Raw genomic sequence first — 57,671 nt, forward strand, 5'->3', positions numbered from 1 at the left:
ATATACGCCGACCCACTTGCGTTCTCCAAGTCCAGCATGATGGCTTCAATCGCTGATGCCGAGGGACTCGTCATCATTCCCGCTGGCCCGCAGGGGCTGGAAGCGGGAGAATGGGCGCAAGTGATGCTGCTGCCGACGTGAGGGCATGCCCGACAAGTACGGCCGCTTTAAGAGCAAAGACGATTTTGAGAAGCCCGGCCGTAACGGAAACGCAGCCATCGTTGCTGTCCCGATCTTGAATCGTTCATCCATTAGCCTCGAATTCCGGGAAAACGGGAGTTCGGGGTGTTTGGCGTAGCCGGCTAGCTTGCCAGCTGAAATAATGTTAATGGACGCGTAATGCCGAAGCTGGTATGGTGATCAAGCTTGTATCCATGCGCCTTGAAGGAGATTCGGAAGAAATGCCAATGGAATCGTAATGGTCATTATGGCATCATAAAAGGAAAAGAAGAATTCAAGTCAGGGGGAAGCACGGCGTGAAAAGGCTTTCGATGAGAATCAGAGCTTCCTCGAAGTGGATAACGCAAACACTTCTGTTGTCGATCATTCCCGTCATTTTGTTCGGCTCTTTGATCTACTATATGGGTTCGCGGATTGTACAGGAGGAAATTCACCGTTCGTCCATGGAAAGCCTGTCCCAAGTTCGGCATCAAGTGGAGTCCGACATGGTCAATATCGAACAGATGTCGAATCAGATCGCGCTGCAGTCCGATATCATCGCGCTGATGAATATTCAGAACGAGACGACGCTGGGAGCATATCCTCGAACCAACGCCGTCCGCAATCAGCTGTCCCAGATCAAAAACGTAACGGATACGATTCACTCTATTTATTTTTATCATATAGGCCAACAAATCATCGTGAACCACGATATCGTCTCCCGCGTGAATGAAAGCCGTGTGTTCCGCGATGTGTCCTGGCTGGACAACGTGGACGATATGATCGCTGCCAGAGGTCTCCAAATGTGGGTGGCTCCAAGGGAAATCGTCAGCTTGAACGGCGAAGCCACTTCTACACTGACGCACATTCGATTGCTGCCGATGCTGTACAAGGAACCCAAAGCGGTCATCGTCGTCAATATGAAACCCGACTTTCTGCAACGGACAATCTCCAGGTTTCCCCTGAACGCGGAAGGCAAGCTGTTTGTAATGAACAAGGAAGGGCAGCTGATTGCCCGTATTCCGGATGAGAGCGGGGAAGGCGACAAGGACGATGCTTTACTTCACGAGATGCGCCGGATTTCGCAGGAGGGCGTCCGGACGACGAGGGTCGGCGAACATTTCCTTTCCGTGCTCCGATCGGACAAAAACGGGTGGACTTACGCCATTGCGGTGCCAGCCTACGTGCCAAGGCAGCCGGTAGAGGAATTCAAGCGAATCATAATTATCATTACGGTTGTGTTGTGCTTGTTGGTCGTATACTCCGCCTATTTCACGCACAGTAAATTTCAGCGAAGCATCCGCTCCATTCTGGAGAGACTATCGTCGGCCCGTCCTTCCGGGGCTCCACAGCTGCAAGGAGATGCAATTGCGGTGATGGAAGAGGGCATTAATCGGCTGCTCGCCACGGTCAAGGAAGGGCAAAGCAAGCGGGACGTTCACCTATCCTTCCTGCGATCGCACTATCTTCATTCCCTAATACACGGCAACGCAGTCGATGTGTCGCGGCTGGCCAAAGAGATTGACAGGAGCGAGTTGTTCCCGCTCGGCAAGCTGTGCGTCATGATCGCGCAGATGGACGAATCGGGACAAAGCTCCTTCCGGGCGGAGCGAGAGCTGTTTCTGTTCGCGGTGTCCAATATCGGGACCGAGCTGAACAAGCTGCAGGAGCAGGATGGATCGACGTTCCGGATGGAGTCCATGATTACGGATCGGCACACGGTGCTGATCGTTAATTATCCCGATGACGCGGATCATGATAAGCTTCCGGTGACGCTTGCGGATCAGCTTCGATCGGTCGTCAAACAAATTCTGAAGCAAACGATTACGATCGGAGTAGGCACTGGCGTCGATTCCGCCCACGATCTCGCTTATTCCTACAGGGATGCGCTCCAGGCGCTTCGCATGAATGTGGCCAGCGCCTATGACGAGGTTCTTCCCTATGCCAATATGACGCTGGTTGCGGAGAAGCTGGTTCATTATCCCGCAGCCGAGGAGCAGGAGCTGCTCCATGCGCTCCGTTCCAGAGACGGCGCTCTTGCCGAACGGAGTTTGAAGGCGTTTCGCGACGAGTTGGACGGCGAGCACGCATCGTTGCAGATGGCCAAAACCTTTTATTTGCAGCTGCTGGTCGCCGTGATCCGTTTGGTGCAGGAGTATGAGGAGGATATCGTAGCCGTGTTCGGCGAAAATCCGTACGAATCCTTTTTCCGCATGGAATCCGTTCCCCAAATCGACAACTGGTTTCGAGAGTGGCTGATGAGTCCGATTCTGCGCTACATGGACTCCGTCAAGCGTCGCAAGACGGATACTATGATTAGGCAAACCGTGGATATGATCCATGACCGGTATTCGTCCGATCTTTCGCTGCAGATGGCGGCGGACGAAATGGGGATCAGCGTTTCCTATCTGAGCAAGTTGTTCAAGGAAGAGCTGGGCGAAACCTTTATCGATTATGTGACCCGGATCCGGCTGGAGAAAGCGCAAGGGCTGCTGGTCGAAACCGATCTCAACATGGGGCAAGTGGCGGAAGCCATCGGCTATACGAGCGTGCAGCAGATGTTCCGCGTGTTCAAGAAGAAGCTTGGCATGACGCCGGGAGAATACAGAGAAAGCGCTAAAACGAAAGAAACGGAATAACGTCTCCGGCGTCGCCAACCCGCGATGCCGGAGTTTTTTGCGTCCTGCCGCCCATTACGGCGGCACGAACCTATTTTTTATGGCTGTTGCTGCCCTCCCGAAGCGGGGAGAAATCCGTTCAAAAAGTGTCAGTAGCGGCGAAATGCACATTACGGCTACATTGATGTCAGGCGGTTGCCGAACTAACCAAACGTTAAGGAGTGATGAGGTGAGACATAGCGGAATCAAGGCAACTCTTCGTTCCTACGCGTCGAATAAATATTTGATTCTCATGTTTTTGCCGGGTTTTTTATTATTTCTGCTATTTCAATATGTACCGATGTACGGCATTCTGATCGCCTTCAAGGATTTCAAAATTTTGGAGGGCATCATGGGAAGTCCCTGGGTGGGCTTCAAGCACTTTCAATATCTGTTTGCGGGCGAAGGGTTTACCGACGCGCTGCGAAATACGGTGATCATCGCTTTGCTGAAATACGCTTTTGTATTTCCGGCTCCCATCGTGCTCGCCATATTGCTGAATGAAGTGCGGCTGAGCTGGTTTCGGAGGAGCATCCAGACCATTACGTATTTGCCGCATTTTTTCTCCTGGGTTATTCTCGGCGGCATTCTGTTTACGTTTCTGGGGCGCGACGGAGGATTCAACCGGATATTGGGCTACTTCGGCTTTCAGCCGATAAGCTGGCTAATCGAACCTTCCTACTTCTATGGCATCATCGTCGCGACGGATATCTGGCAAAGCGTCGGCTGGGGCTCCATCGTATATTTCGCGGCGCTGGCGGGCATCGATCCCACCTTGTACGAGGCGGCGATTGCTGACGGCGCCAGCCGATGGAGAAGGATCTGGCATATCACGCTGCCGGCCATTACGCCGGTCATTACGATCATGCTGCTGCTGTCGATCGGCAATTTCCTGTCCGTCGGCTTCGATCAAATCTACAACCTGATGACCGCCACCACCTCCAAGGTGGGCGATATTCTGGATACGTACGTGCTGCGCAGGCTGCTCACGATGAATTACGAGCTTGGAGCGGCGGCGGGCGTGTTCAGCTCGACCTTCGGATTGCTGCTGGTCATTCTCGCCAACCGTTTGGTCAAGCTGTACGATAAAGACCAGGGCATCTGGTAGAGGGGAGAGACAACATGCATCATCGCACAAGAAGCGAAAAAATATTCGACGGCATCAACATTCTGGCTCTCCTGATTCTGGCTTTTGTGACGCTGTATCCTTTTTTATATACGCTTACGATGTCGCTCAGCACGCCGGTCGACGCGAAGCTGCCCGGCCTGCATCTGTTCCCGATGCGTCCGACGCTGGAATCGTACGAGAAGGTATTCGCCCAAAGCGGTATCGCGCAAGCCTTCCTGAATACAGGGCTTCGAACGGTCGGAGGTGTCGCATTGGTATTGCTATTTACGTCATTGTCGGCGTATCCGCTATCCCGCAAATCGTTTCCGCACCGCAGCCTCATTATGAAGCTTTACGTCTTCAGCATGCTTTTCAGCGGCGGACTTATCCCGATGTATTTGCTGATCCGTAATTTGGGACTGCTCAACAGCATGTGGGCGCTTCTTCTTCCGGGCGCAGTCAGCGCGTTCAATCTGATCATTATGCGCAATTTCTTCCAAGCCATTCCGGAGGAAATTATGGATTCGTCCAAAATAGACGGAGCTGGAGAGCTTCGCACGTTCACCTCGATCGTGCTTCCGCTGTCGCTGCCGGTGCTTGCGGTGGTGGCGCTATGGTCGGGCGTCAGTCATTGGAACGCCTGGTTCGACGCGATGATTTATATTCATGATATGGATAAGCAAGTGCTGCAGTTGTTCGTCAGACGAACCGTTATCGAGGAAAGCGACGCGTTGGCGACCCAGGCAGAGCTGCTGCATGCCACAACGTATTCCAAGGAAACGCTAAAAGCCGCAACCGTCATGATTGCGACGCTGCCGATTCTGTGCGTCTATCCGTTTATTCAACGCTTCTTCGTCAAAGGCATCATGTTGGGCTCCGTCAAGGGATGACAGGATGGGCGCGCCAATATGCCGATACATGGCGGCAGAGTGCCCGTTCCGCACAATTATCGGTATCAAGTCGCAAGACTTCGTACAATAGATGCAATCCTACATTACGAATGGGGGAACTTCAAATGGTATTGAGAAAAGGAAAAAAGGGCTTGGCGTTGAACGGTATGGCGCTGATGCTGGCAACGACGCTCGTTATGGCAGGCTGCTCCGGAAACTCCGGCAATGGGGCGGAGCCGTCGCCATCCGCATCGCCGGGCGTAAGCCCGACACAGGAAGCGGCGGGGGGACCTGAGCCGGTCGAGCTGACCTGGATGGTCAACGATGTGATGCTGCCGGATTCATTCGGCGAGAAGTTTGTGGAGGAGAAGTTTAACGTCAAGCTGAATATCGTGTCCATTCCGCGCGCGGATTACGCCCAGCGCCAGCAAATTATGATGACGACGGGCGAAGTGCCGGACGTCATGATCGTCATGGACCCCAATGAAATGAAGAAATATGCGGATCAGGGCTTGCTCGCAGAGGTGCCGATGGAGCTGATCGAACAATATGCGCCGCGCACCAAAGCGGAAATCGACAATAATGCGCCGCAAGGCTGGTTCTATACGGAGCACAAGGGCGTCAATTACGGCGTGCCGACGTTGTTCGGCGGCAAAAACACGACGCCGATCGCATGGCGCGTCGACCTGCTGGAGAAAGCGGGAGTAACCGGAATACCGGAAACGATCGACGAAATGACGGCGGCTTTTGAAGCGCTGAAAAAAATCGACGTTTACGGCATGACCTCCAACGGCAATTCCGATTATGCGGCTTTCCAGAAAATATTCGGCGCGTTCGGCGTTATGCCAATTCAGTGGACGGTAAAGGACGGCAAGGTGACGAACGGCGCCGTTATGCCGGAAGCCAAGGAAGCGTTGACGCTGCTCGCCGATTGGTATGGCAAAGGGTATATCGATCCCGAATTCGTGACCGGACAAAATTTGGGCGAAAAGTTTATCGACGGCACCTTTGCTTTTAATGACAATGCCAGCATATTCACCACGGACGAAAGCAACCCCAACTCCGCGGTTTCCGCGCTGAAGGCGATCAATCCGGATGGCAAAATCGAATTCGGAGCGTTGCCGAAGGGACCAAGGGGCGAAAGCGGCGGATGGTCATGGGGAACGGCGGCCAACGGCATGTCGTTCGGCGCTCATATGAAGGACCAGCCGGAGAAGCTGCAGCGCGCGCTCGAAATTATCGATGCCGTCATCAACGACGAAGAGGTGTATGTCCCGCTCGCTTACGGGACGCAAGGGACGCACTGGGATTTCAAGAACGGCACGAACCTGAAGGAAGGCGTCAAATATTTGCCGCCGTATGACGATGCGGTCAAGATGCGTGAGGAAGGCATTAAAGTTGGAGAAACGTTTTTCGGGGGACGTCCCAACTTCGAAATCTTCTACAAATATTACGGCGACCAGCTTCGGGAAATCAATGAAAAGTATGCCGCGAACCCGGTTGCCGATATTTTCGGCAAACCCGACATCTTGCCTTCGGCCGGACAATATTGGGGCGAGCTGAAGAAGCTGAAGATCGAAGCCTACGCCGCCATCATTCGCGGAGATCAGCCGATCGACTATTTCGACAGCTTCGTGAAGCAATGGAACGACATGGGCGGAGAGCAGTTGCAGAAGGAAGCGCAGGAACTGTACGATTCGCTGCAATCATAATGGCGGAATAGCTATTGCAAAAGTCGGGCAGGAGACGCGTCTCCTGCCCGTACCTATAGAATTGACCTTGGAGGGGAAACCATGGGGGCAACGGTATACGAATTAAAGGATCATTTGAATCATCAACAATATGAATGGCCGCTGTCGCTGGTGCGGTATCCCTTGCGGCTCCAGCCCGGCGAAGCGCATCCCGGGAGCTTGGCGCTGCGGGATGGAGACGGCCTTCGGTTACCGGTGCAGCTAATCGGGGCCGAATTGCGAGACGGTTTTGTCATAAGCGGGGAAATCGCTTTTCTGAGCGATCTGCCGAGAGGCGGGACGCGGCGTTATGAGCTGCATTACGGGGCAGCTCCGGAGACTGTAGCGGATGAAGAGGAGCATGAAGGAGTGAGTGAGTCCCGCGGCATGGCGGTGCGGGAGGATGGCGACGGCATTCGCTTTGGCAACGGGTTGATCGAGGTTGCCGTGCCGCGTGCCGGCATCGCCCTTGCGAAAGCCGGCGGAGATAGGACGGCGCCCGGAGGGGAGAAGGCTGCGAATTCGGCGACGACCGCCGAGTTGAGATCGACACGGCAGGATTCCGTCGATAGCTCGCCGGAAGCTGTAGAGTCGCAATGGGTGTTCGTCCTGTACCTGGCGGACGGCGGCAAGCTGGCCACGGCGCGTCTGGCGAGCGGGCAAAAACCGTGCGCGGTGCAAAGCGAATGCATCTCCTCCGGCGCAGTCCTGCATGAGCATCGGATCACCTTTCTGTGGGAGAACGACGCGCGGTACGCCCTAACGATCCGTTTGGCGGCGGAAATGCCTTTTGTGGAGCTGGAGGAGCAAATGGAGGGGGCGGGCGGCAGTCGGCTGGATATCGAATGGACGGGCTTGCAGCCGACCCGCCGCTACACAAAGAGTCGGGGCGACGAGGCGATTGACGCTTATCTCGGCGAGCGGGGGGAGCTGCCGTTTCGCATTATGCCTTACGACAATTTCCTGTCGTGGCATACGGGAAGATCCGCCGCGTTTGTGGATGAAGGGAAGCGGCTGGCGGTCGGCCTGTTCCATGGCGATCCCATGAAATGGGACGACGGGGAATATGCGCTCTGGAGATCGTCGGATACGCTGGCGATTTCGCTCCGATACGGGCAAGCCGGCCTGGACGAAGGCGAAGAAGGGAGATTGATTTGGTCCTATCCGCTGGCCTCGGGCGTCCGGGCAACCAAAGTGGCGGTGTACGACCCTGATCGGAAACGTGCGGCCCGGTCGACGGCAGCGCTCAGGGTTCCCGCAGCCGGGGGCGGTCTGCCGTTGATCGACGAGCTCGCATTATGGCATAGCTTCCTGCCGCTTGACAAGGTGAAGGATTGGGTGCTGGATTGGGAGGAACCGCAGGAGCAATATCCAAGGTTGTTCGATCCGGAGCAACTGCCGAAGGCGGGGCATATGTGGTATTTTGAACTGCATGAGGCGCCGAGGCCGGAGGATATGGAGGAAATCGTCGACAAGCTGTCCTTCAACTTCAACCAGGTGGAGGGCACCGCGCCGGTGTCGAGCAGGGAGTTCGCGTTCTGGACGCCGGTCTTCGACCTGTCGGCCAGAGACATGACGCGTGAGCAATTCCGCCGCTTCAAGGCTGCCAGCGCGTTGATGGCTTATGTGCGCGAGGATGAATACGTGGCTCCCATTCATACGATGTTGTCGGGCCATCCCAATTTCCTGGTTGACTATAAGGCGGTGCTTGGCTATATGTCGGCGCTGTTCCCCCATCACCCCCACGCCGGTCGTTGGATAGCCCATTACGAGAAGGCGATGGCGCTGAATTTGAAATACCATACACGGCCCGACGTGACGCAATGGAATGCCGAAGGCGGCCGCTGGACGGAAAATCTGGGCTGCTACGTCTGGGCGGCTCTGGTGCCGATGGTGCGGTCCGCATGGTGTATACGCAAAACGTATGGCGAAAGTACGCTGCTTTATCCCAATCTGGCGAAGCTTGCGGGTTGGCTGCTGAGGAGCCTCAGCGCTCCGTTGGCGGGCGGCCGGTCCTACCCGCCGCAGGGGGCGCATTCCGGCGTCCATAACGATCCGCTGCCTCCGCCTTATGCGCTTCGGGTGCTGGGAGATATGTTGATGGACTACGACCCGCTGCTGGCGGAGCAGCTGCTCGCGGTATGTCCCGCGGAGGCTCCCGGCTTCGAAAGCGGGGACCATTGCGACGTTTGGCGTATCATGCTGCAAGGCGAATACCTGTCCAATACTGGTACGCCGCCGCAGCTGAAGTCGGCGAAATTCACAGGCTATGGCCACGTTCTGCGCTCCGCAGTCGGGACGTCCGGCGAGATGTCGGTGCACCTGGGGCAAATCGACGATGGTCCCAACTATCGCTGGGGACGTTCGGGCGACGGCGGCAACGGCGTCATTTATTATTACGCGGACGGCAAACGATACAGCTACAACCGTCCCGAGGATGTCGGCGACGATAACATGGGGACGGGAGAAGGCAGCACGACTTTCGCCGTGCTTGACGGGCATGAATACAAAAGCGTCGGACGCAACGAGCTGACGGGGGCGCTGCATGACTTTGGTTATGCGCAGTTTGCCGAGCTGGCGGCGGGGCCCGACGCGAGACCGCAATACCGCTCCCGCAGCGTGCTGATGTCCGGCAACGACTATATCGTTATCTACGACGAAGTGGCGGATATGCGGGTACGGGGGCGCTTCTCCTGGTTCTCGCATCGCGACGACCCGTTCCCGGCCATTTATCAACTGAAGCCGGGCGCATCGCCTTCGCCGGTCACCTTGGCGGGGCCGATCGACGGGCCGCAGGTTCCGGCGGGAGAATATAAAATCAATCGGAAGGCGCATGGCTATCCCAACGGCTCTGTCGGACGATATTACGACGGCTTCGGCGATTTCCTGACGGTCGTGACGCATCGCGGCGAATGGCAGCCGCAAATCAAGGGCGTCAAGGCGACGCCATACGGCGCCGTTGTGACGATGGTCGGCAGAGAGGACCATATCTTCCGCAGCGCAACCCGTATTCGCCATGACGGCGACGACCTGGCGTTCGACGGCTATGCGGGCATCGTACGCCGCTATGGCCGGGGGCATGTCGAGGCGGCGTTGTTCCGCGGCCGCTTCATCGCGTCGGAGGGCATCAAGGCGACGATACTTCCGGGGGAAGCGCCGGACCGCGGGTCCGCAACGGACGCGGCGATGGCAACGGCGGGCGTCTCGGCGGAAGCGCTGGACTGCGGCGTAACGGAGGCCACGGCGAAGGCAGAGTCGAGCACATTGGCGGAAGCCGTAGACGGCAGTACCATAGCGGACGCGCCGGGTCCATCGGTAGATTCGCCGTACGGCGCCAGCTTGCAAGGCGCAGTGGCATTCGCGTTTACGGTGGTGGGCGGCTTGCTCAGCGGTAGCTCCTCTTCGGCGACTCCGCTTGTCGTCCGACTGGAGCTGCCGAACTCCCGGGTGACGGGGCAGCACAAGCTTTACGTGGACGGCAAGGCGCACGAAGCAAAGGCTGCGGTCGGCGACGAGGCCGGTGAGGATGTGACCGTGCTGGAATTTGCTCTCCCGGCAGGTCGGACGGAATGGCAATGGACGGATGACGATGCCATGCCGGGAAGGCTGGAAACGCTCCGCATGTCGCTGGCCTCGCCGCAAGAGGCGGAGCTGGAATGGGACTCGGCAGAGGGTGCGGACCGCTACGAGCTGGCCGTCAGCAGGGACGGCTGCCGTTCGTGGAAAACGGCAGCCGACGATATTCGCGGCCAGCATTACCGGCTGGAAGGGCTGATTGCGGGAACGAAGCTGCATGTTCGGGTCCGCGCATGCCGCGGGCAAGCGGCTGGAGACTGGAGCGAGCCGTACCCGATCTATCCGTCGGCGCAACCGCCTGCCGCTCCGCTAGGGCTGCGGCTGCGGCGCAGGGACGAAGCGGTGGAAGCGACCTGGGGAATGGTGCTGGGCGCGCAGCGGTATCGGCTGTACCGGCGGAAGGTGGAAAGCGGCGAAAACGTGCTGCTGTACGAAGGGACGGAGCGACGCTTTCTAGACGCCAGCATTAAGGCGGATGAGACGGATTGGGTCTATAGCGTTGCATCGGTAAACGGCAACGGGCAAGGTCCTCGCTCGCGGGACCGGGATACGGTTCCGGGCGGGCTGATCGATTGGGATCCCAAGCCGGATGAAACTTTCCGCCGCTACATCCGAAGCCACGAATACGGTCATAACGGCTTTCATTATTGGGATAACGCGAGGAAGGGCAGCTTGCCGCCCTATCCGCAGTCTTGAATCACGGGGAGGACGATACGAATGTCAAGAACGATTGAGCATATAAGAGTAGCGACGGTCGACGCGACGCTGCGGATGCCGCTTCGCGAATGGAACTGGAGCGAAGGCGTGGCTTTGTACGGTTTGACTACGTTATGGGAGAGAACGGGGGCAGAGCGCATTCGGACATTTCTCGAGCGGTGGTATGGCGAGCATCTCGGCGAGGGTTCGATTCCGGAGACGGTGAACGCCACGGCGCCTTGGGCAGGCCTGATGAAGCTGTCGGGCAAGCTGGAGCTGGTCGATTACGCCGATCGGCTCGCGGATCGCGTCGATCATCTGCTGCATCGCTCGCTCAGACTGGCGAACGGCGCTTACGAGCATACGCTGACGGAAACCAAGTTCGAGAAGCAGATGTGGGTCGATACTTTGTTTATGGCGGGGCTGTTCCTGACGGAAGCGGGCTTGCGGCTTGGGAATGAGGCTGCGGTAGAGGAAGGGCTGAAGCAATTCCATGTGCATGTCGCGGGGCTGCAGCAGCCGAACGGTCTTTTCTATCACGGCTGGGACGAAGGCAAAGGAAGCGTCATCGGCTGTCAGTGGGCGCGCGGCAACGCATGGGCGGCCGTCGTGGCGGTGGAGCTGCTTCGCATCTTGCCGGAACGTTATGCGGAGGACCGCCGGATCATCCGGGATGTGCTGCACAAGCAGCTGAAAGGATTGCAGGCGTATCAGGATCTGTCGGGCTTGTGGACGACGGTGGTGACGGAACCGGGCACGTATGTGGAAAGCTCGGCGGCGGCGGGCATTGCTTACGCCGTGCTGAGAGGCATCCGCGAAGGATCGGTCGACCCCGCGTTTGGCGAAATGGCCCGCATGGCGTATCGGGCCGTCTGCGCGCTGATCGATCATGACGGCGTGCTGCGGGGCGTATCCAGCGGAACGGGCGTGCAAAGCCATCCCGGCGAATATCATGTTATCGCGCGCGATCGCCTGGAAGGCTACGGGCAAGGTTTGCTGCTGATGATGTTGTCCGAGGAGCTCTGAGTTAGATGGGAGAAGGGTCTCGCAGCAGAGGAAATGATCGCGAAACGACAGATGGCGAAGGCGCGCGGAGGACGCTTGGATACGGCGACGTTCTCGGCTCGGGACGAGAACTGGCGTGGCCGGTTGAGAAATTGCTGGAAGGCGCGGAACCGGAGACGCTGATGTACAAAAGCGTCGGCGGCACCGGACTGCGGCTGCTCTTCGTGAAGCCGGATGACTGGAGACCGGAGGATCGCAGGCCGGCGATCCTCTGGATTCACGGCGGAGGTTGGTCGGGAGGACAGCCCGAGCAGTTCGTGCCGCATTGCCGGTACGCGGCGCTGCGGGGAGCCGTCGGCTTTAGCGTGGAGTACCGCCTCATTCCGAATACGGAGGAAAAGGCGGGCTTAAGCAAGGAGAGTCAGCTCAGCACGAACATGGAGGAAAGCGTCGGCTCCGCTGCAGGTCAGGGCCGCGGGGCAAACCGCCATGCATCGGCGGCGAAGCTCCCGTGTCAGGCTTCCGGCGTGGAGGACTGCCTGAGCGACTGTATCGATGCCTTGCGGTTCATTCGCGAGCAGGCGTCGGAGATGGGGGTCGATCCCGAACGAATCGTCGTCGCTGGCGATTCCGCAGGCGGACATCTCTCCGCCTGCATTGGGACTTTGCCCCTTGATCATCCGCTCGGAGTGTTTGCGATCGTCAATTGCAACGGTATTGTCGATCTGACCGACAAATGGCGGTATTCCTCCCGCGCTCCTCTGCAGGAGAAGGCACAGACCAACGGGCAGGCTGTGCGAAACTGGTTTCTGCGGCGCGAGGAAGCGGGGCGGCTGTCGCCGCTTCAGCGGATTCGTCCCGGTCAACCGCCGTCGCTGACGCTGCATGGCCTGCTTGACCGTACGGTTGAAGCCGAGCAGTCTGTGAGATACGTAGAAGCGCATCGCTGCTGCGGCAACGACGCGAGGCTAATTCTATATCCTCGATCGAAACATGCGTTCATTTTATTCGGCTATACAGCGGCTGTGGCGGAAACGATGGAAGCGCTTGGAGACATCGATCGTTTCTTGGAAAACACAGGATTCTGGGAGAACGATGGGACGTTTCCCCTCAAATGTATTTATTGACGACGGAACCCCTGCTTGGGAGCGGCCAGTACAGTTGGGCGGCGCCATAATACATGGCGTAAGGGTATGCGGCTGTAAAGGGCAGCTTAAGCCAGTCCGCGGGCTGCTGCTTCTCGGCGTATGTGACCGCCGTCTTCAATCCCGTCAGCAATCCATCCGCTCCAAGCAGCAGACGCCTCGCTTTGTCCGGGTCTTCAAGTGCTGAGAGGAGAGCCGGCGAATGAGCGCCAAAAGGCTCCTTTTGGCGCTCCTCCATGTCCTCCGACGCCAATTCTCCTCTCGCCAGTCCCAGCTGCGAAGTTGCCGGATGCCGCAGAGCAAGTTCGATGACCTCCCACACTTCGGGCATCAAATATTCCTCATTACGCTTGTAAACAGAAGCAAGCCCGTTCAACAGTTCATCCAGCTCACGGAGCTTGTCCTTCGTTACTTCTCCATTTCGCCAGCCTTCTTGACGGCCCAGCTCGATCATTAGGCTGTTCAGCTTTCCTTCGGCGGCCTTTGCTGTTCGAAGCCAGGCCGCGGCTCCCTTAGCAGACGACGCTTCCCAATCGGCCAGTCCGTTGACAGGCTCTGCGCGCGAAGGTTCGATCAGCTCCCGGTTGCGATAAGCGGCATAGGGGTTAACTGCGCTAATCGGCGCATAAGCATTCGAACGTTCAATCCCTCTTATGGATCGGATATATTCAGCCATCCCGTACTCCCCCTTTCCAGGTCCTGTTTTAAGGACATTCACGATGAGAATGAGAAAAAAATAATATAATTAGCATACTATATAACGAACACGAAAGGACTCGAACGAGAGAGTCGAAACGTCGCGAATTGTTCGTTATAAGGAACGAATTTGTCGACGAAAGACTCTCGCTGTCGATTAGATGATAAGAAATAACAGCCCAATGTCGTCCAGTTCCAGAACAGTACCGCCCGGTGATCCGCTTCGCCCCGATACATGGGCAGGATTCTGTCCGGATTGCGCGTAATTAGTAGAGTGTGCTTCTATGGAAGCAGACGTTGCTTTAACCCCTTGCCGCTGTTTCTTGCCGCGAACGCCTTTACTCTTTTTGCCGGGTGTTGTTCGCCTGTTTGACGTGGATTGTTCGTTGGAGCTTCCTTGCTCCTGTTCATAGGCTGATTGGTCTCCATATGGCTGCGAGAAATGCAAGGTTTGACAGTCCCCCTGACAAGGAGATACGAGAACAAGACATCCGTTTGCGCAACTCTCCGCGATTCCAACATACCTCAAACCGTTTTTTGCCACTGCGCAGACCGGCATCCCGATAATATGCTGCAAGTGATCGACAGTAAGCGGATAGACTCGTTCCATGGCTCCGTGATCCTTCCCTCCATTGGTGTTGTTGCAACAGTGTATTCATCCGGAAGCCGAAATGTACGTTTACCTATACAAGAACGGAGGTTATACCATGTATGTACCCCGGAATTCCTTGTTGAATCGGGATGTAGCGGAAGCAGCCAGACATGGGAGATCCCGCAGACCCCGCAACAAATACGGCGTGACATTTGCAAGCGCGATGCTCGTTCTCTTGCTGATTGCGGCATTAGTGCTACAAAAATCGGAATCGAAGGATCAGGTTGACGCCTCTGCGCGGTACGCCCATGATCTTGCGCAGCTTTGGAACTGGAGCGATTCGGTGTTAGCCGGTGGAGCGAAGAAGGCAGAATGGACGCTTCGGTTCGATGCGGTATTAAGCGAAGGGATGTCATTGGCGCAGTTGTCCGATAGCGTATTCGCTAACGCAGATGGGGTTATTAAGACGGAACGAATCGTGACGAATGGGGGAAACAGCGTGTCTGGACAGTACACCGAGCTTCTTGGTGAAAGTAAGGACGCAGCGCGACTGTCGCTCCATCAGACGGGACAGTCTGACAATGGCATGACGGTGATCTTGCTTTTGGAATCGGGCGTCGGAGACTCAACGGAGCAAGGTCTGCAGGCTGCGCTTAAGCAACTGGGCTCTCTCCTCGCGAAGATGGGCGACGAGTGGACGCTTACGATGAAGACGCATGGTTATTCGGACAAACAAGAAAGTGCCAAGACACTGGAGCGAATAGCCAGAGGCCGCATCCTGGAGCAATATGAGGATGGAGGCACGCGCAGCGTCACGATGTCAAGCGACGCTCTTTTGTCGTCGAAGGCACTCGGCCATAACCGGCATGCCAATTTGCAGGTCGCGGAGCATAGCAGCACGGAAACAGCGCGGAGCGAGCTGACGATAGGAGTACCGCTAATTTCGGGTGATTTCTCCTCGGTTCGAACGACCGAAGAACGAGCGGATTAACAGATGGTTTATTTGCATTTTTTATAACCCGTTCAATGGCGATTTAAGGTTGAATATGCTAAACTACATATCATGCAATTCCCATAAAAATTCAGGTAGAAAGAATGAGGCTTATGACTCCCAATCCCATCATAGAATCGAATTCCCCGGAAGGCGCGGTTTATTACCTGTTCGGGGCGACCGGAGATCTCGCAAGGCGCAAGCTGTTCCCGGCATTGTTCAGTTTATATAAAGAAGGCAAGCTGTCCGAGAAATTCGCTGTCGTCGGTCTCGCTCGCCGGGCGCGCAGCAACGAGCAGTTCCGTTCGGATCTGTACGAATCCATCAACGAGTTCTGCCGCTACAAGGCGGACGATACCGAGCTTTGGACGCGGTTCGCGGAGCACTTCGTCTATATGTCGCTGGATATTAACAACGTCGACGGGTTCCGCGAGCTGTCCTTGTTATCCGCAGAGCTGGACGAGAAGTTCGACATCCCGGGCAACCGTCTGTTTTATCTGGCGCTCGCGCCGTCACTGTTTGGCCCGGTATCCCTTAATCTCCGCGACGGAGGTCTGCTGGAGTCCAAGGGATGGCATCGGCTCGTTATCGAGAAGCCATTTGGCTACGATCTGCCCTCGGCGCAGAAGCTTAACGAACAATTGGGCCAAGTGTTCAAGGAAGAAGAGATTTTCCGGATCGACCATTACCTGGGCAAAGAGATGGTTCAGAACATCCAGGTCATCCGTTTCGCGAACGCATTTTTTGAGCCGTTGTGGAACAATAACCATATCGCAAATGTGCAAATTACGTTATCGGAGACAGTGGGCGTCGAGGAACGCGGCGGCTATTACGACAAATCCGGCGCGCTGCGGGACATGGGACAGAACCACATGCTTCAGATGCTGACGATGATCGCCATGGAGCCGCCAAGCCGACTTCACGGCGAGGACATCCGCGACGAAAAGGTAAAGGTGCTTCGTTCTCTTCGCGGCTACAAGTCGAACGAGGAAGTACGCAGCCATGTCGTGCGCGGTCAATATACCGCCGGGAAGCTGGGCAACAAGGAACTGTCGGGCTATCGCCAGGAGGATTCTGTCGGCGAGGATTCCGTGACGGAAACTTATTTTGCCGCAAAGGTGTTTGTCGATAACTTCCGCTGGGCGGGCGTGCCGTTCTATATCCGTACGGGCAAACGTCTGCCGGTTAAGACGACGGAGGTCGTCGTGGAATTTAAAGCGATGCCGCAAAACGTCCTGTTCGCGCAAAAACACGAGCTGTCGCCGAACCTGCTTGTCATCCGGGTTAATCCGATGGAAGGCATCTATATTAAGATCAACGCCAAGAAACCGGGCGCGGACAACGACGTCCAGCCGGTGTCGATGGAATTTTGCCAAAGCTGCATGATCGGCATCAATACGCCGGAAGCCTACGAGAGGCTCATTCATGACGCGGCTCGAGGCGATTCCACTTACTTTACGCGTTGGGACGAAGTATCCCATGCATGGGAATTCGTGGACCGGATCGCGAAAGGCTGGCGCGAGGATTCATCCGATCTTGAGCCGTATCCGGCAGGATCGTGGGGTCCGGCAAAGGCAAACGGGCTGCTCGCGGAGCAGGGCCATCACTGGTGGCCGGTCAACGGCCAGGATGAGGATAACGTCATCTGGATCACCAATAAGGATAAATAGATAAGACCGTGAAGGGAAGGCAAGCATGAATCAATCATTATCTAACGAAATTAAGCAGGAAGTCGACAAACGGCGTACGTTCGCGATCATATCCCATCCGGACGCCGGCAAGACGACCTTGACCGAAAAGCTGCTTCTATTCGGGGGCGCCATTCGACTGGCCGGCTCTGTCAAAGCCCGCAAAGCCAGCCGCCATGCGACATCCGACTGGATGGAGATCGAGAAGCAGCGGGGCATCTCCGTTACCTCGTCCGTCATGCAGTTCGACTATTTGGGGCATCGCGTAAACATTCTGGATACGCCCGGTCACCAAGACTTCTCCGAGGACACCTACCGCACGTTGACGGCGGCGGACTGCGCGGTCATGTTGATCGACGTAGCGAAGGGCGTCGAGGTGCAGACGGTAAAGCTGTTCCAGGTTTGCCGCAAGCGCGGAATACCGATCTTTACCTTCATCAACAAGTTGGATCGCGAGGGCAAAAGCCCGTTCGATCTTATGGAAGAGCTGGAGCAGGTGCTTGGCATCCGTTCCGTGCCGATGAATTGGCCAATCGGCATGGGCCGTGAGCTATGCGGGGTCTACGATCGGATGAAGAACCAGGTGGAGCTGTTCCAAGGGAACGATCACTCCACGATAGAAGTACGCAAAGTCGGCGACTACAACGATCCCATTATTCGCGAGATGGCCGGCGACTATTTGACGGATCAGCTGGTTTCCGATCTGGAGCTGCTTGACGTAGCGGGTGATCCATACGACTACGACAAGGTACGCGCAGGAGAGCTGACGCCGATCTTCTTCGGCAGCGCCGTCAACAACTTCGGCGTACAGACATTTCTGGAGAACTTCCTGCAGCTTGCGCCGAAGCCGACTTCGCGGAACAGCATGTCAGGCCCTATCGAGCCGACGAACGAGAAGTTTAGCGGCTACGTATTCAAGATTCAGGCCAACATGAACCCGGCTCACCGCGATCGTATCGCGTTCCTGCGTATTTGCTCGGGACGGTTTGAGCGGGGGATGGCCGTAAAGCATGTACGAAACAAGAAGGAGATCAAGCTGTCGCAGCCGCAGCAATTTCTGGCGCAGGACCGCGATATCGTCGAGACGGCTTACCCCGGCGACATTATCGGTCTGTTCGATCCCGGCATCTTCCGTATTGGCGATTCCTTGTCGCAAGGCATGGAGGTGGAATTCGACGAGCTGCCAACGTTTTCGCCCGAAATTTTCTCCAAGGTAACGGTTAAAAATGCCCTTAAGCATAAACAATATCAGAAGGGGCTGGACCAGCTGACGGAAGAAGGCACGATCCAGGTGTTTTACTCCACCGGCAACTTCGACGAGACGATTCTCGGCGTCGTCGGCCATCTGCAATTCGAGGTGTTCGAGCATCGGATGAAGGCGGAATACGGCGTAGACATCCAACTGCACCGGATGACGTTCCAATTTGCCCGCTGGATCGTGGACGAGAAGATCGATCCTTCCAAGTTCCGAATCAACTCCACGCTCGTGAAGGACAAAAAAGGCAATTACGTTGCCTTGTTCGAAAACGAATATGCGATGCGCACCGCCATGGACAAAAATCCGACCTCCAAGTTTCTGGAGACGGCGCCTTAAACTTATCTCAACCTCTCGGCCGAGCTGCCGGGGGGATTTTTTATTGTATAGGAAATAGCTGTAGGCGTTAAAAACGCCGATGGATCGAAAAGTAACTCTGATTAGTGTCCATAGGCGTTAGTAACGCTTATGGCTCCAAAAAGTAGGCGAACGAGCAGCTGTAGGCGTTAAAAACGCCGATGGACCGGAAAGTAACTTTGAATAGCAGCCATAGGCGTTAGTAACGCTTATGGCTCCAAAAAGTAGGAGAATGAGTAGCTGTAGGCGTTAAAAACGCCGATGGACCGTAAAGTAACTTTAATTAGCGTCCATAGGCGTTAATAACGCTTATGGCTCCAAAAAGTAGGCGAATGAGCAGCTGTAGGCGTTAAAAGCGCCGATGGACCGGAAAGTAACTCTGATTAGCGTCCATAGGCGTTAGTAACGCTTATGGCTCCAAAAAATAGGCGAACGAGCAACTGTAGGCGTTAAAAACGTCGATGGACCGGAAAGTAACAGTTCTGCTACCACTTTGTTGGCAAAGCCAGTGAAAAGCATACGAATGGTGGAGAAAAGAAAAGAAAGAAAGGAGCGGGGGTGGCGACAGATCGCATATTTGAGCTTGCCAATCACCCGTCAGGGTGATTTTGTCATTCATGTGGAGGGCTTTGGGGTAACTGATGATAAGCATGCAATGTTCCAATCTTCGGACGTTGACCTGTTGTTCGTGAACATTGTGCAATTATGCACAAAAGTCTCCCATTTACCAGCTGCTCACTTATGAATCCATGGTAATTTGAGTATATATGCACAATTTCGCAGCGAAAGGCAACCGTTTGCCCAGGGCAGCATGTTGCCTTGTATCACTGTGACTTGATGTTCTACAAAGCAAAGCCGCTTCGGACGCATGAGGTAGGTTTATCGCCAATAAGAATGTTCTTCTTTATGCTTCATCGCTGTTAAGAACTTAGTCTTTCCTATGTGGTAAAAAGAGCATGCGCCAAAACGGCGCACGCTTGCAAGAAGCTTAATTATTGGAAGCTTTTGAAGCCTTGGTTCATCCCGGCTTGATTTTGAAAACCGTAGGAATGGCTGGTTTGCTGATTGGCGAATGCAGGCGAAACGTGGGAATGGGAAGTTTGCTCGATTTGACGCAGGTTTTGGGACATTTGCTGCATTTGCTGGATGGCTGTTTGATGACCTTGCAGTGCCGTTTGGATCGTTTGAGCGGCACGCTGCTCCTTCTGGGCGATTTCCTCCAGCGTTCTTGCGTTTTGCTGCTCTTGCTGCAGCAATTGCTGATACATCTGAGAGGCTTGCTGCGTTTGGGTGATGAGCTGGCTGATCAGTTGCTCGCATTGGTTGATCTGGCCGGCGATGGATGGATTCTGGTACAAGGATTGGTTCTGATACATGAGAATACCTCCGTCTGATATTAGGATATTGTGGCGCTTCGCGATTCTTTCTCACACCAACCCGATTAGTTATTCGCAGGATGTGGATGGATTATTCAAACGTGGCAACTCTATGAAACTATCGCTCGTTTATTGTGTCCTAATAGACAATTAGTCTATAATAGTTGGGATACAAAGAGAATGGGAGGGTACAAGAGCAGGCATGAAGAATCGCAAGTCTATTATTTTGCTGACATTGGGACTATTGCTGATCATTATCGCAGGGTTGTTTTACGTAATAAAATTACAGGACGACAAGGGCCCCGCGCCCGTGACGGAAGTTAAGGATATTCCACAGGTTCCGGTAAAGGAGCTGAAGGAGCAGTACGACGTAGTCGTCGTCGGCACCGATCCGGAGGGCGTGGCCGCAGCAGTATCCGCGGCGCGGAATGGCCTGAAGACGCTGCTGGTTGACGGAAAAAACCGTGAAATATTGGGCGGACTGTTTACTTTAGGTTGGCTTAACAGCCTGGACATGAACCGGGCGCCGGATGGTGTCGATTATTATAACAAAGGCATATTCAAGGAATGGTTCGACCGAGTCGAAGGCGATTCCTTTGCTATCATTACGGCTACCAATGCCTTCCATGAATTGGTAGAAGCAGAAGATAACATTGAGGTTCGCCTGGGCATGAAGAGCATAGAACCCATTGTTGCGACTGAGGGCGACGCAACGACCGTAACAGGAGCGAAGCTGACGGCCGCTGATGGCACCGTATTGGATATAACCGCAGGGGCTGTCATCGACGCGACGCAGGACGGTGATTTCGCGGCTGCTGCGGGAGCGCCGTTTACGTTCGGCCGCGAGGATATCGGCGACGACAAGCTGTTGATGGCCGTTACGCCAGTGTACGAGCTGGTTAACGTGACCCCGGAAGTGTGGGATGCCATCAGTAAACGTCAGAACAATGACGACGATCCGGATACGGGAGCAAATAACGAAAGCGTATGGGGCTTCAAGGAAATGTGGGAATATCCTTCCACGAATCCGGAGCGCATTCGTTCCCGGGGACTTAACATCGGCCGTTCGGTCAATGATACCGCATTTATCAATGCGGTTCAGATATTCGAGGTCGACCCGTTCAATCCCGCATCCATCGAAGAGGCCTACGAAATCGCGCGTAAGGAAATTCCGCTTATGCTCGATTATTTGAAGTCGCTGTACCCGGAGCTTGAGCCGATCGAGCTTGGGGCGCTTGCGCCGGAGCTGTACGTGCGAGAAACTCGCCACTTGATCGGTGAATATCGTCTGACGATGACGGATTTGCTGGAGCAGCAGACTCATCCGGACGATATCGCATTCGGCTCCTACCCGGTCGATATTCAAAGCACTTCGTCCGCTCCTACGGATAGAGGCGCTGTCGTTATGAGACCGAAGTTCTACGGCGTACCGTTCCGTACGCTCGTGCCGCAAGAGATAGACGGCTTGCTCGTCGTCGGACGTTCAGCCAGCTTCGACTCTTTGCCTCATGGCAGCGCTCGCGTAGTGCCGCTCGGCATGGCGACAGCTCAGGCTGCAGGAGCAGCTGCGAAGCTTGTACAGGAGGAAGGCATCACGTTCCGCGAGTTGTCGGCGAGCGAGTCGCTGATCGCGACCCTGAAGGAGCGGCTGACGGAGCAAGGCATGGATTTGACTCCGCCTAAGCTCGAGCCATATCCCTTCATCAGCCACCCTGCTTACGAAGGCATGAAGCTGGCTGTAAGCATGGGCATCTCTCAAGCCGGGTACGGTGTCGACTTCGGATTGGATATCGAGTCCAATCCGAAACGTCTCATCTTTAATCTGGCCGGTGCGTCCAAGACGCATCCCGAAGCGTTCGCGCATTCGGCGGAGCCGTCCATCAAGGACATTCCGGAGGATCAAGTGTTCAAGATGCCATTAACGCTGGAGCAAGCAGCTTATTCTCTCTTGATCGCCGTAGAAGGCGAAGCCGTTCCGGCCAAGGCGCTGGACGTGCTCATGGCGGGAGGCCTCGTTCAAACGGACACGCTGGCCCTGATCAAGGACCGCAATAAGCTGACGAACGGTGACGTATACATGCTAATTAAAGATGTCGTGGACACCTTTTCCACCAAATAAGACGATGAGAGCCGATGGGGCGGAATGCGCCCTGTCGGCTTTTTTTTATAAAATTTCGTGGCGGACATCCGAGACCGTCGGCCTTTCACCTTGACGCCGGAAACGTCAGCCTTCTATCAGCCACATTCCAAATATATGAAACTGACATTCTATGAACCCCGTAATAAGTAGAGTTGTTAATCCTACTACGAGAAACGGAGTGAATGTTCAGTTGAGATGGTTGACTAAAACAATGACCGCATCTGTCGTGGCGTTCAGCCTGGTTGTTCCTGCTGCTTATGCGGCTCCGGCGACGGATACGTCGGCCGCCGGCTCAGGCGCGGCGCCGCTGGCAAAGGACTTAAACGCAGAGACGGCTAAAGCATTTTTGGATTCGTTTTTTGCCTCCGAGCAAGCAAAGCCGCTATATGTAGGAGCATCCGTCGTCATCGTCAAGGATGGCAAGACGATCGCGGAGAGCGGCTACGGATTCGCGGATCTGGAATCGAAGGAGCCCGTCGATCCGGCTAGCAGCCTGTTCCGCATTGCGTCGGTATCCAAGTCGTTTACGGCAACGGCGCTTATGCAACTGGTGGAGCAAGGGAAAGTGAGCCTGAAGGATGACTTCTCGAAGTACATCAAAGGACTGAAGTTTGATAATCCATACGATGCCCCGGTGACGATCGAGCAGTTGCTTACGCATACAACCGGCTTCGAAATTCAGGATCCGCTTCCGGAGGATATACATACCGATTACGATCGTGTCGTGAAGCTGGAGGATTACGCGCTCAAGCATATGCCTCCCGTCGTCAGGGAGCCCGGAAGCTCCTATATGTACGACAACTTCGCATCGTTGCTGCAAGGACTAGTGGTACAGAACGTCAGCGGCGTGCCGTTCGAGACCTATATGGAGGAAAACCTGTTCGAGCCGCTTGGCATGACGAACAGCACCTTTTTGCCCAAAGATGAGCTGAAGGAGCGAATGGTAACGGAGTATGGGGCCGACGGCTCGGTGCTTGATCATTATGCCATCGATCCGACGGTAATGCCGCAGGGCGGCATGTTGTCCACGGCTCAGGATGTCGGCAAATATATGGTGTCGTTCTTAAACGAAGGAGCGGCCGGTTCCGGACGTATTTTGAATGGTGCAACGGTAGCCGACATGCAGGAGTACCGCTCTTATGCGCATCCGCTGCTGCCGGATACAACTTATGGCTTCGAGGCGCCGATCCAGCTGCCTGGAGCGGGCAGCAGCTCAAGCGTCATTACCAAGGCGGGCGATCTCATTGGCACCAGCTCCCTGATGTTTATGATTCCATCGGAGGAGACAGGCGTATTCCTGACATACAACAAACTCGGACCGTTGCGCGATCTGTTCTACCCGGCCTTTATTGCAGAGTTTTTCCCGGATATCGCCAAGCCGGCAGAACTGGATCCAGCGTTCGAGCCGTACACGACGGAGGAGCTGGGAGCATTTAGCGGCGTTTATTCCGATCTGCGGCTTCGCGTAATCGTATCGACGCTCGGTGCGGAAGAAGACGGCAGCCTAGTCATCTCGGATTCCTTCCTGGGACCTCGCAGCTTGAAGCAAGTGGACGACAATCTGTTTGTCGACGGTCTGACGGGCAAATTTACGGCATTCCGACTAAACGACGACGGTATCGCTACCTACATGAAGGAACCTTATCTGAATCCGCTCGGCTATGCGCGCAAGGGCGTAGAACCTGCCGGCTTCGCCGATGTCCCGGCCGATCATCCGTATGCGGAGGCCATCCATGCGCTTCAGTCGCTTGGCTACCTCGCAAATGACGGGAAGGCAGCATTCGGACCCGAAGAAGCAGCAACGCGCGGCGGGTTCGTGCAGGCTTTGATGGAGATCAGCGGACTAAGCGGAAGTACTTCCGAGGAGCCAGCCTTTATGGATCTCGCCGGCCATCCTTCCGCTCCGTTTATCCAGCAAGCCTATGAGATGGGACTTGTCAAAGGCGCGAACACGGAAGAATTCAGACCGGATCGCCCAATTACCAGACAGGAAGCGGCCGTTATGATCTGGCGCGTGCTCGTATTGCAATATCCGGCGGAGCTGTTCGAATCCGTTAAGCTGTCCGGAGCCACGGACGAATGGGCTGAGCCTGCCGTAAAGATGCTCGTCGGGTTAGGCCTCATCGGTCCTGAAGTGAAGCAGAATGCGGACGGAGCTTTCGACTTCTTGTCCAAGGCAACCCTGAAGCGCCAGGAAGAAGCGTTCATTCTCCATGCGCTTCTGACATCGCCGACGGATGCCATCGTTGCGGGGTTGATGGCCCAGCAAGCTCAATAAAAAATTACAGCTCCCGATGCTCGGCATCGGGAGCTGTTCTTATATTCCAAGAGTTTAAAATTTGTCTATGTTATTAAGAACCAGGATGATCCCCGCGATGCTCATTACCCAGGACAACGTCGATCCGGCGCTGTTAGCAAGCTTTGTGCCAAGTTTCTCAAGCGGATGGCGCATTAGACGTCCCAGAATTAGATGAAGCAAATATAATATGATCGCGGGCAAAACCATGATCACATTGTACGAGGCTAACAGCGGCACCCACTCCACGGGCGTCAGCTCGGCTGTGCCCATAAGCCCGATCGCGGCAAAATAGGGGAGAGCTGTCGCGACCTCTATCGCAAAAGTAGTTACTCCGAGCGCAACCATGGAAGCGACGTTTTTGGATTTAGGTCTAGGGGGCGAATATTTTTTTTTGGTGTTGATAAAGAAGCTGCCGATAAACAGGGCCGCGCCGATAATCGTCAAAGCTATGCCGACAGCCCGGCTTTGGAAAAGATCCGCTGCCGATTCCATAACGGTGCCGAGTCCCATCATCAATAAAGCTCCGACGGCAAAATACAGAACGGCGACGGTTGCAATATAGGCGAGTAGACGAGTGAACACCTTCCCTCCAGGAGAGAGCAGCAAATAGATGGTGACTCCGATGATGGCGGGGCTAAGCATGTCCAATAGGGACAAGGCGCCAACGGATAAAATTAATTCTGTGGTCAACGAACTACCTCCGATCCCTAATTGTTGCGAGATAAAAAGATGGCGTACGCGTTTTCGATTAACGCGATAAGCCGATCGTGGATGGGATACAGCCCCATCTGCTCCGATTGTTCCGAGGACTTCCGAATGTCCCACAGCTTCTCCGCAAAAGCCTCCTCGCCGCGGAATTCCTCCAGATACTTCTCGTGCATGCGAGCTATAATACGCTGAATAGCGGGAGAGTCGGGAGCCGAATCCCCGTATTTGTTGAGCTGACCCAGTAAAGCGATCCACTCCAGAGAATCGGGATCGTCGCTGTTCAAATTAGGCAGCCGTTCCAGCAGGGGGAGTTCGCGTTCCTCGAACATTCGTGCGCGGTAATCATGTTTGATCGCCGAATCGCTGCCGGATGACCGGATAAGCCGATGGATGACGTCTCGATTGGTTGCTCCTTCAACCGCGAGGCTATTAAGAAGCCCTCGCAGATCCGATTCCGTTTGTTTTAATTTTTTTTGCTCGTTTACGACGTAATGGAGCTGCTGCTTTAGCGAGCCGGACCAGTTCCATTCTTCTCTGACAAGCATGTCCGCGATTTCCCGCAAGCCAAAGCCCAGTTTTTTGAGAAACTGGATTTGCTGCAGTCTCATCAATTCCGAATCGCCGTATAATCGGTGATTTCCTTGCGTCTTATCCGCAGGCTTTAGCAAGCCTATATGGTCGTAATATCTTAACGTTCGAACCGTAATGCCGGTTTGTTTGGACATTTCATGAATGGAGATCGACTTCGTCACCTTCTTTCCGCAATTTAGGTATGATTCTATTGTAAAAGATGACGCAACGTCACTTTCAAGTGTTTTTTTATCATTCAACCGTTTTTTTTGCAGTCGATGGGAAGCTGAGTGGAGAATGCGATTGCCCGTGCTATTTTTCCCTGACGAAAGTATAATGAAAGGAATGTGATTGGAGGTTAACGGGGATGAAAAAAATTATGTTCACGGGCGGAGGCTCGGCTGGTCATGTGACCGCGAATCTCGCGCTGATTCCATACTTTCGTCAGGAGAACTGGTCGATTCATTATATCGGTTCCGTCAGCGGCATCGAACGCAAGCTGATCGAGGAGCTGCCAGATGTGAGGTATTGGCCTATCTCGACAGGGAAGCTGCGCCGCTACCTGGACTGGAATAACGTGAAGGATCCATTTAAGGTGGTGGGCGGACTGCTGCAGGCCTACCGAATCATTCGCAAGGAGAAACCGAACGTCGTCTTCTCCAAGGGCGGCTTCGTGTCCGTGCCTGTCGTCATCGGCGCGTGGCTGAACCGGGTGCCCGTGCTTATCCATGAATCCGACATGACGCCGGGTCTGGCGAATCGAATCGCGCTGCCGTTTGCTTCGGGCATCTGCATGACGTTCCCGGAGACGACGAAGTCGACCACGCCGGGCAAAAGCCGGTACATAGGTCCCGTCATTCGCGATGAGCTGCTGCAGGGGAAAGCGGAGAGGGGGCGCGAGCTGTGCGGCTTCCGCCGGGATAAACCGGTGCTGCTCATCATGGGCGGAAGTCTCGGGGCGCGGCGCATTAACGAAGCCATCCGCAAGCAGCTGTCGCCGCTGACGAGCCGATTCCAGATTGTCCACCTATGCGGCAAAGGCGGCGTAGAGACCAAGCTGGAATCGAACAACTACAGGCAATTCGAATATGTAAACGACGAGCTGCCGCATCTGCTGGCATCCGCGGACATGGTCATTTCGCGTGCGGGCTCGAACTCTATATTCGAATTTTTGGCTCTCCGCAAGCCCATGCTCCTTATTCCGCTGACCAAGGGTCAAAGCCGCGGCGACCAGATACTGAACGCCGAATCGTTCCGCAAGCTGGGTTATGCCGAAGTGCTGCCGGAAGAGCAGCTGACGCCGGATTCGCTGCTGGAGCGGACGATGGACCTGTACGGGAACAGGGAGCGTTACAAGGAAACGATGAAGGCGTTTGATCCCGGTAACGGCATCAAACTAATTCGTGATTGGATCACGACGATTATGAAGTAAGCCTGTCCGCAAGGAGACGGGGAAAAAAGCTGCTTTGACGCCATCCGTTTGCGATGGCGCCAAGGCAGCTTTTGTGTTGGCGGGGTTATGCGTGCCCGGACTGACAGTACGCGAAGCGATTACTTCCGGCTGTAGACGAGCGGGTTCAGCGGGCTTGCTGCGAGATCGCCTGGCTTGCAGCCCGGGAACCAGCTTTTCATGTCCGATTCGCGCGCCTTGCTGTCGGGTTCCGCTACCGTCAGCCCGTCCGCGATATAGATGACGGTCATAACCTTGCGCATATGCTTCGTCGGGTTGCCCGGGGCGGAATGCATCGTCCAGCCGGAGTGGAAGGTAGCGTCGCCCGGCGACATGGCTCCGTAATTCACCTGCGGTATGCCTTTGCCTTCAATGAATTGTCCGAGCGTCTTATGCGATTCGTCGGAAATGGTCTGCTTGTTGACGTAACCGAGCTTATGCGACCCGGATGCAAATGACATCGTGCCCACCTCTTGCGGGATCGGGACTAAGGGCATCCACATCGTAATCGTTTTGTCCGTGTCGAGCGGCCAATAGATTTGATCCTGATGCCATGGGGTATGCCCGCCGCCCGGCTCCTTGAACAACGCTTGATCGTGATAAATGCGCACGCCTTCCACTCCCATGAGATCGGCGGCAATTTTCGCGAAACGCTTCGCCAGGACAAAACGCTTTACCTCTTCGCTTTTCTGCCATAGATTTCCCACCTGGATGAAAGCTTTGCCGTACGTGTCCCGCTCGGAGACGGGTTTGTCGTGAGCGTTCAGCTCCATGACGATGGATGTAATTTGTTCCTCGTAATATGCGATTTCCTCTGGCGTTGCGACGTTTGTCAAAAAGATGTGACCGTCCTCTTGATATTTTTCCGTCTGCTCTTTGCTGAGAGGGTATTCGTTTTGCATATCGTAATACGTTTTTGCTTGTTCTGTCATGTTCTACACATCCTTTGACTTTGAAATATTAAATGCGATAGTTTTATCATAAGGCGGAAGTGACGAGAGGGCTTTGTCAAAGTCAATTGAAAATTTGTCAAAAACAACGAAAATTATGAGCAGGCATGGTATAGTGAAAACAACAGATACGTTATGTACGGAGAGGCGATTTACGATGCAGCAATTATACGAAACGATGAACGAAATGCCGATCGTCCCGTTTGTCCGCCAGTGCGACTTTGCAGTTCGAAAGCCGTGGGTCATGCCGGAGCGGAGACTGTTGGACTATTTGCTTATTTACGTGCAGGAAGGCGAATGCCGTTTCTATGTAGATGATAAAACCTACCGGATGGGGAGGGGAGAGTTCTGCCTCATTCAGCCGAACAGCTACAACAAGCTGGCGGGGTTGACGAATACGGTAACCCCGTTCGCGCATTTCGATATTTTCTACCACCCGAGACGGGAAGAGAGCTTCGCTACAAAAGCCGGACAAACCCAGTTGTCCGCTTATGCGCATCTGCTGCAGCCGAGACTGGATGAATTGATGGCAACCGATATTCCGGTCAAGCTGGTGCCGAAACACGAAGGCAAATTCAGAGATACATTTCTCAAGGTCGTCGAACAATGGCAGCATAACGACCCGATTATGCAGTTAAAGGCTCAGGCGGGCATGCTGGATATCGTCTCGATGATCGTGGAGCAGTACGCGCCTGGCGCCCCTCCCTCCAAAGCGGCTACGACCGCGCTGAATTGGGTCACGTCTTATCTGTCCTTCCGCCTTGGCGAATCGGTGAGCGTGGCCGACATGGCGAAGCGGGCCAATCTGTCGATATCCCGGTTCAACGAATTGTTTAAGGCGCAATACGGCATGACGCCGCATCGCTACTTGCTGGACATGCGGGTGAGCCATGCCTGCGAGCTGCTGCGCGAGACTCCGTTGTCGCAAGAAACGATAGCCGACTATTGCGGATTCTCGGATATCCACCACTTTTCGAAAATGTTCCGAAGCCGAATGCGGATGTCGCCGGGAGAATATCGGAGATCGACGTAAACCGTTCTCGGATGAAACGCGCGGCGGCACCGCCAAAGGACGGCGGCAGCCGTTTCGCCTTATGAAATGAAAAGATTGACGGTAAAACGGTTTCATGCCATAATGTACGCGTGTACATAAAAGGCGAGGAGGCTGCTTCCATTAGCAGGAAAGAAGTAGCGAGGCTGGCAGGCGTATCGGAGGCAACGGTCTCCAGAGTGCTAAACAATGTAGGTCCCATCAAGGAAGAGACCAAGCAACGCGTGCTGCGGGCTGCAGCAGAGGTTGGTTATGTGCCAAGCGCATTGGCGCAGCAGTTTGCAAGACAAAAAAGCGGCAATATCGGGGTTATTCTACCGTCTGTACCGAAGGTGCATCTGTTCTCGACTTATTACTTCTCGGAAATTTTAAGCGGGATCGGCGAAGGGGCCAAACGGTTCGGCTATGACTTACTGCTGATGTTTCAGGAGCCGGGCGAGCCGCGCGATTATGCCGCCTTGTTCCGCAAGCAAAAGGTGGACGCCTGTATTATGCTGGGTTCGCAGGATGTAGCGGAGGAGCGCGAGGCGTTGGCGGAGCTGGCGGACGCCGGACATCCCTTCTTTCTTGTCAATCAGCGCTTCGAAGGTTATCCATTCCCGTACGTCGATGCGGATCATGTTCATGGAAGCAAGCTGGCGGTGGAGCATCTTCTCCAGCAAGGGAGAAGCCGTATTGCCTTTTTGAACGGACCGGCTCAGTATTCCAACAGCCTTGACCGGCTAAAGGGCTATAAAGAAGCTTTGGCGGGCAGGGGGCTTTTGTATGACGACAGCCTTCTGTTTGAGGGCAATTACAGCCGCAAGAGCGGATTTGCCGTTGCGGCCGCTGTCGGCGAAGCGATTAGGGACGGAATAGTCGATGCGGTATTCGCGGCCAATGACCGGATGGCCATCGGATTGATGCATGGCTTGCGGGAGCAAGGTCTGGAAGCTCCCAAACATTATGCGCTGATCGGCTACGACGACTCTGACGGCTCGCGGATCATTCGTCCAATGCTGTCGACCGTAGCGGTTCCCTTTTACGAGATGGGCAAGCTGGCGGCGGAGAAACTGCTTGATTCGGGACGGCAGGCTGCTGGGGCAGACGTAGATGACGTAGCGGCAAGAGAATCCATGCTGCAGGTGCAGTTGATCCCTAGAGAGACGACATAACAAAAGCGGGATTCAGCACAATTCCATCCATTAAAGAGAGGCGGTTGTAACTAATGGCAAAAGTGAGAGTAGGCATGGTCGGCTACAAATTTATGGGCAAGGCGCACAGCAATGCATATCGGGCGCTTCCCATGTTTTTCCCGGGCTCCGTACAACCGGAGATGAAAGCGATATGCGGACGCGATCCGGTCGGCCTGGAGACGGCGCGCACGCAATTCGGCTGGGAAAATGCCGTGACGGATTGGAAGGAGCTGGTGCGCCGCGACGATATCGACCTGATCGACATTAACGCGCCAAGCGACGCGCACAAAGACATCGCGCTTGCGGCCGCCGAGGCGGGCAAACATATTTTTTGCGAGAAGCCGCTGGCTCTGACGCTTGAAGATTCGCGAGAAATGCTGGTTGCCGCGGAGAAGGCCGGCGTGAAGCACATGGTAGGTTTCAACTACCGCTTCGCTCCTGCGGTTCAACTGGCCAAGAAGCTGATCAGCGAAGGACGTCTGGGCAAGATCTACCACTTTCGCGGCGTGTTCCTGCAGGACTGGATTATCGATCCTTCTTTCCCGCTCGTTTGGCGGCTGCAGAAGGAAATCGCGGGCTCGGGATCGCATGGCGATCTTGGCGCTCATGTCATCGATATGGCACGATTCCTCGTAGGGGAGTTTGATGAAGTGATCGGCATGAACGATACGTTCGTCAAGCAGCGGCCGATCGCGTCGGCGATGACGGGCTTAAGCGCGAAGGGCGGAGCCGGCGAGGAGCTTGGCGACGTGACCGTAGACGACGCGACGGTGTTTATGGCGCGGTTCGAGAACGGAGCGATGGGCAGCATCGAAGCGACGCGGTTCGCAGCGGGGCATCGGTGTACGAACGCTTTTGAAATTAATGGCAGCAAAGGCAGCATCAAATTCGACTTCGAACGAATGAACGAGCTGCAAGTGTACTTTACGGACGACGCGGAGGATGTGCAGGGCTTTAGACGCGTTCTGGCTACGGACGGCGCGCATGCGTATATGGATGCCTGGTGGCCGGCGGGTCATACGATCGGCTATGAACATACGTTCACGCATGAAGTGCTTGAACTGATGACCGCCATTGGCGAAGACCGCCAGCCGGTGCCGAATTTCGTGGACGGGGTGAAGTGCCAAGAGGTGCTGGAAGCGGTGGATCGCTCGATCGCGGAGCGCAGATGGGTATCGATCAGCGAGCTGTAGATAGAACGGAGAGGCGGAGGACGAATGAGAAAAGCATTAATCGTATGGGGCGGATGGCTGGGACATCAACCGGAAGAGGTCGCGGCGATCTTCCGTGGGCAGTTGGAGGCGGAAGGCTTCGAGGTGGAGGTGTCGGACACGCTGGAGGCGTTTGCGGACGCCGAGAAGCTGAAGGCGCTGGATCTCATCATTCCTCTGTGGACGATGGGGCGGATCGACCAGAAGCTCGTCGACAACGTATCGGCGGCCGTGCAGAGCGGCGTCGGACTGGCGGGGAGCCATGGCGGCATGTGCGACGCATTTCGGGAGAATGTCGACTGGCAGTTTATGACGGGCGGACAATGGGTGGCCCACCCCGGCAACGACGGCGTGAACTACACGGTTAACATCAGCAATTCCACCAGCCCTCTGGTAGATGGAATTGACGACTTCGAGGTGAGCTCGGAGCAATATTACCTGCATGTCGATCCGGCGGTAGAGGTGCTGGCAACAACGAGATTCCCGGTCACTCCGGGGCCGCACGCATATAACAAAGCGGTTGATATGCCCGTCATTTGGACCAAACGCTGGGGACTGGGTCGCGTCTATTACAACTCGCTCGGACACCAAGCGAACATTATGGATATTCCGGTCGTGAAGGAGCTTATGCGGCGCGGTTTCCTGTGGTGCGCGGACGGCAAGACTGCGGCTGAAAAAGCCGGAGCAGGCAATGGGGCTGCTTACACGGGCATGCAGGATAACCAGCTGTAGAAAGCGCGGCGGCACGAAACGGGAACTAAGCTCGGTGAGAAACGGATGCAGACGAGGGTTTGCAGATCCGTGTTGATCAATATCTATTATTAGGGCGCATAGAAGGATGGGAGCACATGGACAAAATTAAAGCAGGCATTATCGGAACCGGCAACATCAGCGGCATCTACTTCGAGAATGGCAGCAAATTTGACGCGTTGCAGGTGGTCGCGTGCGCGGACCTCGACGTGGATCGGGCGAAGGCGAAAGGCGAGCAATATGGCGTACGCGGTTATTCCGTGGATGAGATGCTGGCCGACCCGGATATCGATATGATCATCAATCTGACGATTCCCCAGGCGCATGCGGCGGTTAATCTGCGGGCGCTGGAGGCAGGCAAACATACGTACGTCGAGAAGCCGTTCGCCGTTACGCGCGAAGAAGCGCAAGAGGTGCTGGAGCTTGCCGCACGCAAAGGACTGTATGTTGGCAGCGCGCCGGATACGTTCCTTGGCGGGGGGATCCAAACCTGTATCAAGCTGATCGAAGACGGCTGGGTAGGCACGCCGATCGGCGCAACCGCGTTTATGGTGGGCGGCGGACACGAAAACTGGCATCCTTCGCCGGAGTTCTATTACCAGAAGGGCGGCGGCCCGATGTTCGACATGGGACCGTACTATCTCACCGCGCTGGTAGCGATGCTGGGGCCAATGACCCGAGTGACGGGCTCCGCCCGTATCTCTTATCGGGAGCGGACCATTACAAGCCAGCCGAAATTCGGGCAAAAGGTGCAGGTCGAAGTTCCGACGCATATTGCCGGCGTTATGGACTTTGCATCCGGCGCCATCGGCACCATCCTGACGAGCTTCGATGCGAAGGGAGGCTCCACGCTTCCACGTATCGAAGTGTATGGCAGCGGCGGCACGATGGTCGTGCCGGATCCCAATCATTTTGGCGGCGAAATTCTCGTATGCCGTGCCGGAACTCGGGAATGGGCGACGATTCCGCTTACGCACGGCTACTCGGAGAACGCGCGCGGCGTCGGCGCGGCCGACATGGCCAAGGCGATCCAGACGGGCCGTAAACATCGGGCTAACGGCGAGCTCGCGTATCATGTGCTGGAAGCGATGCACGGCTTCCACGACGCTTCGGAGCAAGGCGCGCATTACATCATGAAGAGCAGCTGCGAGCGTCCGCAGCCGCTGCCGCTGGGCTTGCAGCCGTTTACGCTGGACTAGGCGGAACGGGCGATGGCGGGCTCTGGCTCATAGCGAGTTTAATCGTCTTGGAACGGAAAGGCCAATCCGATTGATGGATTGGCCTTTTTTTCCGTTTAGAATATGATGGAACAATTTTGAAGGCGAATAACGAACGGAGTTGCTCCTATAGAATAGGGGGGCGGGGGCATGGTTAGTGTCCATAAGCGATAGTAACGCCTATGGCTCCAAAAAGTAGGCGAACGAGCAGCTGTAGGCGTTAAAAACGCCGATGGACTGCTAAGTAGCTTTGATTAGTGTCCATAAGCGTTAGAAACGCTTATGGCTCCAAAAAGTAGGCGAACGAGCAGCTGTAGGCGTTAAAAACGCCGATGGACTGGTAAGTAGCTTTGATTAGTGTCCATAAGCGTTAGAAACGCTTATGGCTCCAAAAGTAGGCGAACGAGCAGCTGTAGGCGTTAAAAACGCCAATGGACTGGTAAGTAGCTTTGATTAGTGTCCATAAGCGTTAGAAACGCTTAGGCTCCCAAAAAGTAGGCGAACGAGCAGCTGTAGGCGTTAAAAACGCCGATGAACTGGAAAGTAACTCTGATTAGCAGCCATGGGCGTTAGAAACGCTTATGGCTCCAAAAAGTAGGCGAACGAGCAGCTGTAGGCGTTAAAAAAGCCGATGGACTGAAAAGTAACTCTGATTAGCAGTCATAGACGTTAGAAACGCCTATGGAGCCAAAAAATAGGCGAACGAGCAGCTGTAGGCGTTAAAAACGCTGATGAACCGGAAAGTATCTCTGATTATCGTCCATGGGCGTTAGAAACGCCTATGGAGCCAAAAAGTAGGCGAACGAGCAGCTGTAGGCGTTAAAAACGCCGATGGACTGGTAAGTAGCTTTGATTAGTGTCCATAAGCGTTAGAAACGCTTATGGCTCCAAAAAGTAGGCGAATGAGCAGCTGTAGGCGTGAGTTGGGCCCCGCTGCACGAGCTGCAAGCCGAGAAAATCGGCTTGGAGGCAGCCTGAGCGCCGCTGCGCGAGTTGCAGGCCTAAAAAGTCGGCTTAGAGGCAGCTTGAGCGCCGCCGCGCGAGTAGTTCGCCCGACTGTCGCTTTGAATGATCGTATGAGATAATTGGATGCGAGAGGTGAACGACCATGACGAATCCCAAGTCTTCCGCTGGCAGCATGTACTTTCGTTTCTGTCGGCCCCGTCATCCGCTCTGGAACGGGAACGGTATGTTTCGCAAATCTGGCACAACGTACAGGTCGGAGCTGGAGTTGTAGAAACGAATCCGAAGATGATTCCCGACGGACTTTATCATATGGTTATTAATATGGGCTCTGCCCATACTTATATCGACGACAAAGGGAGACGATGGTGTCCCGAGGTTATGTCAACGCCAAGCATAACGACTTTGTCACAATAGAGCGGAGCGGCAAAGTGGATTTGCTGGGAGTCGTAATCCACCCTTGGGGGGTTGTTACCCTTCATGCAAAAGGAGGAAGTTAAGATGAAACGAACGATCGGACATGTTACCATTTTGGTAGAGGATTACGATGAGGCAATCGCATTCTACAGGGACAAGGCGGGCTTCGAGCTATTGGCGGACAACGAGTTTGGAGGCGGCATGAGATGGGTTAGTCTAGCTCCTTCCAGGGAATGTCAGACCGCCATCGTGCTGGTGCTCGCTGACAGCGAAGAGAAACGGGCCAGAGTCGGCAGCCAGGTTGCGAATCATGTGAACCTGGTCATTCAGACGGATGATTGCCGTCGGGATTACGAGGTCATGAAGGCGGCAGGCGTAAAGTTCTTCGGCGAGCCGAACGAGGTGCCTTGGGGTGTCGAGGTCGTCTTCGAGGACCTGTACGGCAATCGATTCGATCCGTTTCAGCATAACGGCTTCTAGGCATGCGGCGGGAGCGGAAGTAGCAGTGATTTGACAAGAGCATAGTCATAGTCATCACATAGAAATCCTGGGTGATTGGAAGATGGGGCATTCGGGACCTAGCATAGTTTCCTATTGGATAAAAAAAGGCGTTGCGGGTAGTCCCGCAACGCCTCTTGGCTATTCTTGAATTGTTCTGCTAATGTTACTCCAGCCAAGCGTCGACTTTATCGCCGTTAGCCTCGACCCAAGCTTTCGCGGCGTCCTCGGGCGATGCGCCTTCGACGATGTCGATCATGACCGCAGCCATATCGTCCGGGGTCCAGTTGAACTTGTCGAGGAACGCATAGGCTTCCGGCTGAGCGTCCTTCAGACCGTTACGAACGACCGTATGAATCTGCTCGTCCTGGCCATAGACGCCCTTCGTATCTTCAAGATATTTTAAGTCCATTTTGGCGAACTTCCAGTGAGGCGTCCAGCCCGTCACGATGATAGGCTCTTCTTTTTTGTACGCGCTCTCCAGCGCCTGCGTCATGGCAGCGGAGGAGCTCTCCAGCAGCGTCCACTTGTCCTTCAGGCCATACTGCTCCAGCACGTCCTCGGTCTTCATCATAAGGCCGGCGCCCGGCTCGATTCCGGTAATGGTGTATTTAACGCCATCGCCGACAGCAACGTCCGTTGCGAGCTCCTCGATGCTGTTAACGTCCATGTAAGCCGGAACGACAAGGCCGAGCTTCGTACCTTCCAGGTTTGGACCCAGATCCTCCAGCTTGCCTTCGTTGTCGGCGAGATACGATTCATGCGTGGTCGGCAGCCATGCGGCTACCATAGCGTCTGCGCTGCCGTCCGCAATGCCGGTCCACATAGGTCCCGCGTCGACTTGGAGCATATCTACTTTGTAGCCAAGCTTGGTCTCCAGCACTTCCTTCACGACATGCGTACTCGCGATTTCGGAATCCCAAGCGACGTAAGCAAGCTTGATTTCTTTTTTGGCATTCGAAGTTCCGTCTCCGGACCCTCCGCCATTGTCTCCGTTGTTCGCTCCGCAGCCTGCCAGCAGCGCGACCGACATGGCAACCGCAGCGAATACATTCCATTTCTTCTTCATTGAACCAACACTCCCTTTTCTATAATTGAATATATTTTAAGCCTTGGAACGTTTGATCACCTGTTGGGTTAAACGATCCAGTATAATGGCCAAAATAACGATAGCAAGCCCGGCCTCGAAGCCAATTCCCGTCTTGACCTGCGTTACAGCCCGGTAGACCGTAGCGCCGACGCCTTGCGCGCCGACCATGGATGCGATGACGACCATGGACAGGGATAACATAATGGTCTGGTTCACGCCTGCCATAATTGTAGGCAATGCGATGGGTAGTTGAAGCTTGATCAGCTTCTGTCCCGGAGTCGAACCGAACGCATCGGCTGCTTCGACCAGCTCTGCCGGCACCTGCCGGATTCCGAGATTGGTTAGGCGAATCGTAGGCGGAATCGCGAAGATAATCGACGATATAACGCCTGGCACAACGCCTAGACTAAAGAACGTGACCGCCGGCAGCAAATACACGAATGCAGGCATTGTCTGCATAAAGTCCAGCACCGGAGTGATCACTCGTTGCAGCCCATTGTAGCGGGCGATCAGAATGCCGATCGGTATGCCGATAAGGATGGAGATGAACGCGGCGGTCAACACGAGCGACAACGTCTGCATCGTCTGGCTCCAGAGCTGCAGATTGTCGATAATGAGCAAGCCGATCGCGGTGAATACGCCCATCTTCCACTTGCCGATATACCAGGCAAGCGCTGCGAAGATAATAATGACGGCAAGTGGTGGCAGCCAGTCCAGCGCGTTGTTTAACCCCTCGACTGTGCCTCCTATGATCATTTTAATGAAGTCGAACAGCGGACTTAAATTGTTCTCGAGCCATTCCTCGAGCGTCTCGATCCAGTCTGAAAGAGGAATTTTAGGCAGATTCATGGTTATCTCCTCCCTCCGTCACGACATTGGTATTGCCCGCAAGCGCTGCGAGAACGGCTCCCTTGATCACGACGCCCTTTAAGCGGCCATTGTCGTCCGTTACTGCGACCGGTAGCCTGATATTGCCCATTAATTCGAATAATTCATTTAGTACGGCATCCGGCGAGACGATCGGAATATCCTCACGCATAAAAGTATCCTCGAGCTTCAAATTCTCCTTGACGGCCCGAGACGCGTCGTCCGCCGTAACGATGCCGAGCAACTTCATCGACTTGTCTACGGCATACAAGCTGGAGACGCCGCGTTCGCGCATAAATTGAAGCGCAACGCGTGGACCTTTGTCGAGCGTAATCGTCTCGGCCTTATCCATGACGTGAGAGGCGGTGAGCACCTTCGACAGGTCGACATCTTCGACGAACCGCTCCACGTATTCGTTGGCGGGCTGCATCAGAATATCCTCCGGCGTACCGATCTGCACGATGCGGCCATCCTTCATTAATGCAATGCGATCGCCGATACGCAAGGCTTCGTCGAGATCATGCGTAATGAAGATAATCGTCTTTTTCATCTGGCTCTGGAGCTCCAGAAGCTCATCCTGCATATCCTTGCGGATGAGTGGATCCAGTGCGCTGAACGCTTCGTCCATGAGAAGAATGTCGGGATCGTTGGCGAGGCCGCGCGCCAGTCCGACACGCTGCTGCATGCCGCCGCTGAGCTGCTCGGGATAGCTGTCTTCCCAGCCCTTTAGGCCGACAAGCTCAAGCGAGCGCATTGCCATTTCCTTGCGTTCCTTCTTTCCGATGCCCTGCACCTCCAGTCCGTACTCTGCGTTGCGCAGCACGGTTCTATGAGGGAACAGCGCGAACTTCTGGAACACCATGCCGATGTTCTTGCGGCGGAATTCGCGGAGTTGCTCCGCGCTCATCTTCATGACATCCTGTCCCGAGAACAGCAGTTGTCCCGCCGTTGGCTCGATCAGTCTATTGAGGAGCCTCACGAGCGTCGACTTGCCGCTTCCCGAGAGCCCCATGATCACAAAGATTTCTCCTTCTTCAATAGAGAATTCCGCTTGATTGACGCCGACGGTCAGCTTCGTTTCCGCTAAGATTTTGTCCTTCGACCAGCCTTTATCGAGCAGCGGAATGGCCTTCTTCGGATCATTGCCGAATATTTTCGTCAGCTTCCTGGCTTCTATAATGGCCATGTTTGTACGCCCCCTTCCAAGGTTTCCGGTAAAAAATCGACTCCTCAAGTGTATCTGGATAAAGTTGTTATGGTCAAAGACGCTGAGCCTTCGTATATTTTGTACAGTTTTAACTTTACGTACTTTATATACCGTATACTCCGGATAACTCCGAATTTCGCCTTAAAGACCTCCTTTACATGGATTAGGTTGTGTGCTTCAATATCGTTAGAGGTTTTGACAGGCGCTGCCGCTCCTTGGGAGGGATAACATGAATGAATTAGCAGCCATTACGGATGAACAACGCGCGAAGCTGCTCGGAACGCGCAGACGCGTGGTGGAATCGATCGGTAAAAACATGGATTTATACGGCATCACGTTATCCATTGGCCATTTATATGGAAATATGTATTTTAATCAGGAGCCCGCTACGCTGGACGAGATGGGCGAAACGATGGGCATGAGCAAGACGTCGATGAGCACCGGCATGCGTACGCTGCACGATCTCAAGATGATCAATAAGGTGTGGGGCAAGGGCTCCAGGAAAGATCTGTACGAGGTGGAGCCGGACTGGCACCAGAACTTCGCGGACTTCTTCTCCATCAAGTGGCGCAAGGCGGTCGAGCAGAACATGAACGTTATGCAGCGGTCGCTGAAGGATATAGGGGCGATGATGGAGCAATACGAGGACGATGAAGCCTTTATGAAGCTTCTACTGAACGACAAGGGCAAGATCGAGGAGGCGCTGAGCTATTATCGCTGGCTGGACAGGCTCATCGACTCGTTCGAATCCGGCGAGATTTATAATTTCATTCCAAAAGAACAATAGACGTTAAGAAGATGGCCGCGGGAAGCTCCCGCGGTTATTTTGTTTGTTCGCGGGTTATGGTACGCTACATGTACAAACTTGGATTTTACGAAATTTAACAGGAAAGGGTCGGAAAATAACCGTGAACAATAGGAACATGACGCCGCTGCCGCTAATGGATCGGCCAACATCGCCGATGCTGATCCTCGATGGACAGATCGTGCTCGCGGACCGTGTCATTAAAGGCTCCGTGGGAATTGTCGATGGGCGGATTACGGACATTTTGGAGGAAGAGGATCGGGGAGCTGGCATTGCGCCGACTGCGGCCTCGTTCCTGGATCGGTACCCCGAAGCGGAAGTCGTTGATGCCGAAGGGAATTTCGTGCTGCCGGGACTCATCGACATCCATTGCGACGCCATCGAGAAGGAGGTCCAGCCGCGCCCCAATACTCTGTTCCCGCTGGAGATGGCGCTTATGGAGTTCGAGCGGAAGCTGCCGTTGCATGGGATAACGACGATGTATCATTCGTTGTCGCTCGGGGTAGGACTAAGCTTGCGGGGCGATCATTATTTAACTGGCATGGTGGATCTGATCGGACGGTACAATGAGCGTCGGTCCATGATCCGAAATTTGATACACCTGCGGTTCGAGATCTCGCATCACGCCGGATTGCCCATTGCGGAGCGGTATGTGGAGGAAGGCGCCATCCATTATTTATCGTTTATGGATCACTCCCCCGGGAGCGGACAATATCGAAAGTCAGGCTCCTTCGAACGCTATGTAATGAAAAATCAGGGTGTCACGATGGATGAGGTGCAGATGATCGTAGAGGAGCTGGCGGAGCGTCGCAAAAGCGTGGATACCGACCGTCTAAAGAAGCTCGGCGAACTGGCGCGATCACGAAGCATAGGCGTCGCGTCGCATGACGACGATACGCTTGAGCAGGTAAATCGATCGCATGCGCTTGGCGCGAATGTGAGCGAATTTCCCATCACGTTGGAGACCGCGCAGTATGCGGTGACTCGAGGAATGCGCGTCTGCGTTGGCGCGCCGAACATCGTCCGCGGTGTCTCGCACGACGGCAACCTAAGTGCATCGGAAGCGATCCGTCTAGGGGCGGCCGATATTATTTGCTCGGACTACCATCCTTCTTCGTTGCTAACGGCGATCTTCAAGCTGGCAGATGAAGGGACGGCCGATCTGCCCGCCGCTGTTCGTATGGCTTCCTTGCATCCGGCGCAAGCGATGTCGGCAGACAGCCGAATAGGGTCCATCGAGCGTGACAAATCGGCCGATCTCATCATCGTTGGCCGGTATGAAGGAATGCCGTGGGTAACCGATACGATTGTGGGCGGAGTTAGAGTATATCGTTCCTCCGTCCGATATTAATGCTTAAGAGGGCGAAGGATTCGCTGCTGCATTGCCCGTGTCGCCATGCAGATGCTGGTATATGGCATTGACCAGATGAGATTGCTCGTTCTCGCTGGACTGCTTCCAGACCATCTCGAATAGTACGCCGAGACCGGGCAGCGCCTTCTCGTCATGGTCGACCGATCCTTCAATCACCTCTGCCAGCTGCTCCTTGGAATTATCTTGCACACGATTGACAATGGCTTGCCGCAAGTCGATTATCGGATTCATTGACAATACCTCCCGCCTGGATTCATGTTGCTTCCGGTGCACGACTTACTATTCCCTTGCCGCTTGGCCTTCATCCAAGCCAGGATAAGGTTGTGGTATACTGGATGAGATTAATCGACGGTGCCATACGGGCAACCCATTATATGAAGGAATAGGCAGGGAAAGCTAATGACTCATCATAATCGTAATCATAATCGTCATATGCTGATCAGTTCCGCGCTAAACGACCGGGTCAAAGGCTGGGCAGCGTTGATGGATAAAAAAAACCGCGATAAATCGGGACTTTTCCTGATCGAAGGCGTCCATCTGATCAAGGAAGCGTTCCAGTCCGGCGCCGGAGTGCGAACCGTCGTCTACGACGACGAACGCGGATTGCCCGAGGAGCTCGCGGACATCGAGGAGTCGGAGCGGGGGATGGATGCCGAATGGATTCGGGCCTCGCGCGCCGTCATGGCCAAGTGCTCCGACACAGACAGTCCACCTCCGGTATTCGCCGTTTTGGTAAAGCCAAACACTGACGCGGAAGCTCTATTTCGCGGTAAAGGCCTTGTTGTCGTGCTGGACGGCTTGCGCGATCCCGGCAATGTCGGCACGATTATCCGGAGCGCGGACGCCGTAGGCGCGGATGCCGTGCTGCTGGGCAAAGGCAGCGTCGATCTCTTTAACCCCAAAGTCGTGCGCTCCACGATGGGTTCGTTGTTTCATCTCCCGATCGTGGAGGGAGATCTCGCAGAGCTGCTGCCGCTCGCGGGCGATCGGGGCATTAAGCGCGTCGGAACGAGCCTTCAAGCGGATCATAGCTGCTATGGCTACGACTGGAAACAGCCGACCTGGCTGCTGATGGGCAACGAGTCGAACGGTCTGTCGGCCGCTGTCCGCGAGCTCATGGACGAATCCGTCATTATTCCGATGCGGGGCCGCGCGGAATCGCTGAACGTGGCGATGGCGACAACCGTATTGCTGTTCGAGGCGGCTAGACAGAGAGAATATAACAAATCTTAAGCGGATCCTACTCGAGAACCACTAGGAGCCAGGAGACGCCTGATTGATCCGAATGTACCATGAATCTATCTGCCATGATAACGGAATTATGCCGATGCAAGCACCTGATTTTTCGGCCGAATATTTCGTAAGCTGATCACCTTCACAGGTAACTATTCGGTCAGGCTATGGAAGACGAGATAGTGTGTAAAGGTGGGTCCTTGCATTTGCTGTGAGAGTTTCCTAGCACATTATTTATGGGACTATACTTCTCTTTCGTTACTTTATTGATAGTATAGAATTGAGAGGTGCTGTATGAGAAAATCGTCTCTGTGGATTTATGCGGGATTGGTGCTGGTGTTGGCGTTCGATATTTGGACAAACCACTCACCAGAAGCAAAAGCGTTTTATGACAAGTTGCTCGACCCAATCGATGCGATCAAACTTTCGTTGATTTGGTCAATCTTATTCTTCATTGGGTTGGTCATCTGGTATAGGGATCGCCTTTCTTTAAAGGAAGATGAGAAAGATGAACTGAAAAACCAGATGCGAAGCCGGATGGAGATGCTCGTAATGGCAAATCAGGAGTTAAGCGAGTATCGCATGCACGCTTTGCTTCTAGGCTTGTTTCAACGCTTTGTCTCGATACAGCCGTTTGTTCTCGGAGTACAGCTCTATGAGTATACCATCGTGAACAAATCAGGCTATGGAACCGTGAAGCTTAATTACTTTGACGGGTACGTCCGTGAGCTCGTCGATGTTAATGCTGCTCAACAATTGTATTATTCCTATCCTTTGGACGTCATGCGTGAATATCAGGATGCGTTGGAAACGTTGTACGAAGAGGATAATACCGAGCAAATTTATCCAGACAAGCTAATAGACTTCTGCAACAAGTATCAGCGCGGCCTCTCCTTGAAGCCGAATCGGACCATTTCTGAAGAGGATGCCATTATTTACGCCTTCGTTTCGCTGGGTATAGATATACTAAGCGCTGCCCTTTATAATCCGGTTGGCAGTTTTATTGATCCGGATAAGATCAAGCTGCTTCGGACCAAGAAGCGGACTGGCTTTCTACAATCCATCCTTGCGAACAGCCCCTACACGTTTTCGCATCATGGGTTAAATGGCAAGGCAGATCGACAGTATATCGGCAGTCCTTTTCATTTTAATGACCGTCAATATCTATACGTCATTGTTCTTGATCAGGAAATCCTGGATGAGAGCAACTCCCAGGACATGATGACGGATATTACTGATGGCTTTGAAAGCCGACTTCAAAAATGTCTCGAATCCGTGTATAATGGAAACAGGAAGGGTGATGATGAACATGGTAGTTAAGCCAGAGAAGAAAGTTCTCAATGCTTCCGAAGTAATCCGCCGGCTTGAAAAAGATGGATTCGTTGTTAAAGAGTCTCGCTCCAGTGAAGCGACTTTAAAAGCAGGCTATAGCGCCTTGGTTGGCAGTCGGAATCGCCCATTGGTTATGAAATAAAATACTTAATTCAGGAAAGGAGACGGCGATGCCGTCTCCTTTCATAATTGCTCCTCTTTCGGCGTATACTTCTCGAAACGCCAAATGGGAGGGAAGGCAACCTTATGGACAAACCCTATCCTAAAAATCGTGAGGCAATCTTACGGCAGTTAAAAAACCTCGGATATCAGGTGGACGAAAGTGAAGAGAATAGACCATCCGGTTTAGTTGGAAGTCGCCGCAGCCCCCTAATTATCTCGTCCAAGCCGGCAAGCAGTAAGTCATGAAGTCTAAGAAAATGTGAGGAGGGGATAGAGTTGTACCTGTAGCTTGCGCCTCCAGTATCGCTGCCGCAACCCAATGGACTCGTGCCAGAGCGTGGTCAAACGTTCTCGATCGAGCGAAGCTGTTGGCTTCCAGTTTTGTATCGGTTAAACTTAAAAGGAAGATCCGACTTGCAGCATCAGAATTGACAGTGAAGCTATGTGGGAGCCTTCGACGATTCTCTTCGAATAAGGAGGTGCTCGGCATGTTCTCGTGGCTGCGAGCAGGCGTTATTTTTGTTGTCGTGTTGGTTCTGACCCGGTTCATCCCGTTCTCATCCTTCTTCCGGAACGTGAATACGCTGGTTCATGAGCTTGCGCATGCCGCGGCGGCGCTCGTGCTTCAAGGCAGCGTCATGCATATCCATCTCTTCGCGGACCAAAGCGGAGTGACCTATACGAGATTTCAAGAAGGCTGGATGATGATTCCGATCGCGCTGGCAGGATATATCGGGGCTTCCTTGTTTACCGTTCTGCTCTTCTCCTTGTACGCGAAAGGACGGGTCAAAGCAGGTCTTATTATCGTGGCTGTGCTGGCCACCGCGGCGCTTGCCTTGTTCGTGCGGAACGGATACGGCGTGGCATGGAGCGCCGGTTTTGCGGCTGTAACGCTCTTGATTGCTTTGGCTGGGCAGGCATGGCTCATGAAAGGTTATTATTTGCTCATCGCATTTCTGTGCCTCGTTGAATCCGTCGTATCCTCGCTTGTCATTTTATATTTGGCCGTCGTCGACCCGGCTGCCGCAGGCGATGCGGCCAGCTTAAGCGGAACAACCGCCGTTCCGGCTATTGTCTGGGGCCTGATCTTCGTATCGTTTGCGTTATGGTGCGCCAAGCTGTCGCTTGGGAGCCTGTTTGCAAGAAAACGGACGGATTCGGGGCAAGTACAAGAGTATAGCAGAAACATATAGGCATAATAAAGGCATAATAAAGGCATAAGAGGGCATCCCGGGTCATCGCAGATGACAGCCGGGGCCTTTTTTGTACTTAGGGTTCCAAGCAGCTTGGCAACATGGAAGCTGAGTTCGTGGTATAATACTGCATTATCGCTCCGGCATCGTGTCGGCAGCTTCGTTAGGAGGAGCGAAAATGCGGAATGTCGTTTATTTGCTCGTGAGACGGTTGATGAACCGGCGCTTTTTCACGAAAATATTCATATCCATATCCGTCGTATCGTTTATCGGCGTATTCAGCCTGGTGTTCATCTACCAGCAGTATTACGAGCGAATCATTACAGAGAACGAGCTCGACCGCGTTCAGCGCTCCATCAACCAGGCGGGCTTCAATCTGGACAACCAGTTGCAGCGCGTCGTACAGAACGTGCAATACTTGTATTATTACTCCGACAACGGCTCCGAGCTGATCGGCGATACCGGCGGAGAACGGCCGGTCGGCAAGCTGGAGGCGTTCCGGGGGCAATATTCCAGCGAAGTCGAATCCGTGTTTCTTCTGATCAAGGATAACGGCAACGGCGGCCGCGAGACGCTGATTCACGATCAGGGGCTCGATAGGGTTCCCGGCATTGATTATAGAAGCCACTCCTGGTATCGAAGTTTTCTCGCGAAGGAAGCCGATATGTGGTCGAAGCCAACCCGCGACCATCTCTTTTATCAGGACAGGTCTTATACGTCGATCTATTTGACGATAGGCAAATACGATGCGGAAGGGCAGGACGCTCTGCTGACCGTCCGTCTGAACGGTCGTATTTTCAGTGACGCCTTCCGCCTGCTCGCGGCTTCGGATCTGCTGATCGAGTTGAAGGATGCCCGAGGGTATATCGTTTATTCTTCGTTTCCGGACGGCAGCGGTTCGAACGAGGCGCATTATTTGAGAACGGAATCCCGTCTGAGCTACAGCGGCTTTCAAGTGCAGGCTTATATCAACAAAGAGGCGATTACCGATAAAGTACGGCAGATCCAGGTTGTCAATCCGTATGTCATCATCGCCATTCTGCTGATTACGCTAATGATTTCGTTTTTGTTATCCCTGATGCTGGTCCAGCCGATCAAGAAGCTGCTCCAATTGATGAAAAAGGTGGAAATCGGCGATCTTGATGTCAGATTCTCAAGCAAATATACGGATGAGATCGGTCTGCTAGGCCGGAATTTCAATAAGATGCTCGCCAACCTGTCGGAGATGATCGACCGGGTTTACGTCGTCGAGATGGAGAAAATCAATGCCGAGATGAAGCAAAAGGATGCCATGCTGCTTGCGATGCAAAATCAGATTAATCCGCATTTTCTGTATAATACGCTGGAAGTGATCAACTGTCAGGCGATCCTGCACGATGCGCCGCCCGTCAGCCGGATGAGCAAGGCGATGGCCGACTTCTATCGGTATACGATCGACAATCCCAGGGTGGAAGTAGAGCTCGGGACCGAGATCGAGCATGTAAGCACGTATCTGGAAATCCAACAAGAGCGTTACCCTCATATCGAGATCGATATGGATGGGTTGGAGCCGTTCGACCGGTACCCAATCGTGAAGCTCACGCTCCAGCCCATCGTGGAGAACGCCTTCCATTACGCGTTCGTGGGGGAGCGGGATTATTATTTGAAACTGTACGCGGAAGAGGTCGACGAAGATACTTACGCCGTATTCATCGAGGATAACGGACACGGCATGGAGGAGTCCGCCATAACCTTGTGGAACGAGAGGTTCCGTAACGGCGAATCCGATGTCCCCGAAGAAGAACGGATTGACGGGCCCAAGAGAGGCATCGGCCTGCTGAATGTGCACGGGAGGATCAGGCTTCGTTACGGGGAAGGTTACGGATTGGAGCTGCATGAATCGATAACCGGGGGAGTGACCGTCCGGGTCGTATTGCCGAAGGAGGGAAAACGCGGATGAAAGTGTTGGTCGTTGACGATGAAATCGTGATCCGTCGGGGTATCGTCAAGTTGCTGGAGCAGCCGGGCGGCCACATAACGGGCATCGAAGAGGCGAAGAACGGCGAGGAAGCGCTGAACCGTCTCAAGACGGGGCGATTCGATCTGCTCATGACGGACATCCAGATGCCCGTCATGAACGGCCTTCAACTGATCGCCAAGGCCCGAGAGATCTATCCCGAGCTTGCCATTATCGTGCTTAGCGGATATGCCGAATTTCAATACGTGCAGCAAGCGTTGCGGCATCAAGTGTCCGATTACCTGCTGAAGCCGATTACGGGGGACAAGCTGCAAGAGGTCATTTCGAGAGTACTGCTTAACGATCCGGCCAAATGGACATCCAGAATGGATGAGGAGAGCATTCGGCTCATGAAAGAGACGGTAGCTTCCCTCGTGAAGAACGTGCTTGCCGAACGAACGGAAGAGTCGGACGCTGCCATCGATAGATGGGGAGCGCATTTGAACGGGCGCGGGCATACGCTGCTGGAAATGAAACGGATAATGGGCCACTTCGGCCTCCTCTTTCGTTCGGAGCTTATGCTTGCTCATAAGCGTCCGCCGGGATCGGAATCCACTCCGGTTTCCCCGGCGGCCACTTCGCCCGAAGAATTGCTGCAAAGCTGGAAGCTGATCTTGAGAGAGGAGATCAGGCTTGTGGCGGGCAGCCGCGCGCCCCGCAATAAACGAATCGTCGACGAGGCGATTGCGGAAATCAGCATGCGTTACGGAGATGCCTCCCTGAATTTGTCGGGGCTGGCGGAGAACGGAGGATTAAGTCCGGCATATTTGAGCAAAATATTCCGGGAAGTCATGAAGAAACCCATTACGCAATACATAAGCGAATTCCGGCTGGAGAAAGCTAAAGAAATGCTGCTGCGGGAGGACGCTCCCAAAATCAATCATATCGCGGAGCAATGCGGCTTCAACGATTACCCCTATTTCTCGAAAATCTTCAAAAAATATTATGGCGTTGCACCGCTCGAGTATAAAGAAAAAAATAATTCAACTATGTGACGAACCTTTACATGAAGGTTTGTTTTTTTGTATCAATTCATAAATTAGTTTTCAGAAGACAAGAGTCGGCGTTACAATACATTGTTGAAAACGGTTTATCGCGTTATGATTTGAACTGTCACATCCGATGCTTCATAAAAAGGTTGATATCGGTGTGAGGTATTGTGACTCAATTATCGAACAGGGGAGTGTGCAGACATGTCGAACAAATGGACGAAGCTTACAACGGTAATGCTGCTTGCCGCCGTTATTTCCGCTTGCGGATCGGGCAACGGCAACGGCAATTCGGCGGGGACGGGCAATACCGGAGGAAACAGCGGAGGCGCGCCGGCGGGGGCGACGGATACGATCGAAGCATGGGGAGAGACGATCAAGAGCCAGTATGGAGGAGACACATTGAATCTGGCTTTCGCAAGCCATCCGTCCACGGAATCGTTCCAAAAGCTGACGGCGGATTTCGAGAAGCTGACGGGCATCAAGGTGAAGTGGGAAGTGATGGAGGAAACGTATCTGAAAAACAAGCAGCTGCTCGACTACACGGGCAAAACAGGTTCGTATGACGTGCTGATGGTCGATGGCTTCTGGATGAGCGAATACGGCGCGAAAAAGGTCGTCGAACCGCTTGACGAATATATCGGAAACGAGTCGCTTACGCCGGCCTGGTTCGATTACGAGGATATTATTCCCGCCTATCGCAACGGTATCAGCAAATACGAGGAAAAGACGTATGGCATTCCGACGGCCGGCGAAACCCGGTTCATTGCTTATCGCAAGGACTTGTTCGACAAATACGGCAAGCAGGCGCCGACAACGATGGATGAATTCCTGGAGCTGGCGCAATTCTTTAACGGCAAGGAAGACGGTTTGTACGGCGTCTCCATGAGGGCGCAACGGGGCGTCCATGCGGCATCCGGCCTGATGACGATCATGTACAACTTCGGCGGAGGATTTATCAATCAGCAGACGGGCGAAGTAACGATGAACGATCCCAAGACGGTCGAAGCGCTGCAATTCTACGTGGATCTGCTTAAGAACGCTCCGAAAGACGTCGTGTCCTACACGCATGAAGAAGCATTGTCCGCGTTCATGACGGGCAAAAGCGCCATGTGGCTGGACGCGACGGCGCTGGCGAAGCGCATCCTGGATCCGGCAAGCTCGCAGGTGTACGACAAGGTCGCGTTCGCTCCGACGCCGGAAGGGCCGGACGGCAAGGCCAGCGCGCTCGCCGGCTGGAACATGTCCATCTCCTCGCTGTCCAAAAACAAGGAAGCGGCTTGGGCGTTCATCGTCTACATGAACAGCAAAGTCAATGCCAAAGCTTACGTCGAGGGCGGAGGCGTGCCGGTACGGACATCCATCTACGAAGATCAGGAGCTTGTGGCCGCCGATCCATCCTACCCGGTGCAGTTGGCAGCGCTGAACGACGCCAACGTGCTGGTGGAGAAGGGCATCTCCTGGATTCCGCCGCATGAGAAGATGGGTCAAATTCTGGACCGGGTCGGCTACTACGTGAGTGCCGCCATGTTCGGGGAAGTGACCGCCGAAGAAGCGGCCCGGAAGGCGCAAGAAGAACTGGAGGATATTGCCGGTTAACGCGGGAATCGGCGGCCGGGGGCGCCAGCGCGCCTCCGGTCAATATACGCAAGGAAGGTGACAGCAATGATTCGCTCCTATTTCAAGAAGAGACCTCATCTCGTTTACATCATGCCCGCCATCGTTATACTTGGAGCTTTGACGATTATTCCGACCATCTTTCTGTACGGGCTGAGCCTGACAAATTATGAGCTTGGTTATCCGACATTCGACTTTGTTTGGCTTGAAAACTATATGCGACTATTCACTGGAAAAGACGCCGAATTCTGGTATTCGGTATCCATCAGCCTGGGTTTCATGCTTGTGACCACGGCCATCGAGCTGCTGCTCGGCTTCTGGCTGGCGGTATTGCTGGACCGCGAATTCAAGCTCAAGTTTCTTGTATTCGCCTGCATGATCGTGCCGGTGGCGATGACGCCGAGCATTACCGGTCAAATCTGGAAGCTGATGATGAACGCGGAATACGGCGTACTGAACTACTTCCTCCAATTTTTCGGCGGCAAAGTGATCTGGTTGTCGGGGGAGAACGCGTTCTGGTCTACCGTTCTCGTTGATGTGTGGCAGAATACGCCGTTCGTGGCGCTCATTATATACGCCGGCATGCGCTCGCTGCCGTCCGATCCGTACGAAGCTGCGGCAATCGACGGAGCCGGCAAGCTGCAAGTATTCCGCAATATTACGATGCCGCTGCTCTGGCCGATGATTCTGCTGGCGGTCATCTTCCGGGCGATCGATTCGCTCAAGACGTTCGATATTCCGTATTCTCTAACGCAGGGCGGCCCTGGCAGCACGACGGAATTTCTTAGTCTTCACGTCTATCGACTCGGCTTCGCCGGGACGGGATGGATCGGGCGTTCGGCGGCGGTTTCCGTCGTGCTGCTCGTGCTCACGACCGTCATCAGCATGGTGCTGATCAGGCTTTACCGGAAAGGAGTTGAGAGCAAAGGATGAATCCGCTGGGCAACAAAAAAGTCGGCGCAACGACGGCGATCCTGTTATTGCTGGTATGCGTGTTCTGCGTGTTCCCGTTCCTCTGGATGCTCATCATTAGCTTGAAGACGGGGACGCAAACGTACGATCCGGCCATATGGTTCTTCACTCCGACGATGGACAACTTCAGAGCCGTGTTCGAGGACAGGCACGCGATGGATTATTTAAAGAACAGCGCCATCGTCGTTCTGCTTACGACGTTGATATCGATTTTCCTGGGAGGTTTGGCAGCTTACGGCTTCGCCAGATTCGAATTCAAGAAGAAGGAAAACCGGGCGTTCTGGGTACTGAGCTTGCGGATGCTTCCGCCTATGGCCTCCGTCATTCCGATCTTCGTCATGGCGAGCATGCTGGGCTTGCTGGATACGCATCTGGTGCTCGTCATTTGCTACATGCTGTTCAACATTCCGTTCACGATATGGATGATGCGCAGCTTCTTCGAGGAAATTCCGGTCGCGCTGGAGGAAGCGGCGTTCGTGGACGGAGCTTCCCGTTTCCAGGTATTCATCAAGATCATTCTGCCGCTTGCGACCCCGGGGCTTATCGCGACCGCGATCTTCTGCATCATCAATTCCTGGAACGAGTTCTTGTTCGCCCTGTTCCTGACCAGCGCGGACGCATCGACGCTTCCGACGACCGTGACGCTCTTCTTGTCCGTAAGCGGAGTTGCATGGGGCGAGATGTCGGCGATCGGCATCGTCACTATTTTGCCTGTGTTGCTGTTCGCCATGGTCGTGCAGAAGTATATGATTCGCGGCCTAACCTTCGGCGGCGTGAAATAATTCAACTCTTGAATCGAACCAACGAATGAAAGGCGATGAAGGTAATGACAACAATTAAAATGGGAATCGTCGGCGCGGGAACATGGGGCCAGACGCACGCTTATATTTATAACGATCATCCGCATGCCGAGGTGGCTGCGGTATGCGACATGAACGCGGAGCGGGCCGCCGTGCTCGCCGAGAAGTTCGGCGTTCCTGCTTCCCGCGTATACACGGATCATAACGAGATGCTGCGAACCGGAGGAATCGATGCGGTGGCGATCGTCACGCCCGATTTTGCCCATACGAGAGTGGCGGTGGACGCGGCCAACGCGGGCAAACATATGATTATCGAGAAGCCGCTGACGACCTCGCGAGAGGAAGCGCTTGAAATTATCGAAGCGGTGAAACGCAACAACGTGCGCATGATGGTGGATCTGCACAGCAGATGGAGTCCGCTGTTCGCCATTCCCAAGCAGGCGATCGAAGAAGGGGAGATCGGCGAGCCTTACAGTGCCTACTATCGCTTGAACGATATCAAGTGGGTTGCCACCGATCTGCTGCCTTGGGCGGCCAAGTCGTCTATTCTTTGGTTCCTCGGATACCATAGCGTGGACGTATTGCGCTGGTTGTTCGACGACGAAGTGGAGCGGGTGTACGCCGTATCGCGGGAAGGGATTCTGAAAGGGGAAGGCGTGGATACGGCCGATATCTACCAGACCATTCTGGAATTCCGCAAAGGCGGCATCGCCACGATGGAGAACGGCTGGATAACGCCGAACACCAATCCCAACGTCAATGACATGAAGCTGAATATTACGGGTACAAAAGGGATGTTCAACATTGATCCGACGCATAGCCAAATGATGGAGAGATTCACGGAGACGAAGGCGGACCGCCCCGATTTGCTGGTGCGCCACTTTATCCACGGCAAGCCGAAGGGCTTCGCTTACGAAAGCATTCGCCACTTCGTCGACCAGCTTGCGTCGGGCGAGCCGTTCCATGTGACCGTGGACGACGCCTTCAATACGACGATGGTTATACTCGCCATTATGGAATCCGCCAAAACGAGAACGCCGGTCAAAGTGGTCTATTAATTAATCCCCTTACTCCGAAATGCGCCTTCCTGCCTAACAAAATTTGTCGAATCTGATCGATCGGAACGCCGGAAAGATAGGAGGCGAAGTCGATTGACACCCCGTCCAGCGGAATGATAGACTCACTCCGAATTGGCGCCGTTCATAGGTTTCCTGCGCATCCTGTCATCGACAGCGCTAATAAAACGATTTCCAATCAAGGAGGAATTGTTGATGGCGGGGTTCACCGAAAAAGGATTGAAGCTCGAATCTTCCGTTGCGGGCACGATGGCGGCGCTTTTGCCCGCTGCCGGGCCAGTCGGTGCGGGTATTGCGACGGCGATCGGCAGTGTGGCGTTTATTATGGAAGTGCTAAGCTGGATGGAAAACGATACGACGATCCCGGACGCTCTGCGGGATATCGGGAAGCAGATCGATGGCATCATCTTCGTGCTGAACTTGCTGGACGAAAGAATGGACGAACTCGTCAATGAAGTTGCCAAGGAGTCGAATCGCGGGACGAACCGCGACCTGCTGGATTATCTGGACGAGATTCGGCAAGTCCATCTGGCCATGCGCGTTCCGTCGCCGGACATCGAGACGGCGGTGCGAAACGCGAACGCGGTCGGTATTACGTTAGACAAGTTCCTCCGCAACGACTATGACATATGGAGATGGACGGATGTCGTCACGAAGGAGGTCTTCGATCCGCAAACGGGGAATACGCATGGCGTTACTTCGCTGGCATCAAATGTCTTTAAACATTTGCCGACGTTGCCCGTCTATCTGATGGCCGTTCTTACCTGGCTGGCAGCACGGGAGAAGGTCGTCCAAATGGACGCGAGGCATCGGCTGGACGATGACGCCGGCCGGATCGCCAGACATTTTGCGGCTGTGTCGGTTCGTCCTGACTTCGATAAATATGCGGATGGGGAAGCAAGCGAGCCTCATTCAATCCCGGAGCACATTAAATGGCAAATACGCGCCTTCCCTATCGCCAGCGACAAACATCCGGTGAACCGGGTTTGCCGATTTATGTTCGAACTTCGGAATTGGATGAACGGCGACGTCAAACGCGGGGATCACTTCGATCTGACGATGGAGAGCGATCACGTGTTGTGTACGGTGAATCCGGACAATCTCGGCTCGCCTTCGCTTGAGATTGATGCAGAGACCGAATGCGGTATCGAGGTGCTGCAAGCTTTGGCGGAAACGTTAGAGCGCGTCTCGCATGCAGGTACCGTTAGGAAACCGTTTGTAGGGCGGTTTTCGACGGAGGAAACTTACGCCCCCGCCTGCCTGTACGTCATTGCCCAAAATGCGGAACTTCGCTGGTATCGCAACGAAGAGGCGGCGAAGCCCGGCGGATCGAAGGAATGGACGGGTCCCATTACGATCGGCAACGGTTGGGGAGAATTCAAAACGGTGTTCTCCGGAGGCGGTGCCGCTTTGTATGGCATTCTCCCGGACGGCAAGTTGATGTGGTACGGCCACGACGGCTATTTCGAAGGAACCGGGAGCTGGCGCGGAGCGCCAATTCAAGTCGGGCATGGCTGGAACGGCTTCAAATCCGTATTCCCGGGAGGAGAGTACATCGTCTATGGCATTCAACCAAACGGAGACTTGATATGGTATCGGCATGACGGAGCAGCTTACGGAGGGGACGAGGCCACCTGGGCTCCCGGCGTCAAGGTTGGCACCGGCTGGGGCGGATACGCCAACGTCTTCTCTGGCGGGTATGGCGTTATTTACGCCATCCGCGAGGACGGCGTACTGGAGCGCCATGTTCATGCCGGGTACTTGAAAGGAACGAGCGAATGGGAGCCTCGCGCCGAAATCGGCACCGGCTGGAACGGATTCCAGGCCGTTGCTGCTGCGGCGGACGGCGTCCTGTACGCTTTCACGCGGGACGGCAGAGTGCTGTGGTACCGATATGGCAAGCGAAAGAAACCGGCTGCCGAAGGCATTCGGGATTGGATGAAAGTGAAGGAGCTCAAGTTTAAGGGGGCTGTCCGAAGCCAGCCAGTCATTAAAGGCACGATTAGTCAGACGGTCTTGAAACCAAAAAGATTTCCGGGTCTGGCGCAGCTGCCGGATTCGGCGATTCCTGTGGAGTACTGGAAGAAACGTGAGTTAATCGAGCTTAAGAAACATCCGACCCTCGCCGATTTCGTGGCAATGACATGGGAAGGACCGGTTGAGGTGATGCGGGGCTTGTCCGGCTTCCGAAACGTATTCCCTCTCATGAATCCGCCGTTTCGAGGACCCAATTAACCGATAACGCTAGAAGAAGCCAAGGCACCCTTGCGGGTTGTCTTGGCTTTTTTCGATAGAGCCGGCTAATTCCGTTAATCGTTGTTGCAGCATCGTTCGTTATCGTTTAGATGGCCGGAGCGCTGTATTTTGGTTTCCAAATAGTTGCGGTTGTAATCGGAGACGTCTCCCCATAGCTGTACCCGGTCCTCGACGTCCAATCCGGCCTGGCGAAGCGCCTCCAGCTTTTTGGGGTTATTCGTGATCAGCGTGACGGGTTTCGTCCGAAGCGACTTCAACACCTTGATCGCGTCGCCGTAATCGCGCGAGTCGTCCGCGAAACCAAGCTGGAGATTGGCGTCCACGGTATCGTAGCCATTTTCCTGCAGGATATAGGCGAGCGCCTTGCTGAACAATCCGATGCCTCTGCCTTCGTGGTTGGCCAAGTAGAAGATAGCCCCGCTGCCGTGCTCGACAACGTGCTTCATGGACTGCTTGAGCTGATAACCGCAGTCGCATCGTTTGCTGCCGAATATATCGCCGGTGTGGCAGATGGAGTGGAAACGGATCAAAGCGGAGGCATCGTCGGCGAAATCGCCGTGAACCAGCACGCTGGATTGTTGAAGCTCCGCCAGATTGGACGCGGACAGCTTGGCGACGATCGCCTCGAAGTTTTCCGTTACCTCCTTGCAGTTCAGCCAGCAATACCACTTAAACTCCGCGGTTTCGCCGTCCAGGTTCACCGGCAGTTTGATGGGGCCGACGAGGTAGATGGCGCCGTCTCCTTCGGCAGAAGGAATAAGTTTGATTTTCTCTTGCAGGAGGGAAATGACTTTTGGATCAAATGATTGCACGACGGGCATAGCAGGCTCTCCTTTGATTGTTTCAAGTGTATCATTCAAGTATAAATCTTTTCTCTAGCTTGCGCATGTTCTGCGGCTGATTATGCGAAATCCGGATAAAGGCTTATTTGTCCGGTTTGTGCGACGGCAGCTCGTTATAGGCCCGCTTGTACAATCGGGTAAAGTAGACGGGCTCCATGCCGACATAAGCGGCGATCTGTCGGATGCTCAGATCGGGATATTCGTTTAGCATCTGGCGCGCTGTGTGCAAGCGCAGCTTGTGCAAATATTGCAGGGGCGTCGTGTCCAGCGCGGAGCGGAACAGGCGAGTCAGCTGCTTCTGCGAATATCCGACATGCTCCGCGAGCGATGCGATCGTAATCGGGCGGTTCAGGTGATCCCGCAGAAACTGGACCGCCGTGTCGACTGCGGATTCCCGGTAGCTGTCGGGCAGCGCGACGGGCGAAGCGGATGGGAGTTGCTCCTGATTGCTTTTAAGGATATGAAGCATCAGAGCGTACAACGCTTCGGAGGTATGCCATAGATCGGGGGCACCGCCGGAATGGGTCCAGATGTCGCGAATTCGTCCCGTGATTGCGGGAATATCGGTCACTGCGAACAAACGGGGAATATCCCGAAAGCCCCATCCCTTTAACGTATTGCCGAAGTTCTCCAGGAAGGTTACGTATGCGACATGCCACGCCTCGCTATCCTGCGGCATATATTCGTGCGCGCAGCCGGCGGGGATGTACAGCAGATTGCCGCTTTTAAGAATGTCCCATTTGTCCTTTTCGGATCCCAATCTCCGGAATCGGCCGGATCCGGATATCGTGAGAAATAACTGATGTGCGGAGAAACCCTTCATCCTCGTAATCGACCTCTGATTCTCCATTCCGGCCGTATAGACGGTGAGCGGCAGCAGCTCGCTTAATGTCTGATTGAGGTTGCCTCTAAGAGTCAGTAGCTCCATGGCAATGGCTCCTTGTCCATTTTGTATGGGTATTTGTCCATTTTGGTTGTTCCAACGTATCATAACGCACATCTATAATGGAAGCAAACCATTAGGAGGTAAGCGGACATGATCGATATCGAACGTTATTGGGAACGGCTGGACATTCTTGGGGTGAACAGGGAGCAAGCGCGGGCGTCGTTTATCCCTTATGGCAGCGCGGCAGCTGCGAAATCCGGCAAACGCGGAGGTTCTCCCTATTTTCAGACGCTGAACGGCGCTTGGAAATTCCGATACTATCGCAGCGTAAGCGATGTGACGGAGGTTTTTTACGAGGATACTTCCAGTGTGCATGAAACCTGGGACGAGCTCATTGTGCCATCCTGCTGGCAAAATAACGGTTACGACCAGTTGCATTATACGAACGTCAATTATCCCATCCCGTACGATCCGCCGTTTGTTCCGGATGACAATCCGGCCGGCGCATACGTAAGGGAGTTTAACGTAGCGGCAGCATGGATCGCGGATGGCAAACGAACGCATGTCGTCTTCGAAGGAGTTAACGCCTGTTTTTATCTTTGGGTCAACGGGACGTTCGTCGGTTATAGCCAAGGCAGCCGGATTCCGTCCGAATTCGATCTCTCCCCTTATGTGAAGTCGGGAACCAACCGCATGGCCGTGCTCGTGCTGAAGTGGTGCGACGGCACTTACCTGGAGGATCAGGATTTGTGGCGTTATTCCGGCATCTACCGCGATGTCTATCTAGTCTCCAGAGAAGCGGCGCATGTCCGCGACGCATTTATAAAGCCGGAGCTGTCGGGCGATTTCACAGAAGGAACCGTTCGTGCCGAGCTTGAGACGTCTGGCGAACTGTCAGTACGAACGGAACTCTACGAGCCTGATGGCGATCTGGTCGCCGATGGAAGCGCCATAATTGCGGGCAGCGGCGTCATTGAGCTAGGTTTGTCCAAACCGGAGCTCTGGAATGCGGAGCAGCCGCGGTTATACGATCTTTACGTGCATGCCGGCTCTGAAGTGTTGCTGTTCCGTATCGGTTTCCGCAAGGTCGAAGTAAAAGACGGCGTGTTCCGTGTGAACGGGAAAGCGATCAAGCTCAAGGGGGTTAATCGTCACGATTCCCATCCGTCGCTCGGGCAGACGATCCCGCTGAACCATATGATCAAAGATTTGAACCTGATGAAGCAGCACAACGTCAATACGATCCGCACGTCGCATTACCCCAACGATCCGCGTTTCCTGGATCTGTGCGACGAATACGGCTTCTACGTTGTCGACGAAGCGGATCTGGAATGCCACGGCGTCGTGAACACGGGAACGAAGGAAGAAGGCTCCTTTCATAAGCTCGCGGCACATCCCGACTGGAAGGAAGCGTTTGTCGAACGGGCGGTTCGGATGGTGGAGCGGGACAAAAACCACGCCTCGATCCTCATCTGGTCGCTTGGCAACGAATCCGGCTACGGAGGCAATCATATCGCGATGGCGGAGTGGGTGCAGCAGCGCGACGAATCCAGGCTGGTTCATTATGAGGGAGCGGCCGAGCTTTATAAGGGTGACGAGAATACCGAGGCGCTGGATCTGGAGAGCCGCATGTATGCGTCGGTGGCTGAGATTGAG

The 57,671-nt window shown here is 54.4% G+C and carries 47 protein-coding genes (2 of these 47 running past the window's edge); 35 read left to right on the forward strand and 12 right to left on the reverse strand.

Annotation, left to right across the window (positions count from 1 at the left end; translation table 11 throughout):
• The 8 genes from KJW29_RS01245 to KJW29_RS01280 form a co-directional block, all read left to right on the forward strand.
• On the forward strand, nt 1-141 hold the 3' portion of the coding sequence (locus KJW29_RS01245) for a molybdopterin molybdotransferase MoeA (protein ID WP_214628454.1). The gene continues 1,215 nt to the left of window position 1, outside the view; 141 of the gene's 1,356 nt are visible here — the last part of the coding sequence; the start codon falls outside the window, past its left edge; the stop codon is at nt 139-141.
• Nucleotides 142-476: 335 nt separating this feature from the next.
• Nucleotides 477-2,798, forward strand: a complete 2,322-nt coding sequence (locus KJW29_RS01250) for a helix-turn-helix domain-containing protein (RefSeq protein ID WP_214628455.1) — start codon at nt 477-479, stop codon at nt 2,796-2,798.
• 208 nt (nt 2,799-3,006) lie between these two features.
• The gene (locus KJW29_RS01255) at nt 3,007-3,924 is read left to right on the forward strand and encodes an ABC transporter permease (RefSeq protein ID WP_187104470.1); all 918 of its coding nucleotides are present in this window, start codon (nt 3,007-3,009) and stop codon (nt 3,922-3,924) included.
• Between the two features lie 14 nt (nt 3,925-3,938).
• Entirely contained in the window at nt 3,939-4,814 is an 876-nt protein-coding gene (locus KJW29_RS01260; protein ID WP_214628456.1) for a carbohydrate ABC transporter permease, read from the forward strand.
• A 125-nt stretch (nt 4,815-4,939) separates the two neighbouring features.
• A complete protein-coding gene (locus KJW29_RS01265; RefSeq protein WP_214628457.1) occupies nt 4,940-6,526 on the forward strand; it encodes an extracellular solute-binding protein in 1,587 nt (528 codons plus the stop codon).
• An 81-nt stretch (nt 6,527-6,607) separates the two neighbouring features.
• Nucleotides 6,608-10,816 (forward strand): fibronectin type III domain-containing protein, encoded by a 4,209-nt coding sequence (locus KJW29_RS01270; protein WP_214628458.1) that lies wholly within the window; start codon nt 6,608-6,610, stop codon nt 10,814-10,816.
• 21 nt (nt 10,817-10,837) lie between these two features.
• The gene (locus KJW29_RS01275) at nt 10,838-11,842 is read left to right on the forward strand and encodes a glycoside hydrolase family 88/105 protein (RefSeq protein ID WP_214628459.1); all 1,005 of its coding nucleotides are present in this window, start codon (nt 10,838-10,840) and stop codon (nt 11,840-11,842) included.
• Nucleotides 11,843-11,847: 5 nt separating this feature from the next.
• Entirely contained in the window at nt 11,848-12,948 is a 1,101-nt protein-coding gene (locus tag KJW29_RS01280) for an alpha/beta hydrolase (protein ID WP_214628460.1), read from the forward strand.
• Here the strand turns inward: KJW29_RS01280 and KJW29_RS01285 are convergent.
• The gene (locus KJW29_RS01285) at nt 12,932-13,642 is read right to left on the reverse strand and encodes a hypothetical protein (RefSeq protein WP_214628461.1); all 711 of its coding nucleotides are present in this window, start codon (nt 13,640-13,642) and stop codon (nt 12,932-12,934) included. The genes KJW29_RS01280 and KJW29_RS01285 overlap by 17 nt on opposite strands.
• A gap of 177 nt (nt 13,643-13,819) precedes the next feature.
• A complete protein-coding gene (locus KJW29_RS01290; RefSeq protein ID WP_214628462.1) occupies nt 13,820-14,272 on the reverse strand; it encodes a hypothetical protein in 453 nt (150 codons plus the stop codon).
• Nucleotides 14,273-14,369: 97 nt separating this feature from the next.
• Between KJW29_RS01290 and KJW29_RS01295 the strand changes: the two genes are divergently transcribed.
• From KJW29_RS01295 to KJW29_RS01305, 3 genes are all read left to right on the forward strand, one after another.
• Entirely contained in the window at nt 14,370-15,245 is an 876-nt protein-coding gene (locus KJW29_RS01295; protein WP_214628463.1) for a hypothetical protein, read from the forward strand.
• A 113-nt stretch (nt 15,246-15,358) separates the two neighbouring features.
• Nucleotides 15,359-16,915, forward strand: coding sequence for a glucose-6-phosphate dehydrogenase (gene zwf, locus KJW29_RS01300; protein ID WP_214630937.1), 1,557 nt, complete (start codon nt 15,359-15,361; stop codon nt 16,913-16,915).
• A gap of 25 nt (nt 16,916-16,940) precedes the next feature.
• A complete protein-coding gene (locus KJW29_RS01305) occupies nt 16,941-18,527 on the forward strand; it encodes a peptide chain release factor 3 (RefSeq protein ID WP_214628464.1) in 1,587 nt (528 codons plus the stop codon).
• A gap of 1,010 nt (nt 18,528-19,537) precedes the next feature.
• On the opposite strand, the gene KJW29_RS01310 is transcribed toward KJW29_RS01305, so the two are convergent.
• Nucleotides 19,538-19,921, reverse strand: a complete 384-nt coding sequence (locus tag KJW29_RS01310) for a hypothetical protein (protein ID WP_214628465.1) — start codon at nt 19,919-19,921, stop codon at nt 19,538-19,540.
• 202 nt (nt 19,922-20,123) lie between these two features.
• Between KJW29_RS01310 and KJW29_RS01315 the strand changes: the two genes are divergently transcribed.
• Together KJW29_RS01315 and KJW29_RS01320 are read left to right on the forward strand one after the other, a co-directional pair.
• Complete coding sequence (locus KJW29_RS01315; protein WP_214628466.1) at nt 20,124-22,040, forward strand: FAD-dependent oxidoreductase; 1,917 nt, start codon at nt 20,124-20,126, stop codon at nt 22,038-22,040.
• A gap of 211 nt (nt 22,041-22,251) precedes the next feature.
• Complete coding sequence (locus KJW29_RS01320; RefSeq protein WP_246608532.1) at nt 22,252-24,339, forward strand: serine hydrolase domain-containing protein; 2,088 nt, start codon at nt 22,252-22,254, stop codon at nt 24,337-24,339.
• Between the two features lie 54 nt (nt 24,340-24,393).
• Here KJW29_RS01320 and KJW29_RS01325 read toward each other — a convergent pair whose 3' ends face one another.
• Entirely contained in the window at nt 24,394-25,050 is a 657-nt protein-coding gene (locus KJW29_RS01325) for a GAP family protein (RefSeq protein ID WP_214628467.1), read from the reverse strand.
• A gap of 17 nt (nt 25,051-25,067) precedes the next feature.
• Nucleotides 25,068-25,793, reverse strand: coding sequence for a MerR family transcriptional regulator (locus KJW29_RS01330; protein WP_214630939.1), 726 nt, complete (start codon nt 25,791-25,793; stop codon nt 25,068-25,070).
• Nucleotides 25,794-26,005: 212 nt separating this feature from the next.
• Between KJW29_RS01330 and KJW29_RS01335 the strand changes: the two genes are divergently transcribed.
• Complete coding sequence (locus KJW29_RS01335; protein WP_214628468.1) at nt 26,006-27,070, forward strand: undecaprenyldiphospho-muramoylpentapeptide beta-N-acetylglucosaminyltransferase; 1,065 nt, start codon at nt 26,006-26,008, stop codon at nt 27,068-27,070.
• 119 nt (nt 27,071-27,189) lie between these two features.
• Here the strand turns inward: KJW29_RS01335 and KJW29_RS01340 are convergent, their stop codons facing one another.
• On the reverse strand, nt 27,190-28,020 hold the full coding sequence (locus tag KJW29_RS01340) for a phytanoyl-CoA dioxygenase family protein (RefSeq protein WP_214628469.1): 831 nt from the start codon (nt 28,018-28,020) through the stop codon (nt 27,190-27,192).
• A 133-nt stretch (nt 28,021-28,153) separates the two neighbouring features.
• Between KJW29_RS01340 and KJW29_RS01345 the strand changes: the two genes are divergently transcribed.
• The 7 genes from KJW29_RS01345 to KJW29_RS01375 all read left to right on the forward strand — a co-directional run bounded on the left by KJW29_RS01345 (nt 28,154) and on the right by KJW29_RS01375 (nt 35,302).
• The gene (locus tag KJW29_RS01345) at nt 28,154-29,071 is read left to right on the forward strand and encodes an AraC family transcriptional regulator (RefSeq protein WP_246608533.1); all 918 of its coding nucleotides are present in this window, start codon (nt 28,154-28,156) and stop codon (nt 29,069-29,071) included.
• A 110-nt stretch (nt 29,072-29,181) separates the two neighbouring features.
• Nucleotides 29,182-30,243, forward strand: coding sequence for a LacI family DNA-binding transcriptional regulator (locus KJW29_RS01350; protein WP_246608534.1), 1,062 nt, complete (start codon nt 29,182-29,184; stop codon nt 30,241-30,243).
• 53 nt (nt 30,244-30,296) lie between these two features.
• Entirely contained in the window at nt 30,297-31,457 is a 1,161-nt protein-coding gene (locus KJW29_RS01355; RefSeq protein ID WP_214628470.1) for a Gfo/Idh/MocA family protein, read from the forward strand.
• Nucleotides 31,458-31,481: 24 nt separating this feature from the next.
• Entirely contained in the window at nt 31,482-32,207 is a 726-nt protein-coding gene (locus tag KJW29_RS01360; protein ID WP_214628471.1) for a ThuA domain-containing protein, read from the forward strand.
• A gap of 116 nt (nt 32,208-32,323) precedes the next feature.
• Nucleotides 32,324-33,424, forward strand: a complete 1,101-nt coding sequence (locus tag KJW29_RS01365; RefSeq protein ID WP_214628472.1) for a Gfo/Idh/MocA family protein — start codon at nt 32,324-32,326, stop codon at nt 33,422-33,424.
• Nucleotides 33,425-34,531: 1,107 nt separating this feature from the next.
• Nucleotides 34,532-34,822, forward strand: coding sequence for a hypothetical protein (locus KJW29_RS01370; RefSeq protein WP_214628473.1), 291 nt, complete (start codon nt 34,532-34,534; stop codon nt 34,820-34,822).
• 84 nt (nt 34,823-34,906) lie between these two features.
• Entirely contained in the window at nt 34,907-35,302 is a 396-nt protein-coding gene (locus KJW29_RS01375) for a VOC family protein (protein WP_246608535.1), read from the forward strand.
• A 184-nt stretch (nt 35,303-35,486) separates the two neighbouring features.
• Here the strand turns inward: KJW29_RS01375 and KJW29_RS35875 are convergent, their stop codons facing one another.
• Genes KJW29_RS35875 through KJW29_RS01385 form a run of 3 tightly spaced genes read right to left on the reverse strand, consistent with a single transcriptional unit; the run spans nt 35,487 to nt 38,463 of the window.
• Nucleotides 35,487-36,389, reverse strand: coding sequence for a glycine betaine ABC transporter substrate-binding protein (locus KJW29_RS35875; protein WP_246608536.1), 903 nt, complete (start codon nt 36,387-36,389; stop codon nt 35,487-35,489).
• A 36-nt stretch (nt 36,390-36,425) separates the two neighbouring features.
• Nucleotides 36,426-37,259, reverse strand: coding sequence for an ABC transporter permease (locus KJW29_RS35880; RefSeq protein WP_087570115.1), 834 nt, complete (start codon nt 37,257-37,259; stop codon nt 36,426-36,428).
• Entirely contained in the window at nt 37,246-38,463 is a 1,218-nt protein-coding gene (locus KJW29_RS01385; RefSeq protein WP_214628475.1) for a quaternary amine ABC transporter ATP-binding protein, read from the reverse strand. The genes KJW29_RS35880 and KJW29_RS01385 overlap by 14 nt, the downstream gene beginning before the upstream one ends.
• A gap of 250 nt (nt 38,464-38,713) precedes the next feature.
• Here KJW29_RS01385 and KJW29_RS01390 point away from each other — a divergent pair, with 250 nt between their 5' ends.
• Together KJW29_RS01390 and KJW29_RS01395 are read left to right on the forward strand one after the other, a co-directional pair.
• Nucleotides 38,714-39,271, forward strand: coding sequence for a GbsR/MarR family transcriptional regulator (locus tag KJW29_RS01390; RefSeq protein ID WP_087570117.1), 558 nt, complete (start codon nt 38,714-38,716; stop codon nt 39,269-39,271).
• 121 nt (nt 39,272-39,392) lie between these two features.
• Nucleotides 39,393-40,640 carry an alpha-D-ribose 1-methylphosphonate 5-triphosphate diphosphatase gene (locus KJW29_RS01395; protein WP_246608537.1) on the forward strand — a complete coding sequence of 416 codons (1,248 nt, stop codon included), beginning with the start codon at nt 39,393-39,395 and terminating at the stop codon, nt 40,638-40,640.
• 3 nt (nt 40,641-40,643) lie between these two features.
• On the opposite strand, the gene sspI is transcribed toward KJW29_RS01395, so the two are convergent.
• Complete coding sequence (gene sspI / locus KJW29_RS01400) at nt 40,644-40,892, reverse strand: small acid-soluble spore protein SspI (protein WP_087570118.1); 249 nt, start codon at nt 40,890-40,892, stop codon at nt 40,644-40,646.
• Nucleotides 40,893-41,060: 168 nt separating this feature from the next.
• Between sspI and KJW29_RS01405 the strand changes: the two genes are divergently transcribed.
• From KJW29_RS01405 to KJW29_RS01455, 11 genes are all read left to right on the forward strand, one after another.
• On the forward strand, nt 41,061-41,894 hold the full coding sequence (locus KJW29_RS01405; RefSeq protein ID WP_246608538.1) for a TrmH family RNA methyltransferase: 834 nt from the start codon (nt 41,061-41,063) through the stop codon (nt 41,892-41,894).
• Nucleotides 41,895-42,188: 294 nt separating this feature from the next.
• The gene (locus tag KJW29_RS01410; protein ID WP_214628476.1) at nt 42,189-43,214 is read left to right on the forward strand and encodes a hypothetical protein; all 1,026 of its coding nucleotides are present in this window, start codon (nt 42,189-42,191) and stop codon (nt 43,212-43,214) included.
• Nucleotides 43,195-43,368 carry a type II toxin-antitoxin system HicA family toxin gene (locus tag KJW29_RS01415; RefSeq protein WP_214628477.1) on the forward strand — a complete coding sequence of 58 codons (174 nt, stop codon included), beginning with the start codon at nt 43,195-43,197 and terminating at the stop codon, nt 43,366-43,368. Before KJW29_RS01410 ends, KJW29_RS01415 begins: the two co-directional genes overlap by 20 nt.
• Nucleotides 43,369-43,876: 508 nt before the next feature.
• Nucleotides 43,877-44,581, forward strand: a complete 705-nt coding sequence (locus tag KJW29_RS01420) for a M50 family metallopeptidase (protein ID WP_214628478.1) — start codon at nt 43,877-43,879, stop codon at nt 44,579-44,581.
• A gap of 178 nt (nt 44,582-44,759) precedes the next feature.
• Complete coding sequence (locus KJW29_RS01425; protein ID WP_214628479.1) at nt 44,760-46,520, forward strand: sensor histidine kinase; 1,761 nt, start codon at nt 44,760-44,762, stop codon at nt 46,518-46,520.
• Nucleotides 46,517-47,572, forward strand: a complete 1,056-nt coding sequence (locus tag KJW29_RS01430; protein WP_214628480.1) for a response regulator transcription factor — start codon at nt 46,517-46,519, stop codon at nt 47,570-47,572. Before KJW29_RS01425 ends, KJW29_RS01430 begins: the two co-directional genes overlap by 4 nt.
• A gap of 198 nt (nt 47,573-47,770) precedes the next feature.
• Nucleotides 47,771-49,165 (forward strand): extracellular solute-binding protein, encoded by a 1,395-nt coding sequence (locus KJW29_RS01435; protein ID WP_108991897.1) that lies wholly within the window; start codon nt 47,771-47,773, stop codon nt 49,163-49,165.
• Between the two features lie 66 nt (nt 49,166-49,231).
• Nucleotides 49,232-50,116 carry a carbohydrate ABC transporter permease gene (locus KJW29_RS01440; RefSeq protein WP_087570123.1) on the forward strand — a complete coding sequence of 295 codons (885 nt, stop codon included), beginning with the start codon at nt 49,232-49,234 and terminating at the stop codon, nt 50,114-50,116.
• Entirely contained in the window at nt 50,113-50,937 is an 825-nt protein-coding gene (locus KJW29_RS01445) for a carbohydrate ABC transporter permease (protein WP_214628481.1), read from the forward strand. The genes KJW29_RS01440 and KJW29_RS01445 overlap by 4 nt, the downstream gene beginning before the upstream one ends.
• 44 nt (nt 50,938-50,981) lie before the next feature.
• Nucleotides 50,982-52,013 carry a Gfo/Idh/MocA family protein gene (locus KJW29_RS01450; RefSeq protein ID WP_214628482.1) on the forward strand — a complete coding sequence of 344 codons (1,032 nt, stop codon included), beginning with the start codon at nt 50,982-50,984 and terminating at the stop codon, nt 52,011-52,013.
• A gap of 213 nt (nt 52,014-52,226) precedes the next feature.
• A complete protein-coding gene (locus KJW29_RS01455) occupies nt 52,227-54,266 on the forward strand; it encodes a tachylectin-related carbohydrate-binding protein (RefSeq protein ID WP_214628483.1) in 2,040 nt (679 codons plus the stop codon).
• Nucleotides 54,267-54,340: 74 nt separating this feature from the next.
• On the opposite strand, the gene KJW29_RS01460 is transcribed toward KJW29_RS01455, so the two are convergent.
• Together KJW29_RS01460 and KJW29_RS01465 are read right to left on the reverse strand one after the other, a co-directional pair.
• The gene (locus KJW29_RS01460; protein WP_087570127.1) at nt 54,341-55,108 is read right to left on the reverse strand and encodes a GTP cyclohydrolase II; all 768 of its coding nucleotides are present in this window, start codon (nt 55,106-55,108) and stop codon (nt 54,341-54,343) included.
• A 103-nt stretch (nt 55,109-55,211) separates the two neighbouring features.
• Nucleotides 55,212-56,057 (reverse strand): helix-turn-helix domain-containing protein, encoded by an 846-nt coding sequence (locus KJW29_RS01465; RefSeq protein ID WP_108991901.1) that lies wholly within the window; start codon nt 56,055-56,057, stop codon nt 55,212-55,214.
• Nucleotides 56,058-56,165: 108 nt separating this feature from the next.
• On the opposite strand from KJW29_RS01465, the gene KJW29_RS01470 reads away from it, so the two are divergent.
• A protein-coding gene (locus KJW29_RS01470) for a glycoside hydrolase family 2 TIM barrel-domain containing protein (RefSeq protein ID WP_214628484.1) crosses the window boundary here: on the forward strand, nt 56,166-57,671 show its start. The gene runs 1,569 nt beyond the window's last position; the window shows 1,506 of its 3,075 coding nt (coding positions 1-1,506); its start codon is at nt 56,166-56,168; its stop codon lies beyond the right edge, outside the window.

Origin of the sequence: Paenibacillus agaridevorans (genome assembly GCF_018604145.1) — a bacterium.
Classification (GTDB): Bacteria; Bacillota; Bacilli; order Paenibacillales; family Paenibacillaceae; genus Pristimantibacillus; species Pristimantibacillus agaridevorans.

Excerpts from the sequence above, each read along its gene's own strand:
- KJW29_RS01260 (WP_214628456.1), top strand. The coding sequence starts at position 3,939 with ATGCATCATCGCACAAGAAGCGAAAAAATATTCGACGGCATCAACATT.
- KJW29_RS01265 (WP_214628457.1), top strand. The coding sequence starts at position 4,940 with ATGGTATTGAGAAAAGGAAAAAAGGGCTTGGCGTTGAACGGTATGGCG.
- KJW29_RS01270 (WP_214628458.1), top strand. The coding sequence starts at position 6,608 with ATGGGGGCAACGGTATACGAATTAAAGGATCATTTGAATCATCAACAA.
- KJW29_RS01275 (WP_214628459.1), top strand. The coding sequence starts at position 10,838 with ATGTCAAGAACGATTGAGCATATAAGAGTAGCGACGGTCGACGCGACG.
- KJW29_RS01280 (WP_214628460.1), top strand. The coding sequence starts at position 11,848 with ATGGGAGAAGGGTCTCGCAGCAGAGGAAATGATCGCGAAACGACAGAT.
- KJW29_RS01285 (WP_214628461.1), bottom strand. The coding sequence starts at position 13,642 with ATGGCTGAATATATCCGATCCATAAGAGGGATTGAACGTTCGAATGCT.
- KJW29_RS01290 (WP_214628462.1), bottom strand. The coding sequence starts at position 14,272 with ATGGAACGAGTCTATCCGCTTACTGTCGATCACTTGCAGCATATTATC.
- KJW29_RS01295 (WP_214628463.1), top strand. The coding sequence starts at position 14,370 with ATGTATGTACCCCGGAATTCCTTGTTGAATCGGGATGTAGCGGAAGCA.
- zwf (WP_214630937.1), top strand. The coding sequence starts at position 15,359 with ATGACTCCCAATCCCATCATAGAATCGAATTCCCCGGAAGGCGCGGTT.
- KJW29_RS01305 (WP_214628464.1), top strand. The coding sequence starts at position 16,941 with ATGAATCAATCATTATCTAACGAAATTAAGCAGGAAGTCGACAAACGG.
- KJW29_RS01310 (WP_214628465.1), bottom strand. The coding sequence starts at position 19,921 with ATGTATCAGAACCAATCCTTGTACCAGAATCCATCCATCGCCGGCCAG.
- KJW29_RS01315 (WP_214628466.1), top strand. The coding sequence starts at position 20,124 with ATGAAGAATCGCAAGTCTATTATTTTGCTGACATTGGGACTATTGCTG.
- KJW29_RS01330 (WP_214630939.1), bottom strand. The coding sequence starts at position 25,793 with ATGTCCAAACAAACCGGCATTACGGTTCGAACGTTAAGATATTACGAC.
- KJW29_RS01335 (WP_214628468.1), top strand. The coding sequence starts at position 26,006 with ATGAAAAAAATTATGTTCACGGGCGGAGGCTCGGCTGGTCATGTGACC.
- KJW29_RS01340 (WP_214628469.1), bottom strand. The coding sequence starts at position 28,020 with ATGACAGAACAAGCAAAAACGTATTACGATATGCAAAACGAATACCCT.
- KJW29_RS01355 (WP_214628470.1), top strand. The coding sequence starts at position 30,297 with ATGGCAAAAGTGAGAGTAGGCATGGTCGGCTACAAATTTATGGGCAAG.
- KJW29_RS01360 (WP_214628471.1), top strand. The coding sequence starts at position 31,482 with ATGAGAAAAGCATTAATCGTATGGGGCGGATGGCTGGGACATCAACCG.
- KJW29_RS01365 (WP_214628472.1), top strand. The coding sequence starts at position 32,324 with ATGGACAAAATTAAAGCAGGCATTATCGGAACCGGCAACATCAGCGGC.
- KJW29_RS01370 (WP_214628473.1), top strand. The coding sequence starts at position 34,532 with ATGCGAGAGGTGAACGACCATGACGAATCCCAAGTCTTCCGCTGGCAG.
- KJW29_RS01375 (WP_246608535.1), top strand. The coding sequence starts at position 34,907 with ATGAAACGAACGATCGGACATGTTACCATTTTGGTAGAGGATTACGAT.
- KJW29_RS35875 (WP_246608536.1), bottom strand. The coding sequence starts at position 36,389 with ATGAAGAAGAAATGGAATGTATTCGCTGCGGTTGCCATGTCGGTCGCG.
- KJW29_RS35880 (WP_087570115.1), bottom strand. The coding sequence starts at position 37,259 with ATGAATCTGCCTAAAATTCCTCTTTCAGACTGGATCGAGACGCTCGAG.
- KJW29_RS01385 (WP_214628475.1), bottom strand. The coding sequence starts at position 38,463 with ATGGCCATTATAGAAGCCAGGAAGCTGACGAAAATATTCGGCAATGAT.
- KJW29_RS01390 (WP_087570117.1), top strand. The coding sequence starts at position 38,714 with ATGAATGAATTAGCAGCCATTACGGATGAACAACGCGCGAAGCTGCTC.
- sspI (WP_087570118.1), bottom strand. The coding sequence starts at position 40,892 with ATGAATCCGATAATCGACTTGCGGCAAGCCATTGTCAATCGTGTGCAA.
- KJW29_RS01405 (WP_246608538.1), top strand. The coding sequence starts at position 41,061 with ATGACTCATCATAATCGTAATCATAATCGTCATATGCTGATCAGTTCC.
- KJW29_RS01410 (WP_214628476.1), top strand. The coding sequence starts at position 42,189 with ATGAGAAAATCGTCTCTGTGGATTTATGCGGGATTGGTGCTGGTGTTG.
- KJW29_RS01415 (WP_214628477.1), top strand. The coding sequence starts at position 43,195 with ATGATGAACATGGTAGTTAAGCCAGAGAAGAAAGTTCTCAATGCTTCC.
- KJW29_RS01420 (WP_214628478.1), top strand. The coding sequence starts at position 43,877 with ATGTTCTCGTGGCTGCGAGCAGGCGTTATTTTTGTTGTCGTGTTGGTT.
- KJW29_RS01425 (WP_214628479.1), top strand. The coding sequence starts at position 44,760 with ATGCGGAATGTCGTTTATTTGCTCGTGAGACGGTTGATGAACCGGCGC.
- KJW29_RS01430 (WP_214628480.1), top strand. The coding sequence starts at position 46,517 with ATGAAAGTGTTGGTCGTTGACGATGAAATCGTGATCCGTCGGGGTATC.
- KJW29_RS01435 (WP_108991897.1), top strand. The coding sequence starts at position 47,771 with ATGTCGAACAAATGGACGAAGCTTACAACGGTAATGCTGCTTGCCGCC.
- KJW29_RS01440 (WP_087570123.1), top strand. The coding sequence starts at position 49,232 with ATGATTCGCTCCTATTTCAAGAAGAGACCTCATCTCGTTTACATCATG.
- KJW29_RS01445 (WP_214628481.1), top strand. The coding sequence starts at position 50,113 with ATGAATCCGCTGGGCAACAAAAAAGTCGGCGCAACGACGGCGATCCTG.
- KJW29_RS01450 (WP_214628482.1), top strand. The coding sequence starts at position 50,982 with ATGACAACAATTAAAATGGGAATCGTCGGCGCGGGAACATGGGGCCAG.
- KJW29_RS01455 (WP_214628483.1), top strand. The coding sequence starts at position 52,227 with ATGGCGGGGTTCACCGAAAAAGGATTGAAGCTCGAATCTTCCGTTGCG.
- KJW29_RS01460 (WP_087570127.1), bottom strand. The coding sequence starts at position 55,108 with ATGCCCGTCGTGCAATCATTTGATCCAAAAGTCATTTCCCTCCTGCAA.
- KJW29_RS01465 (WP_108991901.1), bottom strand. The coding sequence starts at position 56,057 with ATGGAGCTACTGACTCTTAGAGGCAACCTCAATCAGACATTAAGCGAG.